A 44,029-nucleotide genomic window follows, 5' to 3' on the forward strand; every position below is an offset into this window, starting at 1 on the left:
GCAGGCATCGGCAAATGGATCGACTTCTACAACACGCAGCGCCCCCATTCGGCGCTTGGCGGAAGGACACCGGTTGAGGCCCATCAGGGCCAAGACCTGAAGGCGGCGGCTTGATCAACGGGCAAGCTTAGCAACGCCGCAAATCTGTCCGGAAAACGGGGACCACCTCATTACGGCCCATGTTGTTGCGGGTGATCGGGAACACTTGTTCGATCGCCTTCGCGCCTTGCTCAGCAAAGAGCAACCAGCAACTGACTAGTTGTCCATCTCATGCGTCGTGCGCATTTGTGCGCACGACCTTGATCAGACCCCTGTTGATTTCATTGAATAATCTACAGGCACGCGTCCTCAGAGTCGGCGTTTTTTGCCCGACTTCCAGCGTTACGCAACAAACCCATTGAAAAACATACCCGCTAACCCATTGAAAACAAACGCTCCAAAAACGCGCTGCAACAACTGCATTGAAAGCCGTCACCCCGCCCCTGTCGCCTCGGGTCCGCCCGAGGCGAACCCAAAGCGAAACCTCCCGGGATTGCGACGCCCTGCCGCGCAAAATCGCGGCCAAGTGACGGCGCAATAACTTGACCATTCCTGTCGGATTAGGGAAACTGGAGCCACAGAGGCAGGCAGCCCCGACTCAGCCGCAAGGATCGCCGAGATGCTCCACACGACCGATCTGACGCAGATCCAGATGGTCCCGCAAGCTGACCATTTGCCACTTGGCACGATGCACAAGGGCTATTCGGGCCATGTCTTCCACATCGCCGCCGCCGATCATTCGATCAGCCTTCCCGCCGCGGAAATGGAACGCCGCCTGATTGAACTCGGCTTTGTCGAGGGCGCGAAGGTGACGATCCTGCATGAAGGGCTTTTCGGCCGTGACCCGATCGCTGTAAGGGTGAACGGCACCACTGTCGCGCTGCGTCGCCGCGAGGCGATGGCCATCCTCGTTTCCTGAGCCCCATGCCCGAACCCGATCCCTACCGTCTTGCCCTCGTCGGGCCGCCGAACTGCGGCAAGACCTCGCTTTTCAACGCGCTGACCGGCGCGCGCCAGAAGGTCGGCAACTATGCCGGCGTCACGGTCGAGCGCAAGGTCGGCCTGTTCACCACCCCCGCCGCGAACCGGATCGAGCTGATCGACCTGCCCGGAACGCACAGCCTGCGCGCGCGCTCGCCCGACGAGGCGGTGACGCGCGATGTCGTGCTGGGCCGCCATCCGGCCGAACCCGCGCCGCAGTTGATGCTGGTCGTCGTCGATGCCGTCGCGCCGCGTTCGGGGCTTCGCCTCGCGATGGAGCTGGTCGCCACCGGCCTGCCGATGATCGTCGTTCTGAACATGATCGACATCGCCCGGCACCGGAAGATCGAGATCGACCGCGCCGCGCTGCAAGCCGAGCTGGGCGTGCCCGTCGTCACCTCGACCGCGGTGCGCAAGGGCGGGCTTGAAGAGCTGCTGACAACGCTCGATGCGACCTTGGCCGAGGGCGTGCCCGAGGCCGGGCCGAACCTCTGGGCGCCGCCCGATGCCGCCGATCTGCGGCTCAGCCACCGCGCTGCCGACCGGCTGATCGCCCGCGCCGTGACGCTTCCGCCCGAACATGACACGCTGACCCATCGCATTGACAAGCTGCTGCTGCACCCGGTCTTCGGGCTCGCGTTCCTGCTGGGCCTATTGTTCGTGATGTTTCAGGCGGTGTTCAGCTGGGCCGCGCCGGTGATGGATCTGATCGACGGCAGTTTCACCGCCGTCGCCGATCTGATCCGCGCCCATGTCCCCGAGGGGCTGGTGCAAAGTTTCCTCGTCGATGCGGTGATCGGCGGCGTCGGCGGCGTGGTGATTTTCCTGCCGCAGATCGTGATCCTGTTCCTGTTCATCCTGCTGCTGGAAGATCTGGGCTACATGGCGCGCGCGGCGTTCCTGATGGACCGGATCATGGGCGGTGCCGGGCTGCATGGCCGGGCCTTCATTCCGCTCTTGTCGTCCTTCGCTTGCGCCATTCCCGGCATCATGGCGACGCGCGTGATCGACAACCCGCGCGACCGCTTCACCACGATCCTCGTCGCGCCCTTGATGACCTGTTCGGCGCGGATCCCGGTCTATACGCTGATCGTTTCGGCCTTCATTCCGGCGCGCTCGATCTTTGGCATCTTCAGCCTGCAAGGGCTTGTGATGTTTGGACTTTATGGCGCCGGCATCGTCTCGGCTCTGGCGGTTTCGGCGGTGGCCAAATTCCTGTTCGCGCGCGGCGAGCCTTCGCCGCCCTTCATGCTCGATCTGCCCGATTACAAGATCCCGCAGGGGCGGTCGGTGGCGATCGGGCTTTGGACCCGCGCGATGGCGTTTCTCAAGCGGGCGGGCACGACGATTTTCACCATGACCGTGGTGATCTGGGTGCTGGCGACTTTCCCGCAGGCGCCCGAGGGCGCAACGCAACCGGCGATCCTCTACAGCTTCGCCGCGGGCATCGGCAAACTGCTCGAACCGATCCTCTCGCCCATCGGCTTCAACTGGCAGATGGCGGTGGCGATCGTCCCCGCGATGGCCGCGCGCGAGATCGCGGTGGCCGGGCTTGCCACCGTCTATGCCGTCTCGGAAGGCGGCGGCGAGGCGGTGCTGGGCACGCTTCTGGCCAGTCAATGGAGCCTTGCGACGGCGCTTTCCTTCCTTGTCTGGTTCATCTTCGCGCCGCAATGCATCTCGACCTTGGCCGTGATCAAGCGCGAGACAGGCTCAGGCAAATGGATGTGGGTGACGGTCGCCTACATGTTTGCTCTCGCCTGGCTCGCCTGTTTCCTGACCTATCATCTGGCTGTGCTGATCGGCTGGGGCTGAGCCCCGTTCACACGATCGGGATCGGGAAAACGTTGCCCGGATCGGTTTCGATGATGACCCCCCCCAGACCGGTCGTATCGGTCAGGACCCAGACCACGGTGTTGTCAGGCCCAAATCGGATCACCGTATCGGCAACCATGTCCGAGCCGGAGCCGGGCAGGATCTCTTCGGTCGCGACGAAATCGAAGGGACTGACCGCCGCGCCTGCGATCCCGGTGCCGTTGTAGACCAGCACATCGTTGTCGGTGAACACATAATCGGTGATCTGGTCGGTCCCGTCGACCCCCATTTGCCCGAAGACGAAGCGGTCGGTTCCCGTGCCCCCGGTCAGGATGTCATCGCCCGCGCCGCCAAACAGCGTGTCGTTGCCCGCACCGCCCAAAAGGGTGTCCACGTCATCACCGCCATTGATCTGATCGGCGTCGTCACCGCCGCTCAGGGAGTCCGAACCGGCCGCGCCGATCAGTGTGTCGGCTCCGGTGCCTCCGTCAATCGTATCCGCTCCGGCCCCCCCGCCCAGATAATCGGCGCCATCGCCGCCGGTGATTGAATCGGCCCCGGCAAGCCCGTAGACCAGATCGTTATCCGCCCCGCCATCGACGGTGTCATCGCCCGCGCCGGCCCTGAGGTCATCGGCACCGCCGTGGCCCAAAATCGAATCCGCCCCGTCTCCCCCCCGCACGGAATCATCGCCAAATCCCGCATAAACGGTGTCATTCCCATCACCGACGTTGATCATGTCATTCCCATTGGCCGACATCACCATGTCATCGCCCGCCCCGGCGCGCAGCAGATCATCGCCATCGCCGCTCCAGAACTGGTCGTTGCCGCTACCGCCGAACATCTCCACCCGGAAAGTCCAGCTGTTCGACCCAAGACTGTTGCCCAGATCGCCGGTGCGGATCCGCACCAGGTCGAAATCGTCGGCCAGAACCAGCTCAACCCCACCGCAAGACAGATATTCGGTGGGATGGAGGGTCATCGGGTCGAAATCTGCTTCGAGCGTGGCGACCGCGTGCAGCGAACGAAAGTCAAGCGTCAGCGTATCGGTGCCACCTCCCCCCGACAGCGTGAAGCGGCCGGTGGTGTCCAGATGGCTCAGCCTCCACGTCTCGTCGGCGACGGTGCCCGCGATATCGGCAAAGCTGTTTCGAAGCGGCGCGCTGTGAAGAGGGGCGCCGAAGGACGGAAAGAGGGCGGGAAAAAGCTGCATGACTGGCCTCATGAGGATACGCGTGAACGGGTCCCACCCTAGGCCCGCCGCGTTTTGAAACCCTTAAGATCGGGGGCGGGTCGAGGGCGCCATCACAGAAATCGGCACCGGCAGCGGATATTCCTGCAAATTCGCGCCCGGCCCGATCCGATCCACCACGGCGTAACGACCGGGCGCGCCCATCGGCGCCAGCACCCCGTGCCAGACATTGCGCAGGATGTTCACCCCCTGCCCCGGCGCCGTCAGAAACGCCCGGAACCGCACCGGCACCCCCTCGGCATCCTCGGCCACGCAGACGAGAAACGGCACGCCATCGAGCGGCAGGAAAGCCTGTGCCCCCAGAGGATGCCGCTCGACCAGATCGAGAGAATAGGGCAGCGCCCGCGCCTGCGCCTCGAAAAGCGAAATCCCCGCCCGGCCCTCGTCATCGAAGGAAAGCCGCGCCAGATCGTGATGGCGCCCGCAGAGCCCACCGTTGATCAGCTTCGTCGGCGGCCCCAGCACGTCGATCAGATCACCGAAGGGCCGAAAGGCCTCGGCCGTCAGGGGCTCTACCGCCAAGCGCTGCATGTCATCCTCCGTCGCATCCGGCCGCAAGGAAAGGCGCAAAATCAGGCAAGTGCAAGGGGGCGACGCGGCTTCGTCGCTTTTGCGCTGGAGGCCGCGTCCCCGCCCCGCTAGCCTGAGACCAAAGGAGAGACCGATGGATGCTGCACTGATCTGGGACTGGGCCACCTTTGCGATGCGCTGGCTGCATGTCGTGACCGCCGTCGCCTGGATCGGCTCGTCCTTCTATTTCATCGCGCTCGATCTGGGGCTGCGGCAAGCCCCCGATCTGCCCAAGGGGGCGGCGGGCGAGGAATGGCAAGTGCATGGCGGCGGCTTCTATCATATCCGCAAATATCTGGTCGCGCCCGAGCGGATGCCCGAGCATCTGACCTGGTTCAAATGGGAAAGCTACGCCACATGGCTTTCGGGCGCCGGGATGCTGATCCTTGTGTACTGGCACCGGGCGGATCTGTTCCTGATCGATCCGGCGAAGATCGACTGGGCGCCCTGGCAGGGGATGGCGATCTCGGCGGCGTCGCTGACCTTGGGCTGGCTGGTTTACGACCGCGCCTGCAAATCGCGTCTGGGAGATTATCCGGCGGCCTTCATGGCGCTTTTGCTGGTCGCGCTCACGGCGATGGCCTGGGGCTACGGGCAGATCTTCACCGACCGCGCGGCTTTCGTGCATCTGGGCGCCTATACCGCCACGATCATGACGGCGAATGTCTTCCTGATCATCATTCCGAACCAGAAGATCGTCGTCGCCGATCTGAAAGCGGGGCGAACCCCCGATCCGAAATACGGCAAGATCGCCAAGCTGCGCTCAATGCACAACAACTACCTGACGCTGCCGGTGGTGTTCTTCATGCTCTCGAACCACGCGCCCTTGGCCTTTGCGACGCGCTATGCGTGGGCGATTGCGGCGCTTGTTTTCCTGATGGGGGTGACGATCCGGCACTGGTTCAACAGCCGCCATGCCCGCAAGCCCGCGCCCTATTGGACGATCCCGGCGACGGTCCTGCTGTTTGGCCTTTGCGTCTGGCTGTCGACCCTTGGTCCGCGCGAGGCGCCCGAGGAAGAGGCCGCCCTGTCGGGCACCGCCTTGCAGTTCGCCCAAGCCCCGGGGTTCGAGGAGGTGGCGAGCCTCGTCACGGCAAATTGTGCCATGTGCCACACCCGCGAACCCGCCTATGAGGGCATCCTGTCGGCGCCGAAGGGGCTTGTCCTCGATACGCCCGAGGCCGTGGCCCGCGCCGCCGAACCCGTCTTCATCTTCGCCGGGCTGACGACGGCGATGCCGCCCGGGGCGGCGAATTTCCTGACGCCCGAAGACCGCGCCGCGATCCGCAGCTGGTATCGCGCGGGGGCCGAGGCCGAACTGGCGCAGAACTGAGCAACGGTCGGGGGGACGGTTACCCCGCGATCAGATGGAAGAAGCTGCCGGTCACATTCCCCCGCACCGATCCGGTCTCGGGCACCGGATTGCCCGCCGCATCGCAGACCTTGGCCAGCGCCGCATCGGGTTGGGCGAGGATCGTCGAGTAATGGAACTCATGCCCGTAAAGTCTTGCTCCGAAAGCATATCCCGGCAAAGGCGCCAGCAGCTCCGCCGAGCGGTAGCCCAGATGCAGGCGGCGCTTTTCATAGCTGGTGACCAGCCCCAGAAGCCCGGTCATCGCATGGGAGACCCCCTCGGCATCGACCAGCGCCGCGCCCAGAACCATGTAGCCGCCGCATTCGCCATGCACAGGCCGCGTTTCGGCAAAGGCCCGCAAGCCGTCCTTGAAACGGCTGGCCGCCGCGATGCGCCCGGCGTGCAGCTCGGGATAGCCACCCGGCAGCCAGCAAAGATCGGCCGAGGGATCAGGCGCCTCGTCGGCCAGCGGCGAGAACGGCAGCACCGTCACCCCGGCCCGCCGCCAGGTCTCCAGCATATGCGGATAGACGAAGGAAAAGGCCGCATCGCGGGCAAGCGCAATCCGCCCCGCGGGCGGCACCGGCCAGACGCCCGGACCGGGCGCGAGGCCAGAGCCAGAGGCCGCCAGAAGCGCCTCCAGATCCACATGCGCCGCGACGAATTCGGCCAGCGCCTCCAGCGTCGCGTCAAGCCCCGCCTGTTCCTCGGCCTGCACCAGACCCAGATGCCGCTCGGGCAGGCTCAGATCCGCCCGGCGCGGCAAGGCCCCCAGCACGGGCAGGCCCAGCCGGTCCATCTCGGCGCGGATCATGCTTTCGTGCCGCGGGCTCGCCACATTGTTCAAGATCACCCCGGCCATCGGCGGCGCCTCGGGGTGGCGGGCAAAGCCAAGCGCGGTCGCGGCCGCCGATTGCCCCTGCCCCTTCACGTCGAGCACCAGCACGACCGGCCAGCCAAACATCCGCGCGATTTCGGAACTGGCGCCGCGACCCGAGCGCCCCGGGTCGGACGGCCCGTCATAAAGCCCCATCGCGCCTTCGAAGATCACCAGATCGGCGCCCGCGGCCTGCCCGGCCAGCGCATCCAGCAGCCCCGCCCCCATCGCCCAGCCATCCAGATTGAAGCTGGGCCGTCCGGCGGCGGCGGCGTGAAAGGCCGGGTCGATGTAATCGGGACCGTTCTTGAAGGGCTGGACCTTCAGCCCGCGCCGGGTCAGCGCGCGCAAGAGCCCGAGCGTCAGCGTCGTCTTGCCCGAGCCCGAGGCGGGCGCCGCAATCGCAAGACCCTTTGGCCAGTCGCTCATCTTTCCCCTCCCGTGCGGACGCGCCCTGATGCGGCTTGGCCGCGGGCCTTGTCAAGCCGCCGCGCCCGGGCCTCGGCGGCCGCGCGGACAAGCGAGATCAGCCGCCAGCCGCCATGCGAAAGCTTGCCAAACGGCAGGCACAGCACCGCCCCCGCGACCGCGCCCAGATGAGCCGCAAGCAACAGCCCCATCGCGGGGGTCTCGCGCAGGGCCAGCAGCGCCAGCCCCGAGCCCGCCAGAACGGCCAGTTGCCCCCGCAAGAAACGGTCCGAACGCGTCCTTTCGGGGGTTTTCAACGGATCGGGACGCAGGGACATCATCGCCAGCCCCGCGAGCATCGCGACCCCGCCCGCCGTGCCAAGGATCACCGGCGCACTGGGCAGCGGATAGGGCGCGGGCTGGCCCGCAACATGGGCGAAAAACCCCGCGACGGTGGCAAGGAAAGTCAGCCCGAAACCGCCCGCAAGCAGGTGATGCGCCCATCGGCGCAGGCGACCCACGGGGCCCGCACGATCCTCGCAGTCACTGAGGTTGCGCAGGGTGAACGCATCGATCAACCCGGCGCGCAGGGCGACGCGGTCCACCGGCACCGGGCCGCGACCCGCGCGCCAAAACAGGATCAGGCGGATCAGCAAAAGAAGTGCCGCCAGCCCCATCACCGCGCCCGTCGCCCCGGCCATGATCGGATGCGGGATCAGCGCGTAAAAGGCCCCCGGCCCGGTGTGGCGCGCAAAGACCTGCGCGAGCGGCTGGGCAAGGAGCAGCGCCAGAGGCGGCAGCGCACAGCAGATCGCGAAGACGGCTTTCGCAGGCCCGAGCGGCTCGCGGTAATCAGCGCGGCGCAGGGCGGAAAGCGTCGCGGGCAGGTTGACCGCGAAGTCATGCGGGGCGGCATATTGGCAATCATGCACGCAAGAGCGGCAATCGTGGCACAGATGGGCGAGATGGCGCAGATCGCCCGTGGCAAGGCTCGGGCGGCCCTGCGCGGCCGGGAAGACGGCGCAAAGCCCGGTGCAGAAGCCGCAGGTGTTGCACAGGTTGAGCGCGCGTTTCGCCTCCGCAAAGGGCTCGGTTTGGGGCGCGGGAGGGATCGGGTTTGGCGGTAAGTTGACGGGACAGGGTTTGACTTTCGACGCGAGCTTTGCCGCCTCGCGCCCGGCGATCCGGCCGAAGACGGCGGCGATGGTGAGCCCGACGCCCGACAGATAGCCCTCGCCCAGGATCGCGCCGCAAATGTTTGTTCCGGCGGCGAAAAGTCTTGGGGCCACCGCCTCGGCAAGCCTCACGCGCGCGGTGGCGTCGAGGACAAGGCCGTAGCGGGTGAAGCCGATGCCGGGGATCATCGGGATGGCATGAAAGGGCGCGACCAGTGGCGCCATGGCGCCCGAGCGCGGCGGATCAAGCGGGCGGCTCAGCGTTGCGGCCAGCCCCGCGGGATCGATGCCGCAAAGCACGGCGAGCGCCTCGGGGGTATCGGCCGAGACGGGCGGGCAAAGCATCGGCGGCAGTTTCTTCGCGGCCTCGGCGCCAAGGATAATCCAGGCGCGGGGATCGGGACGGGCCAGCAGCTTGCGCGCCCAGACCGAATGGCGCTCGGGGCCTTTCACCGCGCCCTCATCGGCGAAGCGGCGGCCGTCGGCCCCCACAACGATGCCGTGCTGCATCCCGTCGACGCGGCTGACGATGCCCGCGTCGTGAAAGGGCGCGCGCGGATCGACGGCAACGACATGGCCATCGCCCGGCTTGCCCGCCGCCTGCGCGCCTTGCGCGAGCGCGTGAAGCAGCGGGCCGCCAAGTTGCTCGCGCGTGCCACGGTTGGCGATCTGCTCCGCCCGCGCGCCGTGGGTCTGCGCGAGCCACTCCCGGTTCGCGCCGATCCCGCCCGAGGCGAGAACCAGTGCCTGCGCGGTGATCTGCTCCGCGCCGATTTTGACCGTCAGCGGGCCTTGATGCGCGGGATCGAACGCCTCGGGCGGCAGGGCCTCGACCGCGATCCCGGCGCGGATCTGTACCCCAAGCTTGCGCGCCCGGGCCAGAAGCGCGTTCGTCAGTGCCTGCCCGCCGCCGCGCAGAAAGACGGTGCGGCGGGAATAGGGCAGATTGCCCTCGGCCCAGGGTTCAAGGCGCACACCCTGCGCCAAAAGCCAGTCGGCCAGATCGCGCGAGCCGTCTGCAAGGGCCTCGGCCAGCGCGGGATCGCCCCCGCCGACGCGGAGAAGATCGCGGCGAAACTCCTCGGCCGGGTAGCTGTCGCGCTGATAGGGCGTCTCGGCGTCCGACGCCACGCGGATGTTGCGCCCGTGCCGCGCGTTCCCGCCCAGCCGCTCGGGCGGCGCGGCGTCAAGGACAAGGACAAAGGCGCCCGCCCGCGCGGCCTCGATCGCGGCGCAAAGCCCGGCCAGCCCCGCACCGATGACGAGGACGCCAACCGAAGCGGGCAAAGGGGTCTGGGGGGCGGGCGTCAAGCTCATGGCACCAAGGTAACGCAAGCCGCGGCCAAGGAAAACCGCCCTAGCGCCGGGTCCAGCCCGCCATCGCCGCAGAAAATTCGGCGCGGGTTTTCGGCAGGGCGGCATTCGGGTCGAGAAGGCCGCTCTCGCGTGCCGCAAGGGCCAAATCGATCAGCAACGGCGGGCGCAGGCCGACCTGTGCCAGCGTCGCGCGATCGGAGAGGATCTGACACGCAGCCCCCTCGGCCACGACCTGACCGGCGCGAAAAAGCGCCACCCGGTCGGCCAGAGCGGCGGCAAGGTTCACGTCATGGGTCGAAAAGACCAGCGTCATGCCGCGGTCCAGAAGCCCGCGCAGAAGCGTCAGAAGCTGCTCGGACCCGGCCTCGTCCAGCCCCGCGGTGGGCTCGTCGAGCAAGAGCACCTCGGGGCGCATCGCGACCGCGCCGGCAATCGCCACGCGCCGCTTTTGCCCGCCCGACAGCATATGCGTCGGCCGGTCGCGCAGGTCGGTTATGGAGAGCGCGGAAAGCGCCTCCTCGACCCGGGCGCGGGCCTCGGGCTCGGACAGGCCAAGGTTCAAAGGCCCGAAAGAGACATCCTCGAAGACCGTCGCGGCGAAAAGCTGATCGTCGGCGTCCTGAAGCACCAGCCCGACCCGGCGGCGCCAGTCGGTCAGGTCCTTGCGGGAATGGCCGGTAGCGGTGCCGCCCAGCAGCACCCGCCCCGCTTGCGGGCGCAAAGTGCCGTTCAGATGCAACAGCAGCGTCGATTTCCCGGCGCCATTCGGGCCAAGGATGGCGAGGCTTTCGCCCTGCGGCACAGCAAGGGAAAGGCCATCGAGCGCCCTCACGCCCCCCGGAAAACTGTAGTGCAGCGCCTCAGCGGCAAGGATCGCGGTCACAGGAACACTCCGGCCGCGGCGATGGCGGCTTGCAGGGTCAGGATCAGGCCAAGGATCACCGGCGAGGCCGCGGGTCGGTTCGAGAGCACCCGCATCTCGCCCTGCCAGTTGCGCGCCGCAAGCCCGGTTTCAAGGCGACGCGCACGGGCCAAAGCGCGCGGCAAAAGCGCCGCGATCACCTGCGCCGTCGAGCGCAGCCAGCGCGCGCGGGTGGCGTGGCCGAGACGAGCGCGTTGCGCGGTGGTCATCGCGGCGGCCTCCTCGGCCAGAATGAACACAAAGCGATAGGTCAGCAGCGCGATCTCGACCAGTTCGGCGGGCACCCCCCAGGCGCGCAGCCCCGAAAGCAGATCGGCGGCGGGCGTGGTGGTGGCGAGGAAGAGCAGGCAGCAGGTTGCGGCCGTCGCCCGGGCCACTAGGTCCGCGACGGCGGCGGGGCCGCCCGGGGCAAGGCCGAGGCCCTGAGGCCCGATCTGGACCAGAAGCACCAGCGCCCCGGTGGCAAGAAACCCAAGCGGCAGCACCGCGACCGAGGCCCAGAAACGCGGCGAGACCCGGGCGCCCGCGAAGGTGAAGGCAAGGATCGCGACCGTGACCAGCACCGCCCCGGGAAAGGGCGGCAAGGTCACGGCCAAAAGCAGAAACCCCAGTCCGATCAAGGCCTTCTCGGCCAGGGGACGATGGCGCCAATGCCCTTGCGCGGCAACCCGGTCGATCGAGGCAATGCTCATGGCCGGGTCTTTGCCTTACTCGGCCGGGGTCGCGACGGCGCGCGGCGCCGATTTCGACTCGGTCTTCGCCGTCTCGGCCTTGGCGCGTTCGTGGCGGCGCCCGATCACATAGCCGATGATCAGCGCGCCAAGCGCGGCCTGCGAGGCGAACAGAAGGCTTTCGATCTCGCCGCTCGGCGGTTCCCAGAGCGGCGCGGCCCAGGGGGTGAAGCCGGGCTTCGTGGCCTCGATCGCGGCCGAAGCCTGATCGTCGGTGCCCGCGAACTCGCCCGAGACGAACAGAAGCGGCAGCGCCACGAGGGCGAGCGTCGCCCCCATTAGCGCGAGGGTACGTTTGCAGACCATCAGCGGACCTCCCCTGTGATCGTGCGCAGATCGACGCCGCCCTTGCCAGCGAGCGCTTCCATGACGATGACGGTCAGGAAGCCCTCGGCCAGCGCCAGCGGAATTTGCGTCAGCGCGAAGATCGAGCCGAATTTCAGCGCCGAGCCCCAGAGGCCGGAGACCGGATCGGGATAGGCAAGCGCAAGCTGCACCGAGGTCATGAGATAGGTGGCGAGGTCGCCCAGAGCCGCGGCGATGAAGACGCTGACGGCGACCGAAAGGCCGATCTTGCGGCCGAGCGTCCAAAGCCCCCAGGCAACCCAGGGCCCGACGACGGCCATCGAAAAGGCATTGGCGCCGAGCGTCGTCAGCCCGCCATGCGCCAGCAGAAGCGCCTGAAACAACAGCACGATCAGCCCCAGAACCGCCATCACCGAGGGCCCGAAGATCACCGCGCCAAGGCCGGTGCCGGTCGGGTGCGAACACGAGCCGGTCACCGAGGGGATCTTCAGCGCCGAAAGCACGAAGGCAAAGGCGCCCGAGGCCGCAAGGGTCATCCGCGCCTCGGGGCGTTCCGCGACGATACGGCGAATTTTAACAGCGCCCGCCACCACAAAGGGCGCCGAGGCGGCATACCAGAATGCGCAATGGGAAACGGGGAGATACCCCTCCATGATGTGCATGTTAATTCCTTCCACTGTCCCGCGTCGCTTTCGAGAGACCGGAGGCACCCCGCCCCGGGAAGGCTTGCGACGCTCGAGCGATGGCAGGTCTCCTGACTTGCGGGTCAGACAACTCCGGTCACCTTCCCGATCCGGGCCCCGTGGAAAAGGGGGGATCAGTGGTCTACGACCGTCGTCTCGCCGCTCACAGTTGCGGGGGCAGCCACGGATTCGGCCCCTGATGGGTAATCCTCACCGTGTTCCCTATTAATCCCGTCCAGTTGGGAACCATCGCCGTCACTATCCACCGCCTGTCGGCAGTGTCAAGGGCGGGAAACGTCACGCATTGGGCAGATTGCGACGCAGCAGGTAAATGTCCATCACCCAGCCATGCCGGGCGCGCAGATCGGCCCGCGCCTGAAGGATTTGCGCCGTGACCTCGGCCACACGGCCTTTGATCAGCACCTCTTCGGGCATGGCGACACAGGCGCCCCAGAAGATCGTCAGCCCTGCGGGATCAAGGCTCTGGAACGAGCATTCGCCATCGAGCATGGCGACGACGGTGTCGGTGCCCGCGGGCCAGCCGTGATCGCGCAATTGCCGACCGGTGGTGATCTGCACCGGGGCGCCGATCTCGTTCAAGGGGATCGCATGGGCGGCGCACAGCGCCTGAATGGCGGTGATGCCGGGGATGACTTTCGTCGTGATCGGCAGGCGGGATTTCAGCCGCTCCGCGATGCGCAGGGTGCTGTCGTAAAGCGAGGGATCGCCCCAGACGAGCAGCGCCACCCTGCCATTAAGTCCTTGGCAATGCGTGGTGATTTCCGCCATCCATGCCTCGGCGATGGCGTCGTGCCAGTCGTCCACGCCCTTGCGATAGGACGGGTTCGCGGCATCCCGCACCGGCAGTGCAAAGTCGATGACCTTCGCCGCCGGGTTCGTCAGATGCGCCGAACAGATGCCCCGCCGCAGCCCGGCCAGATCGGATTTGTCGGCGCCCTTCAAAGGGATCAGGATCAGATCGGCGGCATTAATCGCATCGATCGCCTGAAGCGTCAGATGCCGCGGATTGCCGGTGCCGATGCCGATCAGGGTCAGCTCGATCATCTCAGACCTCCGGGTCGTAAAGCGGGCCGTAGAGGATGAGCGCGGGCTTGTCCGAGCGTTCCTGGGCCAGGCTCGCCGCAAGATCGGCCACGGTCGAGCGGGTGCAGCTTTGCTCGGGGTGGCCCACGGCTTCGGCGAGCAGCGCGGGGGTGTCGGGGGCCAAGCCATGCGCGATCAGATCAGTGGCGAGCTTCGGGAAGGTGCGCTTGCCCATGAAGACGACGGTCGTCGCGCCCTTGTCTGCGAGCGCGGCCCAGTTCAGCCCCTCGGGCAGATCGCCCGTCACATCGGCGCCGGTGACGAATTGCACGCGCCGCGCGGTCAAACGGCGCGTCAGCGGCAGCCCGGCCGCGGCCGCCGCCGCACAGGCCGAGGGCACGCCGGGGATGATTTCGTAAGGAATGCCCGCCTCGCTCAGCGCGACAAGTTCTTCTTCCAGTCGCCCGAACAGCCCCGAGTCGCCCGATTTCAGCCGCACCACCTTCAGCCCGGTCAGCGCGTGATCGACGAGTAGCTGGCTCACATGATCCTGCTTCGGCGAGGGCCGCCCGGCCCGCTTGCCGACCGCGATGAGTTCAGCCCCCTCGCGCGCATGACCCAGGATCGGCCCGGCGGAAAGGTCATCGAACAGCACCACATCGGCCTTGGCCAGCCGGTCGGCGGCCTTGAGCGTCAGCAGTTCCGGGTCGCCCGGACCCGAGGAAACGAAGGAGACGAAGCCGCTCATTCGGTGCCCTCCGGGAAGCGCGGATGAGTGCCCAAGGGGCGGTAGCGGCGGTCGTAATCGCCCGCGTAAAGGCGGGATTCGTCGAAATCCTCGGTGGCGAGCGACCGGCCGACAAGGATCAGCGCGGTGCGCTCCATCTCGGCGCCGATGGCGGTTTGCAGGGTCGCCAAAGTTGCCCGGACAACGCGCTGATCGGGCCAGCTCGCGCGCCACACGACCGCCACCGGACACTCGGCGCCATAATGCGGCGTCAGCTTTTGCACAACATCATCAAGCACATGCACGGACAGGTGAATGGCCAGAACCGCACCGGTGCGGGCGAAATTCTCCAGCGTCTCGCCCTCGGGCATGGCCGAGGCCCGCCCCGAGGTGCGGGTCAGAATGACCGATTGCGCCACCCCGGGCAGCGTCAGCTCCGCCCCCAAGGTCGCGGCGGCGGCGGCAAAGGAGGGCACGCCGGGCGTCACATCATAAGGAATGTTCAAGGCGCGCAGACGGCGCAGCTGCTCGCCCATCGCCGACCAGATCGAGAGATCGCCCGAATGCAGCCGGGCGACATCGTGCCCCGCCGCATGCGCTTCGGCGATCGTGTCGATGATGGCGTCAAGGCTCATCGGCGCGGTGTTGACGATCTTCGCGCCGGGCGGGCAATGCGCCAGCAGCGCCTCGGGCACCAGCGATCCGGCGTAAAGACAGACCGGACACGACGCGATCAGATCGCGGCCCCGGATCGTGATCAGATCCGCCGCCCCCGGCCCCGCGCCGATGAAATGCACCGTCATTCGTCGTCTCCCTCCGCCACGGCAAGGACCACCCCGCCGATCACCTGTCGGGGCAGCACCAGCCGCGCCCCCTTGCCCGCCGCGACCAGCGCCGCGGCCTCTGCCACCGATCCGGTGCCTTTCAGCCCCCGGACCCGCTCCGATTGCGACGGCGTGTCCACCCCCGCAACCGTGACGCCGATCACCCGATAGTCGGGCAGAGCGGCGGCAAGCTCTTCGGCTTTTTCGCGCGCCGTGGCAAGAGCATCCACCTTTCCCACGGACGCGACGGCATGGCGCAGCGGTTTCGACCCGGCGCCAGACCGAAAACCGACACCGGCCACTTTCATCGCCGCCCGCTCCATTGCAGCTGCGGACGGCTGGGCGACCAGCCGCGCATCCGGCCGAGCGGCTGGGCCTCGGCAATGTCGATGCGCAAAAGCTGGCCGCCGTGGCGTTCGTGCAGGCGCATCAGCAGGGTCTCGCTCTCCAGCGTCACCGCATTGGCGACGATCCGCGTGCCGGGGGCGAGACGCTCCCAGAGCCAGTCGTGCAGCGCCTGCGAGCCGCCGCCACCGATGAAGACGGCATCCGGCAAAGGCAGGTCCGTCAGCGCCTCGGGGGCCGCGCCATGCACCGCCTGCATCCGGGCGCCAAACCCGTAACTGTCGATATTGGCGCGGATATTTTCGATCCGGTCGGCCCGCGGTTCGATCGTGATCGCCCGCCCGCCCGCCAAGCACCACTCGACCGAGACCGAGCCGGAGCCGCCGCCGATGTCCCACAACAGCTCGCCCGCCCGGGGCGCAAGTGCCGCAAGGGTCAGTGCCCGCATCGGCGCCTTGGTGATCTGCCCGTCATGGGCAAAGGCGGTTTCCGGCCGACCCGGCGTGGCGGAAAGACCGACCTCAGGCGCCAGATCAGCCGCGTCGAGCGCCACCGCGACCAACGCAGAAACATCCGTCAGATCATAGTTTTGCGCGGCGACGTTGCGCAGGCGCTCGGCCGGGCCACCCAGCCGTTCGGCCACCCCCATCCGCACCGCGCCATAGCCGTTCGCGCAAAGCCAGGCGGCCAGATCGCCCACCGCCGCGCCATCTCGCAGCGTCACGACAACGCGCGCCCCGCGCACCAGCGCCGCCCGCAGCCGCCCGAACGGTGCCGCATGCAGCGCCAGCGCTGTCACCTCCTCGATGCGCCAGCCCAGCCGCGCACACAGCAGCGCGACCGTGCCCGGCACCGGAAAGGCGCGCCAGTCTTCGGGTGCAAGCCGCTCGGCCAGCATGGACCCCGCGCCGAACCAGAACGGATCGCCCGAGGCCAGAACCACCGTCGCCCGCCCGCGGCAGTCCAGCACCGGGGCAATGTCGAAAGGCACGGGCCAGGCCCGGCCACGATCCCCCGCGCCGACCAGATCCAGATGCCGCGGCCCGCCGAAGATCACCTCGGCCTTTTCCAGCGCCTGACGGCTTGCCAAAGGCAGCCCATCAAGGCCATCTTCGCCAAGACCCACGATGCTCAACCACGGATCAGACATGACGCGCCTCCTTGTGCTTGGCGGCACCACCGAAGCCAGTCGACTGGCGAAAACCCTTGCCGAGCAAGGCTTTGAGGCGGTCTTTTCCTATGCGGGCCGGACCGATGCGCCCGTGGCGCAGCCGCTGCCCACCCGCATCGGCGGTTTTGGCGGCATCAACGGGCTCGTCGACTATCTGAAGCGCGAGGGCGTGAGCCATGTGATCGACGCCACCCACCCTTTCGCCGCGCAGATGAGCGCGAATGCCGTCGCGGCCTGTGCCACGGCGGGCGTGCCCCTTTGCGCCTTCGAGCGCGCGCCCTGGGCCGCGCAGGAGGGCGACCGCTGGACCCATGTCCCCGATCTTGCGGGCGCCGTCGCCGCGCTGCCGCAAGCCCCGGCGCGGGTGTTCCTGGCCATCGGCAAACAGCATCTGGCCGAGTTTGCCGCCGCACCGCAGCATCACTATTTGCTGCGGTTGGTCGACCCGCCCGAAGGCGCCCTGCCCCTGCCCGATGCCAAGGCGGTGATCGCCCGCGGACCCTTTGACATTCAAGGGGATACGGAATTGCTGCGCAGCGAAACCATCACCCATATCGTTGCCAAGAACGCGGGCGGCGCGGGCGCCGAGGCCAAACTGATTGCCGCCCGCAGCTTGGACCTGCCGGTCATTCTGATCGACCGGCCCATGGTCCCCGCGCGCGAGATCCGCGCGACGCTCGAGGGGGTGATGGGCTGGCTCGCCGATCACGGCGCGACGCCGCGCGGCGTGTAGACCCAGCGCCCGATGCGGCGGGTGCTGGCATTGCCGACCAGAACCACGGTGCGCATGTCGGCCATTTCGGGCGTTGCATCGCGCAGTTCGACCACATTGATCGCCTGTTCGGGCGTCGTCACGGCGCGCGCAAACAGGATCAGCCGCTCGGGCTCGCATTCCTCGCGCAGGATGTCCAGCACGCGGGTGAACTGATGCGGGCGCGATTTCGAGCGCGGATTGTAAAACGCCATCGCGAAATCCCCGCGCGCCGCGTGGCGCAGCCGCTTTTCGAGAATTTCGAAAGGTTTGAGATTGTCCGAAAGGTTGATGGCGCAGAAGTCATGCCCCAAGGGCGCCCCGGCCGCCGCCGCCGCCGCCAGCATCGCGGTGATGCCGGGCAGGATGCGGATCTCGGTCTGCGCGTATTCCGGATGGGCTTCCAGCGCCTCGAACAGCGCCGAGGCCATCGCAAAGACCCCCGGATCACCCGAGGAGACCACCACCACGCGCCGACCTTCGGCTGCCATTTCAAGGGCATGGGTCGCACGATCGAGTTCCACCCGGTTGTCGGTCGGGTGCAGCGTCAGCCCCTCGCGCGCGGCGATGCGAGCAACATAGGGGATGTAGCCCACGATATCGGTGGCCTCGGCCACGGCGGCCACCACCTCGGGCGTCACCAGATCTTCACGGCCCGGCCCAAGCCCGGCAACGACAACCCAACCGCTCATTCCTCGCCCCCCAGTTCCGGCCGCCGCCCCTGCCCGTGCACCAGCACGATGGCGAAATAGGGACAATCCTCCTCGGCCACATCGACCAGACGCGCGATGCGCTCGGTCGGCATCGTGCCGCGCTCGACCAGCCACGCAGCCTCGAGCCGCCCCGCAACCGCAAGCGCGCGCTTGATTTTCGGCAGGTTGCGCCCGGTCTTCATCACCACGATCGCATCCGACCGTTCCATATGCGCGACCAGATCCGCCTCGGGCAAAGTCCCCGCCATCACCGTCAGCACATCGTCACCCCAGGTGATCGGCGTGCCCGTCGCCCACCAGCAGCCCACCATGCCGGGAATGCCGGGGATCACTTCGACCTCGGCCCGCCCCTGCAGGCGGGTGTAAAGGTGCATGAACGAGCCATAAAGGAAGGGATCACCTTCACAGAGCACAACAATATCGCGGGTTTTCGAAAGTTCCGAAAGTCGCGACGCCCAGTCGTCGTAAAACCGCGCCAGCGCCTCGTTATATTCCGGGGACTCGACCGGAAGTTCGGTCGTCACCGGATATTCCATCGCATGCTCGACCACATCCGGGCGCAGCATCCCCTCGACGATCCGCCGCGCCTGACCGGGCCGCCCCGCCTTGCGGAAATGCGCGATGTCGGTCGCGCCACGAATGGCGCGGTCGGATTTCACCGAGATCAGCTCGGGGTCACCCGGCCCAAGACCGGCGCAAAGGATGCGTCCCATCTCTATTCCTTCCGACTGGCCAAGGCGTTCACCGCCGCGACAGTGATGGCCGAGCCGCCAAGCCGCCCCTCGACAATCACCCACGGCACCGGATTCGCCAGCGCCAGCGCCGCCTTCGATTCCGCGGCGCCGATGAAGCCCACCGGACAGCCGATGATCGCCGCCGGGCGCGGGCAGGACGGGTCTTCGAGCATGTTCAAAAGGTGGAACAAGGCCGTCGGCGCATTGCCGATCGCCACCACAGCCCCTTCGAGTTTCGGGCGCCACAGCTCCAGCGCCGCGGCAGAGCGGGTGTTTTCCATCTCGCGCGCCAGTTCGGGCACGCGGGGATCTTGCAGCGTGCAGATCACCTCGTTCTGCGCGGGCAGACGGGCGCGGGTGATACCTTCGGAAACCATCCGCGCATCGCAGAGGATCGGCGCCCCGGCTTCAAGCGCGGCACGGGCTGCAATCGCCATGCCGGGCGCGAAGCGGACGTGATGTTCCAGCCCCACCATCCCGGCGGCATGGATCATGCGGACCACCACCACCTCTTCCTCGGCGGTGAAGCGGGCCAGATCGGCCTCGGCGCGGATCGTGGCGAAGGACTGCACATAGATCTTCGCGCCGTCCTTTTCATACTCATGGGGCATCGGGGGTCATCCTTCGGGTTGGCGCGCTCATAGCCTCTCCTCGAGGCTTGCCGCAATCGAATTGCGCCGGGTGAGCCAGAGGCCCGCCTCGGCGAGACGGCGGAAAAGATCGCGCATGGCGTCAAGCGCCTCGGGGTTTTCGCGGGAAAGGAACGCGGTCACGTCGTCGCGGCCGAGCGTCGCCTCGTGGTAAAGATCGAAGAGATGTGCGGGCACGACCTGGGCCAGATGCGCAAAGGCCGCCATGTGATCGAGCGTCGCCGCGATCTCGGCACCGCCGCGGAAGCCGTGCCGCATCATCCCCTCGACCCAGGCCGGATTGCTGGCACGGGCCCGCACGACGCGGGCGATTTCCTCGGGCAGGCTACGGGCGCGCGGGCGGTTTGGGTCGGTGGCGTCCAGATGGTAAAGCGCGGGGGCCTCGGCGCCCAGACGCGCGAGGGCGGCGGCAAACCCGGCTTCATGCGCGGCATAGTCCGAGGCCAGCAGGATATCGCTTTCGGGCAGATCCTGCGCATGCACGAAACTGTCGGCCCCCCTCAGGCGGGCTTCCAGAGCCGCCCGGTCAGCGCTGATTTCACCTTTTTTGTCAATGGCATAGGAGGAAGCGGCAAGCCAGGCCTCGCCCGCTTTCGCCCGCGCCTCGGGGGTAAAGGCGTCCATCGCCGTGCCCATGTTCAAGCCGTATTGGCCGGGGCGCGGGCCAAAGACGCGCGGGGCGGCGGCAAGGTAGGGGTTGTCCTCCGCTGCCTCCTCGCGGGTGGCCAGCGCCTCGGCGCCGGTCTCGAAAAGCTGGGCGAGACCCGGAAAGATGTCGCGGAAAAGGCCCGAGACCCGCAAAGTCACGTCGATGCGGGGGCGGCCGAGCAGGGCGAGCGGAATGACCTCGACCCCCGAGACCCGGGCCGCGCCCTCGTCCCAGACCGGTTTCAGACCGGCCAGATGCAGCGCCATGGCGAATTCCTCGCCTGCCGTCCGCATCGTGGCACTGCCCCAGAGATCGACAACCAGCCCCCGCGGCCAGTCGCCATGATCTTGCAGGTGTTTGCGCAGCAGTTCCTCGGCCAGTTTCACGCCTTGGGCATGGGCGGCACGCGAAGGCACGGCGCGGGGATCGACAGAGAACAGATTGCGCCCGGTCGGCAGCACGTCCGAGCGCCCGCGCGCCGGGCTGCCCGAGGGGCCGGGGGGCACACGCTTGCCCGCCAAAGCGGCCGAGAGCCCCGCCTGTTCTTCGGTCCCGCAAGCGCCCTGCCCCAGCACATGCAGCCCGTCACCAAACAGGCTTTCCTTGATATCGCAGACAAAACGGTCGATGCGGGTGATCGCTTCGGCAGCCGAGGCTTGGGCGGGAATGCCCAGATCATCCTCGACGCCGCTCGCGCGGGCTTCGTCACGGATATCGGCGATCAGCCGGTCGCGCCGGGCGGGGTCGAGCCCGTCGGCGGTGGAATATTCATCGAGCAGCCGTTCGAGCCGCGCCATCCCCTCGGGCACGGCCGCGCGCGACAAGGGCGGCGGCAGATGGCCGAGCGTCACGGCGCAAAGCCGCCGTTTCGCCTGCGCCGCCTCGCCCGGGTCGTTGACGATGAACGGATAGACGACGGGCGCCGCCGCCAGCACCTCGGGCCAGCAGGTTTCCGACAGCGCAACGGCTTTGCCCGGCAGCCATTCGAGCGTGCCATGCGCGCCCATATGAACGAGCGCGTCGATGCCCTGCGCCTTCAGCCAGAGGTAAAAGGCGACATAGGAATGCCGCGGCGTGCGGGAAAGATCGTGATAGTCACCGTCGCGGCTTTGCACATCGCCACGCTCGGGTTGCAGCGCGATCAGCGCAGAGCCTCGGCGCAGGGCGGCAAAGTGGAAGGCGCCATCGCTGCAGGCCGGATCGGTCTCGGGGGCGCCCCAGGCCTCGGTCAGCGCCTGACGCAGCGGCTCGGGCAGGGTTTGAAACGCGGTCAAATACTCGGCCAAGGGCCAGCTCAAGCGCTCACCCGCCAGCGCTTCGAGGGGCGCGCCGGGGGCAATCGCATAGCCTTCTGTCGTCAACTGGGCCAGCAAAGCCTCGGTCGAGGCGAGCGCATCAAGGCCGACGGCATGGGCCATCTGCCAGGCGCGGCCGGGATAGGTCGACAGAACCACCGCCAGCTTGCGCGCGGCAGCCGGGGTTTTGGCCAGCCGATGCCAGCCGGTGATGCGGTCAAGCGCCGCCTCGACCCGGGCCGGATCGGCGCGATGGGCGAAGCGGGAATATTCCAGATCAGGATCGCGCGGTTCAGGCGCCTTGAACGAGACGACACCGGCGAACAGACGGCCGTCGACCTCGGGCAGGACGACATGCATGGCGAGGTCCGCGGGCGAGAGGCCCCGGTCGGCCTGCGCCCAATCGCGCTTGCGGGCGGTGGACAGGGCAACCTGGAAGACCGGCACGTCGTAGCGGTCAAAGGGGGTCATGCCATCGGCGCCCTGCGCCGAAAAGGCGGTGGCATTGATGACAAGCGCCGGGGCGCGGCCATCGAGCCGGGCTTGCAGGGCATCGCCCAACCCCTCGGCCTTCAGCGAGGCCGCAAAGACGCCGCAAGCCGCGAAGCCGCGCGCGCGCAGACCCGCGATCAGCGCGTCGATCGGCGCCGTATCGGCCGAGGTCAGATAGGAGCGGTAGAAGGACACCAGCGCCAGCGGCCCCTCGCCTTCGGGCGCGGGGATCACGCCCTTGGCGGGGTCGTAAAGACCCCAGTCGGGCAAGCGCTTGTCGCCCGGCACCGGGGGCGCATAAAGACCCGAGGCCAAGGCCAGCTGCGCCAGCGCCGCCTGCGCCGCGACGGCGCCGCCCGCATCGCAGAGTTCCTTCAGCCGGCGCAGCGTCGAAACCGGCAGGGTCGACAACTCGTCCAGCCGTTCATCCGGGCGGCCATCGGCGGGCAGCACCGCCAGCGCGATGCCCTTGCGCCGACACAGATCCTGCACCGAGGCGAGGCCATAGGGCCAGTAGGTCTCGCCGCCGATCAGCCGGATCAGGATGCCCTTGGCGCCCGACAGCGTGTTTTCAACGTAAGTATCGACCGAAATCGGATGTTTCAGCGCCACGAGATTGGCGAGACGCAGGCTCGGCAGCCGCCCGCCCGCCCGTTTCCAGCCCGCCGCGAAAGCGCCCAGATCGCTGTCGGAAAGCGACAGCACCACAAGATCGGCCGGGCGCTGACCGAGATCGGTCGGCACCGCGGTTTCCTCGAGCCCGTGGCTTTCGCGGAAGACGACATGCATCAGGCGGCGACCCCGTCCATCAGCACCGCGCGGATCGCGGCCTCGTCGACATCGTCATGCTCGGCGATGACGACCAGCGCCGAGCGGCGAGTATCAGCCCCCCACGGACGGTCGTATTGATGCCGCACGCGCTCGCCCACGGCCTGCACCAAGAGCCGCATCGGCTTGCCGGTCACGGCGACATGACCCTTGACGCGCAGGATGTTCTGTTCGCGCGCCAGCCGCTCGATCGCGGCAACGAGTTTCGCCGGATCGGCGATTTCCGGGATCTCGATCACCACCGTGTCGAAATCGTCATGCTCGTGTTCGCCGTGGTCGTCGTGATGGCTCGGCCGCGCCGCCAGATCGTCTTCGGCGGCGGCGCCAAGGCCAAGGATCACCTTCGGATCGATCACGCCCTCGGTCAGCGGCAGGATCGGCAGCTTGCGCGGCACTTCCGCCTCGATCAGCGCACGGGCGGCTTCGACGCCTTCTTCCCCGGCCAGATCGGCCTTCGACAGAAGGATGATGTCAGCGCAGGCGATCTGATCCTCGAAGACCTCGGAGAGGGGCGTTTCGTGATCGATGCTGTCATCGGCCAGACGCTGCGCATCGACGGCCTCCACATCGGGGGCAAAGCGGCCCGCGGCGACGGCCTCGGCGTCAGCCACGGCAATCACGCCATCCACCGTGATCTTCGAGCGGATCGCGGGCCAGTCGAAGGCCTTGAGCAGCGGTTTCGGCAGCGCCAGACCCGAGGTCTCGATCAGGATGTGGTCGGGGCGGACGCGCCGGGCCATCAGAGCCTCGATCGTCGGGATGAAGTCTTCGGCGACGGTGCAGCAGATGCAGCCATTCGCCAGCTCGACAATGTTTTCATCGGGGCAGTTTTCATCGGCGCATTGGCGCAGAATCTCGCCATCGACGCCGACGGTGCCGAATTCATTGACGAGAACCGCCAGCTTGCGGCCCTGCGGGTTCGCCATCAGGTGGCGGATCAGCGTGGTCTTGCCCGCCCCGAGGAAGCCGGTGATCACGGTGACGGGGATTTTGACGAGATCGGACATGGGTCACTCCTGCGGGGGAATACGGGCAAGACATTGCTTGCGAAAGATTTCAGGGCGCTCGCGCCAGGGGATCAGGCCCTTTTCGGCGGCCTCGAACTGGGCGGCACCGGCGAGGATCGTCTCGGCGTCGCGGGCGTCGAGGCGGCCGAAGACATAGGACCATTTGCCGGGGCCAGAGAGCGCGACGGTGCAGCCCTGACCGCAGGCGGAGAGGCATTCGACCGGCACGATTTTCACTCCCTCGGGCACGGGCAGCGCGGCGAGCGCATGGGCGAGACGCTCGCCCGGGCGCGTGGTCGCGCCTTCGGCCAGCGGACAGGCGCCACAGCCCGCGGCGCCCACCGTGCAACCCTCGCAGCCCAAGGGGGCCGCAGCGGTGCCGCGACAGGTGGTGCAGACATGCAGCGTGGTGGCCATCGCCCCTCCTAGTGGGTTTGGGGGAACGGCCAGAGTGAGAGCGCAGACGCCCTGCCCCCGGTCGCGGAACACCCCGTCCGCCCGAAATCCATGCGCTGGCAGGTCTCCCGGCTTGCGGATGCGAGGGGGGATGCCCCTCACGGTCGCCCCCCCTTCCCGGCTTTTGCCAGTGGCCTGGGGCGCCCTCTCCGGTCACGGTCGCGGGGGCGGCTGCGGTCGGGTTTCGCGGCGAAGCCGTCGCAATTCCCTTCACATTCCCTCTTCGCCTGTCATAGGACAGAAACCAGCGCCCGCCCTGAGTGGCCAAGACGCGATCTATTGTCAAGCGCGAGGACCGCCCCGATGACGCCAGAAAACGACACCCCCGCCGAAGCTTCCTCCGAAGGCACCGACGAACTGGCGCGGCATGCCTCGAAGATGGCGAAGAAGAAGGCCGCGCGCGACAAGATCATGGCGCAGAAATCGGGGGAAAAGGGGCTGATCATCGTCCATACCGGCTCGGGCAAGGGCAAATCCTCGGCCGGGTTTGGGATGATTCTGCGCTGCATCGCGCATGAGATGCCCTGCGCCGTGGTGCAGTTCATCAAGGGCGCCTGGGATACGGGCGAGCGGCGCCTGCTGACGACGCATTTCGGCGCGCTGTGCCAGTTCCACGCGATGGGCGAGGGCTTCACCTGGGAAACCCAGGACCGCGAACGCGACATCGCGGCGGCGGTCGCTGGCTGGGAAAAGGCGAAGGAGCTGATCCGCGATCCGAGGGTCCGGATGGTGCTCTTGGACGAGATCAACATCGCCCTGCGCTATGGCTATCTTGATGTCGAGGAAGTGCTGGCCTTCCTGCGCGACGAGAAACCCGAGATGACCCATGTGGTGCTGACCGGCCGCAACGCCGCCGAGGCGCTGATCGAGGCGGCCGATTTGGTGACCGAGATGGGCCAGATCAAGCACCCGTTTCGGGCCGGCATCAAGGGACAGCCGGGCGTCGAGTTCTGAGGGCAAGGCCGGGGGCGCTGCCCCCGGACCCCCGGGATATTTCGGGCAAGATAAATCAAGAACATTAGGGGTTTCGTAACCATGCTCGGGCAAGCTGTAGGTACGGTACAGGGAGGGATCCCGATGACCGTGCAAGGTAAAAGCGCCGCGTCTTCCCCGCGCAAGCGGCCCAAGACGCGGCGTCCCGAACCCTCTATTGCATTTATCTTGCTCCTAAATATCCCCGCCGGAGGCTCCCGCAGTTTCACCCCGCGCAGCCGGAGGAGTTCATGACATCCTTGATGATCCAGGGCGCGGGCTCGAATGTCGGCAAGTCGATGCTGGTTGCCGGTCTGTGCCGGGCGGCGCGGCGGCGGGGGCTGTCGGTGGCGCCGTTCAAGCCGCAGAACATGTCGAACAATGCCGCCGTCACCGCGGATGGCGGCGAGATCGGCCGCGCGCAGGCATTGCAGGCGCTGGCCTGCGGGCTTGAGCCGATCACCGACATGAACCCGATCCTCTTGAAGCCCGAAAGCGATGTCGGTGCGCAGGTCGTGGTGCAGGGCAAGCGGCTCACCACCACCCGGGCGCGCGACTATGCCAAGCTCAAGCCGCAGCTGATGGGCGCGGTGCTGGAGAGTTTCAACCGGCTCAAGGCGACCCATGATCTGGTGATCGTCGAGGGCGCAGGCAGCCCGGCCGAGGTCAATCTGCGCGCGGGCGACTTTGCCAACATGGGCTTTGCGCGCGCGGCCGACGTGCCCGTGGTGCTTGTCGGCGATATCGACCGCGGCGGCGTGATTGCGCAGATCGTCGGCACGCAGGCGGTGCTCGACCCCTCCGACGCCGAGATGATTTCCGGCTTTCTGATCAACAAATTCCGCGGCGATGTCACGCTGTTTGACGATGGCTATCGGCTGATCGAGAGCCGCACCGGATGGCGCGGCTTCGGCACGCTGCCGTGGTTTCCGCTTGCCCACAAGCTGCCCGCCGAGGATGCGCTCGACATTGCCTCAGGCCCCGCGACCGAGGGCACGGTGATTGCCTGCCTGACGCTGTCCCGCATCGCGAATTTCGACGATCTCGACCCGCTCGCGGCGGAGCCCGGGGTGCGGATGGTGATGGTGAAGCCGGGTCAGCCGATCCCGGCCGAGGCGCGGCTCGTCATCCTTCCGGGCTCGAAATCCACCCGCGGCGATCTGGCGTTCCTGCGCGATCAGGGCTGGGACGTGGACCTGCTGGCCCATGTCCGGCGCGGCGGCCATGTGCTCGGCATTTGCGGCGGTTATCAGATGCTCGGCCGCTCGGTCGCCGACCCCGAGGGGATCGAGGGGCCCGCGGGCACCACCCCCGGTCTTGGCCTCCTGGACGTCGAGACAGTGATGACGCCCGACAAGCGGTTGACGCGGACGAAAGCGACCCATGCGGGCAGCGGTCTGGCGGTCGAGGGCTATGAAATCCACATCGGCCGGACCGAAGGGGCCGACCGCGCGCGGCCCTTTGCCCTGATCGACGGGCAGCCCGAGGGCGCGATCTCGGCCAGTGGCAAAGTCATCGGCAGTTACCTGCATGGGCTCTTCGGCGCCGATGATTTCCGGGCCGCGTTCCTGAGCGGCCTTGGCGTTACCGCCTCGGGGCAAAGCCATGCGGCGGGGGTCGAGGACACGCTCGAGGCGCTGGCCGATCACATCGAGGCGCATCTCGACGTGACCGGATTGCTTTCGCTCGCGCGTTAACGCACGTCCCACGTGGTCGGCAGGTTTTCCTGCCAGCCCGCCCGGTGCAGAAGCGGCGTGTCATCGGTGAACTCGGGCGTGCCGATGCAGAGCCAGGCAACGAATTCCCAGTCCGGCGGCGTGTTCAGAAGCCGCTCGACCGCCTTCGGGTCCAGCACCGAGACCATGCCAAGGCCAAGGTTCTCCGCCCGCGCGGCAAGCCAGAGCGTGTGGATCGCCATCGCCGTCGATTGATGCAGCGTCACTGGCATCGAGGCGCGGCCAAGTCCGTGACCAGCGGCCGGATCGCGATGGGTGAAGACGGCCAGTTGCAGCGGCGCCTGATCGATGCCTTGCAGCTTCAGCTTCGCATAGGCCTCGGCCTGTTCGCCCGCATAGCCCTGCCCGGCCGCGTCGCGCGCGGCGTTGAAATTCGCCAGCACCTCGGCGCGGATCGCCGGGCTGTCGACCCGGATCACCCGCCAGGGCCGCGCATTGCCGACCGAAGGCGCCATGTCCATCGTCGCGCGGAGCCGCTCGATCACCTCTTCGGCGATCGGATCGGGACGGAAGTGGCGCACGTCGCGGCGCCAGCGCAGCACCTCGGTCAGCGCGTCGCGGTGGGTTTGCTCAAAGTCCATCAGTCAGTGCCTTTTCCAGTCGCATCCATTCCATCTCGCCCCCCGGCAGGCCAAGGCGCAGCCATTGGGCCGAATAGGGGAAGACCCGGCTCCAGATCTGCGCGCGGGCAAGGTGGTCCTGCGCCGCAGCCGCATCGGGCGTGGCATAGGTGCGAAACAGCGCCGTGCCGCCGACCAGCGTCCAGCCCAGACGCGCGGCCAAGGCATCCATCCGCACGGTTTCCGCGCCCAGACGCAGCGCCGTCGCCACCGCCCAGTTGCGATCGGCAAGCGCGCGGCGGCCGATCTCCAGCGCCGGGCCCGAGACCGGCCAGGGACCGGCCATTTCCGACAGCGCCGCCACCGTCGCCGCATCGGCGAAGACGAAGCCAAGCCGCAGCCCCGCCAGTCCGTAGAACTTGCCAAACGAGCGCAGCACCAGCATCCGGCGGCTGGCCTTGGCGGTGACCGAGGCCTCGGGCGAGGCATCGGCGAAGCTTTCATCGACAACAAGCCGCCCGACCTGCAGCGAAAGCGCCCGCAGCGCCGCTGCCGGATGGCGCTGGCCATCGGGGTTGTTCGGATTGACCACCACGGCCAGATCGGCCCCGGCCAAGGCGCCAAGGGTCGAGACCTCCTCGACCTGCCAGCCCGCCGCCAGAAGCGCCGCCGCATGTTCGTTGTAAGTCGGGCCAAGCACGCGCGCCCGGCCCGGCGCCCAAAGGCGCGGGATCAGCTGGATCGCCTGCTGCGCCCCGGCCAGCGCCACGCCGGGGGCCTCGGTGCCGAAGGCGGCCGACGCGGCGGCGATCAGCGCGGCCTTGGCCGTCGCGGTCGGCAGATCAGTCCAGACGCGATCGGGCAGATCGGGCACGGGCCAAGGCTGGCGGTTGATTCCGGTGGATAGATCGATCCAGTCGTCGCCGCCGTAATGAACCTTGGCTGCGTCAATGTTCCCACCGTGATCGCGGGTCATGAAAAACTCCACAAAAGGGCCACAAGGCCGATAACCAGCCCCATCCCTGCCATCGCCCGGCGGTAAAGTGCAAGCCCACGGGCGAGGTCATCGGGTGTCGGATCGGGGGCGGTGCCGTTCAGCCACGGTTCCGCGGCCACCCGGTCGGCATAGATGCGCGGCCCGGAAAGGCGAATGCCGAGCCCGCCTGCGAGAGCGGACTCGGGCCAGCCCGCATTCGGCGAGCGGTGCGACCGGGCATCGCGGAGCATCACCGCAAGGGCTTCGCCGCGGCGAGACGAGGCCAGCGCGAAGAAGAGCCCGGTCAGCCGCGCCGGGATCAGGTTCACCAGATCGTCAATGCGTGCCGAGGCCCAGCCGAACTGCTCGTAGCGCTCGGTGCGGTGACCGATCATCGAATCGAGCGTGTTGATCGCCTTGTAGGCGGCAATGCCGGGCAGGCCCGCGACGCAGCCCCAGAACAAGGGCGCGACGATGCCGTCCGAGCTGTTCTCGGCGAGGCTTTCGAGCGCGGCCCGGGCAACGCCGGGCTGATCGAGCCGCGAGGGATCGCGCCCGACGATCATCGACACGGCATGACGCGCGCCGGGCAGATCTCCGGCCAGCAGCGGTTTCGCCACGGCCGCAACGTGATCATGCATCGAGCGCAGCGCGACGAAGGGCCAGGCAAGGACGCCGCCCAGAAGGACGCCAAGCCAGCCCGCAGGCAGCCAGGTCTGCACCGAAGCCGCGATCACCGCGGTCGTGCCGATCACCGCGAGAGCCACCAGCACGCCCCGCAGGCGCCGCAGCCTTCCCTTGAAGTTCCAGCCTTTTTCGAGCCGCGCGATCAGCGCGCCGATCCAGGTGACGGGATGGCCGATGCGTTTGTACAGCGCATCGGGCCAGCCAAGCGCCAGATCGATCGCGATCGCCACCGCCATCATCGCGGCAAAGTTCATCGCCCGCCCCCCCTGATGCGCAGGATGCCGCGCCAGCCCGCCGCGCGCAAAGCCGCCTCGGCTCCCGCGGGCACCTGCCCCGGCGCAAAGATCAGCCCGCGCGCCGCCCCGGTATGCGCCCGGACCCAGCCAAGCGCGCCAAGATCCGTCGCCAACTCAGGTGCAGTCTCGACGAAGGGCCCCCGCAGCGCGCTGCACCGGGCGGCACTTTCCGAGGCGATTGCGGCATGATCGGCCAGCGTTTCGGCCCGCTGCCAGCGGGCGACAAGGTCGGTCACCTCGGGAAAGGCGCTGTCGGCGGCCTCGGTCCGGGCCGGACCGCCGCTGAAGCCGCCCAGAATTTCATAGCGCGGCAGCGCAGGCAAAAGCGCCAGTGCCCGCCCCTGCCGCGAGGCCCACAAAAGCCGCTCGGGCACGGGAAACATCAGCGGATCGGACGCCCCCTCGGCCCGCACGCAGGCCTGCGCCAGAATTTCAGGCGGACCGTCCCAGCCCGCCAGCTCGGCCAAGGCCACAAGCGAGGCGGTCGAAACCCCGGTGCCCAGCCCCGGCGCCACCACCGGGCGCAGCACGATGCGGCCGCGCAATTGCAGCCCCAAAGGCGCCAGAAACTGCCGCGCCCGCTCGGGCGTCAGCCCGGCGCCATGCAGCCTCAGCCCCGGGCCGGGACGGTAGCGCAGATCAAGGCCAAGCGCAGGCGCGGGCAAGGTCACCAGAACCACTGGCCCCTCGGCGCCGAGGCGGCCCTGCAGCCACTCGCCGAAATGGCCGGGAACATGCAAGGCACGGCTCATCCGAAGACCCGGTTCACGCCCGCGATGGACCAGAGCCCCCCCGGCACCGCGATCATCCGCGTCACCGACAGGGGCGCGACCTGAAAGGCGAGCCCCGCAGGCACGGAGCCAAGCGCGAGGGACAGCCCCGCCCGCACGACGCCCGCATGGGCGACGACGGCGATCCGACCGCCCTGCCCCGCAAGATCGCGCAGCACCGGGGCGACGCGGGCGCATTGCTCGGCGTAGCTCTCGCCGCCCGGCGGGCGATGCGTGGCAAGCTCGCCCAGCGGCATCAGACCGATGTCGGGAAGCGTTTCGAACGGGCGGTTTTCCCAGGCGCCGAAATCCTGCTCCCAAAGCCGCGGATCAAGCTGCGGCTCGACCCCGGGCCAGAGCGCCGCCGCGGTCTGCTGACAGCGCAGCGCGGGCGAGCAGATGACGCTTGCCATCCCCACCGCCGCGCGGACCTTGGCCAGCACCTCCTCGCCCGGCAGATCGCAGGGCACATCGCGCCGCCCGGCCAATCGCCCCTCGTGAACCGCGGGCGCATGGCGGATCAGCCAGAGTTCCGTCGTGACATCCGCCAACATCGTCGCATTTCTCCTTTCGGTCCGTCGCCGTTTCTGCTTTTTTCCGCCGCAAGGAACAAGAGGCAACGCGGCATGGCTTTCACCCTTCTCGTCACCGGCGGTGCCCGTTCGGGAAAAAGCACCTATGCCGAGAGCCGCACGCTGGCGCTGGGTCAGCCCGCGCATTACATCGCCACCTCGCAGATCTGGGACGAAGAGATGGCGGCGCGGATCGCGGCGCATCAGGCCAGGCGTGGGCCGGAATGGGTGACGCGGGCCGAACCTCTCGATCTTGTGACGGCGCTGCGGGAAACCGACGATGCGCCGCGACTGGTGGATTGCCTGACGCTCTGGCTGACCAACCTCATGCTCGGCGAGCATGACTGGGAGGCTGCGGCAAAGCGGCTTCTTGCGGTTCTGCCCGAACTGACGGCACCCGTCGTCTTTGTCACCAACGAGGTGGGTCTGGGCATCGTGCCCGACAACCGCCTCGCCCGTGCGTTCCGCGACAACGCGGGCCATCTCAACCAATGGGTCGCAGCGGCGGCGGACGAAGTCGTCTTCACCGTCGCGGGCCTGCCAATGAAGGTGAAATAGGTAATGCTTCAGGTCCAATCCCTTGCCGAGATCTCCACGCTGATCGACCGGCTGCCCGTCGCCGACGAGGCCATCCGCGCCGCGGCGCTCGCGCGGCAGAACAGCCTGACGAAGCCGCCGGGGTCGCTGGGCCGTCTGGAGGAACTGGCGCTGCATTGGGCGGCCTGGCGCGGCACGGTGCAACCGACGATCAAAAAGGCGCAGGCGCTTTGCTTTGCGGGCAATCACGGCATCTGCGCGCAGGGCGTGAACCCCTTCCCGCAGGAAGTGACGTTCCTGATGGTGAAGAACTTCGAGATGGGCGGCGCCGCGATCAACCAGCTGTGCCGCGCGGCGGGTGCCGATCTGCAGGTGATCGCGCTGGACCTTGATCATCCGACGCAGGACTTCACGCAAGGCCCGGCAATGACCGAGGCCGAGACGGTGGCGGCGTTGAACACCGGCGCGGCGGCGGTCGATACCACGGCCGATGCGCTGATCATCGGCGAGATGGGGATCGGCAACTCGACCATCGCGGCGGCGCTGGCGGCGGCGGTCTATGGCGGCACCGCCAAGGATTACGTCGGCCCCGGCACCGGGTCCGATGCGGCCGGGATCGCGCGCAAGATCGCGGCGATCGACAAGGGTCTGGCGCTGCATGGCGGTCTGGGCGGCATGGAAACCCTCGCCGCGCTTGGCGGGCGCGAGATCGCCGCGATGTGCGGCGCGGTTCTGGGCGCGCGCGCGGCGGGGATCCCGGTCATTCTCGATGGCTTCATCTCGACTGCCGCCGTCTCGACCCTCTTCAAGGTCGATCCGCGGCTTCTCGATCACTGCGTCGTCGGCCATACCTCGGCCGAGCCGGGGCATCAGAAGGTGCTGTCGACGATGGGCAAGCGCGCGCTGCTGCAAATGGAGATGCGTCTGGGCGAAGGCACCGGCGCGGCGCTGGCGCTCGGTATCGTGCGGGCGGCGCTTGAATGCCACAACGGCATGGTGACCTATGCCGAAGCGGGCATCACCGCCTGATGGAGCGGGGCTGGATCAAGGCGCGGCTGAGCGAGGCGCATCTGGCGGTGGTGCTGCTCACGCGCCTGCCGATGCCGCGCCTGCCCGATCCGGCGCCGAGCCTGCCGCGCTCGGTCTGGGCCTATCCCTTGGCCGGGCTGGTGGTGGGGGCGATGTCCGCCCTCGCCCTTTTCGTCACGATGGCGCTGGACCTGCCGCCCGCTTTGGCGGCGGGTCTTGCGGTGACGGTGCAGGTTTTCCTGACCGGCGCGCTGCACGAAGACGGGCTTGCCGATGTGGCCGATGGCTTCTGGGGCGGGCGCGAGGTGGCGCGACGGCTCGAAATCATGCGCGACAGCCGCATCGGCTCCTACGGGGTCGCGGCGCTGGTGCTGTCGCTTGGGCTGCGCTGGCAGGGCGTCGCGGCGCTGGCCGCGGCTTCGCCCGCGCTGGCGATGGCCGGGCTGATCGGGCTTGCGATGCTCTCGCGCGCGGCCTGTGGTGTGCTGATGGCGGCGCTGCCCGCGGCGCGGGCCGATGGCATGGGGCGCATCGCCTCGGGTGCGGCGTGGAACCGGGTGATCGCAGGCGTGGCCCTTGGGGTCGGCGCGGCGCTCGGGCTCGGTCTGCCGGTCGTCTCGCTGCTGATCGTGCAGGGCGCGCTGGTCTTCGGGCTTGCGCAGGTCGCGAAAGCCAAGATCGGCGGGCAGACCGGCGACGTTCTGGGCACGGCGCAGCAACTGGCCGAAATCGGCGGCTGGCTGGTTCTGGCGGCGGTCTTCGCCTGAGGCTCAGGCGACGCGCAACCCTGCACTCGGCCGCGGATCAACAAGCCGCAGCCCCCGCCGCAAGGCCAAAGGCCGGGCAAGCGGGCCATAGACCGTCGCCGCCTCCTGCGACCCGAGGACAACGCCGGCAAGCCACGGCTGCGCCTGCGCAATCGACAGCCGCGCCGCAGGCCCGAGTGCGGCCAGCGCCAGCGGTCCGGGGTAAAGCGACTCGCAGGCGAGCCCGTTCGCGGTCAGAATGCCGTGCCGCTCCAGCAGGATGTGGTGATAGCTCACCCGCCGCTTGCCGCGCGCGATGCGAAAGCGCGGGTCGTGCAGCTCGGCCAGATGCCGCGCCCGCACCAGACGCTCGCCCTGATCGGTCTCGGCCAGCACCGCATGCTGCGGCGAGACGAGAAGCGCCCCGTGCCGACCGAGCGCATTTTCGCGGATCGCGACCGGCAGCAGCCCCGGCTCGGCGGCGAGCTCGGCCGGGCCAAGCACGCGCCCACCCGCCCAAAGCACCGGCACCGCCCCGCGATCGCGGCTGCTCACCAGATCGCCCGGACGCAAGCTCTCGACCGGAACCGGGCCGCGCGGCGTCTCGATCAGGGTTCCGGCGGTGAAACAGGGCACGCCCATCGCATGCAGCAGCGAGCGGCTGATTTCCGAAAAGGTCATCCCGGCCAGCGTGATCACCGGCCCGCCGGTGACAGTCGGGAAGGTGATCACCGCATTGCCATTGGCATCGGTGCCGATCACCGCATCGTCCCAGTTCACCGGCTTGCCCTGAGCGTCGTAAAGCCCCGAGACGTCGAGCTGATCGAGCGTATGGCCATTGACCAGCGTCATGTCGAAATCGGTGATCCGGTCGGCGCCGCTCGTGCCGTCGAAGGCAAAGATATCCGCGCCGCTGCCGCCGGTCAGCGTGTCCGCCCCGGTGCCGCCTGCCAGCACATCATTGCCGGTGCCGCCGCTCAGACTGTCGGCGCCGTCGCCGCCGCGCAGGGTGTCGTTGCCCGCATCGCCGTAAAGCGTGTCATCGCCGGTGCCGCCAAGCACCGAGTCGTTGTCATCGCCGCCATAGAGGATGTCGTTGCCGCCGCGCCCGTCGATCGTGTCGTTGCCGCCGCCGCCGTAGAAGATGTTCGTGTAGATGTCGGCGCCGCTGTAGGACGCCCCGTCGAAGCCGATCAGAAGATCGCCGTAAGACGAGCCGATGACGCCGTCGACGCTGGTCAGGGTGTCGCCCGCCGCATCGCCGCCCGACGCGGTCCAGTTCGTCAGATCGATCGACACCGCCCCCGAGGAGGCCGAGTAATCGGCATAATCCATCCCCGAGCCGCCGATGATGCTGTCCGCCCCGGCCCCGCCCGCCAGCGTGTCATCGCCCGCGCCGCCATCAAGCGTGTCGGAGCCAAGACCGCCGAGGATCAGGTCGTTGCCGTCATTGCCGCTCAGCCGGTCATTGCCCGCGCCGCCATCAATGCTGTCGTTGCCCGCATTGCCGGTCACGGTGTCATTGCCCGCCCCGGCGCGGATCGTGTCATTGCCCGCGCCGCCCACCAGCGACGAGGCCGCCGAAGACGCATAGCCCGTGCTGGCCAGACCGCTGTAAAGCTGGCCGGTCGCGGTCGTCGCAGCGCTGCCCGTGACCGTCATCACGACACCCGGCGTCAGCGCCGAGGTCGAGACATAGCCCACCAGCGTATTGCCGACATAGACATCGTAGATCTTTGCCGTCGTGCCCGCGGTCGTGGTGAAGCTGTAGGCCGTGCCCAGCCGCACCGCGCCCGAGGCAAGCACCGCGCCCGAGGCGCTCGTCACCACCGCGGTCTGGTTGGTGTCGAGCTGACTCGTCGCGGAGCCGCTGAAATATTGATCATTGTCGGTGACGGTGATCGTGATCGCCTGCGCGGCCGATTCGTAGCCCGCATCCAGCGCAAAGGTCGACCCGCCCGCGGTCGTGATCGACGCGGCGGCATAGCCCCCGATCGTGTAAGTCGCCATCGTTCTGCCCGTATGCAGGTCTGATGCCTGCTTTGCCTCAGCCGGGGCTTCTGCCCCCCGGTGCCGCCCGTGCCTGCGATGCGACCCGATTGTCTGTGTTAACGTCCTGCGTTAACGATAACTAAATAAATATGGCGAAAGTGAGGCAACGTCCGCAACACCCTCAGCGGGCGGGAAAATTTCCGAATGGGGTTGCAGGTGTCGTGGGGTCAGGCGGGAAGCGCGCGGCTCATGACGACAGCGGTGATCGGGCAGACCGAGCTTGCCTGTTTCGAGGCAAGGACGGGCGGCGGCACCTCGTAGCGGGCGCGGGCGCGGAACCCGCGATGCGAGAAGAACTGCGCCGCATGTTTGGTGAAAAGCCAGGCATCGCTGGCCCCTGCGGCGGCCACCGTCGCCAGAAGCGTGGTCAGCATCGCCGAGCCGATGCCGTGACCGCGCGCGGGTTCAGCCACGACCATCGAGCGGATCAACGCGTGACCGTCGAGCATCTCATAGCCGCCATAGCCACAGATCGCCCCGGAAGCATCTGTGAAGGCAAGGAAATTCCGGCCGGGATCGGCCAGATCCTCGGTCGGGAGCCGGGCCGCGGTCAGCGCCTCGACCAGCCCCGGATCTGCGCCGGGGATCGGTTTCGCAGTCAGTTCGGGCAGGACCATGACCTCCGGCATCGGGCGGCTCCTGTGACAAGGGGGGATGCGGAAAAAAGTCCAACTCGGGTCGCGGCAAGGGGGCGACTGGCGACGAGACGGAAGGCCCGATAGCGGTCCATTGCGAAACACCCGTGCAGACTGTGACGATTGTGCGACTGCGACGGGACAGGGTCAAGCGCTCAATATATCAACTCTCGGTTGCAGTTAATGCAAGGCCATCGACGACCGCGGTGAAAGCGTCGCCCTGGGCCTGTCGCGCCTGCGGGAAAGCGGCGGCGACGGCATCCGACACGAGACCCATCAGGCTCGAGCCGCCGACAAGGATCGCGGTCTCGACCGCGGGGGGCGCGATCGACGCCAGACGGCAGGTCTCGGCCAGAGCCGCATCGAGGTCTGCGCGGGCGCGGGTCAGCGCGGCGGCCATCGAGGCCGCGTCGATCTCGGCATAAAGGCCGCGCTCGATCTTGCCCATGCGGATCATCGCGCCCGGCTTGCCCGCATTCGCTTCGATCTTGCCGCGCTCGACGGCAAAGGCGAGATCATGGCCCAGCTCGTCCTCGATCACCCGCGCCAGCCGCGCGATCGGGCGCGGCTCGACGGCGAATTTCGCCAGATGCGCCACCGCGTTGCGGGTCTCGCGGGTGTAGAGAAAAGGGATCTTCGCCCAGGTCGCCAGATCGACGAAAATCTCGTTCGGCATCGGCAGAAGGCCCGGGCCGAATTCGCGCTTCAGCTGCCCGCCCTGCCCCAGATGCGGCATCACATGGTCAAGCGCGATGGCGCGGTCGAAATCGGTGCCGCCCAGCCGGATGCCGTGGCTGGCAAGGATCTCGATCCGGCCCGCATGGCTGCGAAACAGCGAAAAGTCCGAGGTGCCGCCGCCGATATCGACGATCAGCCCCAGCGTCGCGCCGCTGAGACTGGCCGAGGCGCGGGCAGCCGCTTCGGGTTCGGGACAAAAGCCGATCTCGGTGAAGCCCGCCGCGGCAAGGCAGGCGCGCAGGTCTTCGGCCGCTTTCGCATCGCGGGCGGGATCGGCGTGGAAATGCACCGGACGGCCAGAGAGGACGCGGGTGAACGTCACGCCCGTCTGCGCCTCGGCCCGCGCCTTGGTTTCGCGCAGGAAGGCGGTGACGACATCGGCCAAAGTGCGGCGACGGCCGCCGATCGGGCGGGCCTCGTGAAAGAGCGGCGTGCCCAGAACGCTTTTCAGCGCCCGCATGAACCGCCCCTCCTCGCCCGCCACCAGCGCGGCGACGGCCTCGGCGCCGATCCGCATCGGGCCGGTCTCGGAGGGGAAGAAGACCGCGGTGGGCAGCGTGTCGGCCGTGCCATCCAGCGTCAGGCGGCGCAGGCGGCCGTCCTGCACGATGGCGGCGGCGGAGTTCGAGGTGCCGAAGTCAATTGCAAGGGTCAGGTCGGTCATCGCGGGGCCCATGAAAGCAAAGCAGGCCCGCTACAGGGTTTCGGCCGCGCTGGCAAGGGGCCGCGCGGCCGAGGGGATCAGAGCAGGAAGTCACCCGCGGTCAGCGTGCCAAGGCTGACGTTGTCGAGCGTGACGCGGAAGCCGTCGAAATCGATCACCACCGCCCGGCCCGATTGCGTCAGGTGCCCGCTCAGATCGGCAAAGCTGTCGAGCCCGGCAAAAGCGGTCAGGTCGATATCGTCGCTGCCCGCGCGGAAATCGGTGATCCGATCCGCGGCGTCGGCGCTCGTGAAGACGAAGACATCATTGCCGAGCCCCCCGGCAAGCGTATCGGCGCCCGATCCGGCGGTCAGGGTGTCGTTCCCGGACCCGGCACTGATCCAGTCGTTCCCCTCTCCGGCAAGGATCAGGTCATTGCCCGACCCGGCGGCGATGCGGTCATTGCCCGCCCCGCCCGAGATCGTGTCGGCATTCGAGGCGCTGTCGCCAGTGGCGGTGTAGCTGTCATTGCCCGCGCCAAGGGTGACCAGATCGTTGCCGCTGGTGTCGGTGACGACATCCGCCCCGGCGCCCCCCGTCAGCGTGTCATTGCCGGTGCCGCCCGCCAGTCGCCCCCCCGCCTCCGAGGCCGTCAGGGCGTCGTCGCCCGCGCCGCCATCCAGCGAGTCATTGCCGCCAAGGCTCGTCATCACCTCGTTGCCGTTTCCGCCCATGACCGTATCGGACTCGGCGGCGGTGCTGTCGATGAACTGATCGTTGCCCCCGCCCAGATCGATGCGATCGCTGCCGGTGCCCCCGTCCACACTGTCGTTGCCGTCGCCCGCGGTGATCGTGTCATTCCCGGCGCCGCCCAGAAGCGTGTCGTCGCCCTCGTTGCCGGTCAGCCGGTCATTGCCCGCGCCGCCATCGACGCTGTCCGCCCCCGCTCCGGTCGCGATCGCATCATTGCCGTCGCCCCCCAGCACGGTATCGGCATTCGTCGCGGTGTCGCCGGTGCCGGTGTAGCTGTCATTGCCCGCGCCGAGCGTGATCAGATCGTTGCCGCCCGCATCTTTCATCGTGTCGATCCCGCTGCCGCCGATCAGCGTGTCATTGCCAAGCCCGCCCGTGAGCGCGCAGCCCGCGGCAGAGGCGGTCAGGCTGTCGTTCCCGGCGCCGCCATCCAGGCTGTCGCGCCCGCCCGTGCTGGTCAGCACGTCATTGCCGAGCCCGCCCAGAACCGTGTCGGCGCCCGCATCCGTGCCGTCGGTGAAAAGATCGTCGCCCGCGCCAAGGTCGATCGCGTCGCTGTCCGCACCGCCAAGGACGGTGTCGTTGCCGTCGCCCGAGGCTATGCCATCGCGCCCGGCGCCGCCGTTGAGCACGTCATTGCCCGCGCTGGCGAAAATGCGGTCATTGCCGTCACCGCCAAAGACGCTGTCGCCCATCGTCGCGTCGTCGCCGCTGGCCGTGTAGCTGTCATTGCCCGCCCCGAGATCGACGATATCGATGCCGCCTGCGTCGCTGACCGTGTCGGCCCCGATGCCGCCCGTCATCGTGTCGTTCCCCGTCCCCCCGGAGACGATGCAACTTGCCGGGCCCGCCATCAGGACATCGTCGCCGTCGTCGCCATAAAGCCGGTCCGAGCCGCCGCGGCTGATCAGCCTGTCGTTGCCGCTGCCGCCCCAGACCTGGTCGGCGCCGCTGTCGAGGCCGTCAACGAAGACGTCATTGCCCCCCGCCAGGGTGATCAGGTCGTTGCCGGTTCCGCCGATGATGCTGTCGTCTCCGGCCGCGCCCGAAAGGCTGTCGTTGCCCTCGCGCCCGTCGATCGTGTCGGCGCCGTCGCCGCCGGTCAGCGTGTCGCTGCCGGTCGTGCCCTGCAGGGTCTGCCCGGCGTCGCCCGAGCCGCCGCCCGACCCGGCGGTGAACAGGAAATGGGTCGGATCGAGCATCGAGGTGACCAGACCCGCCAGCAGGATGGTGCCTTCGGCAGTGGCGATGCTCACCCCGTCGGCCGTATCTGTCATCAGCGCGAGCAGCGCCGTCCAGTCGGCGATCTGCGTCAGCGCGGAAATGTCGATGTAATCGACGATGGCAACGAAATCGCTGACCGTATCCGACCCGAAACCGGTGGCGAACAAGAAGATGTCCTGCCCCTCGCCGCCGGTCAGCAGATCGTCGCCCGCATCGCCCGCAAGCTGGTCGTTGCCCGCCGCGCCCGAGAGCGTGTCATCGCCCGCGCCGCCCGAAACCGTGTCATTGCCGCCGCCCCCGTCAAGCTGGTTGCCGACGCTGTTGCCGGTGAGCCGATCCGCGCCCGCTCCGGTGCGCAGGTTCTCGATCACCGTGCCGGTGTAGAGCACCATGTTGCCGCGCTGCCCGAACAGATCCGAGACCGCCCCGGGCGTCAGATCGACCCGCGCCGCCTCGGAGCGGTCGGAAACATCGAGCGTGTCGATCCCGTCGGTATCGATCAGCGTGAAGGCGACATTGGCGCGGTGGTTGGTCGTGCCGAGAAAGTCGAGCGCGTCACCCGCGGTCGAGCCCGCGCCATAGGTGGTGTCGCCGCCATGCACCGCGATGGGCGTGCCATAAAGCGTGCGCATCGCCGCGATGTCGAAGGCCATCGGCGTCAGCAGATAGGCAAAGGTGGCATTGGTGTTCGGGTTCTCGTTTTGCGAGAAATACGACATGATCGAGGTCTGCCAGCTGTCGTTGGCATAAAGCGCATCGCGCGAAAAGCTGGCCGAGCCGTTGTAATTGCCGGTATGCCCAAGGCCAAGCGCATGGCCGATCTCGTGCACATAGGTCTGATAGCTGTAGCTGCCGATCGTGCCGCCATAGCTGTTGAACCAGGACGAAGACACGTTGACCATGGCCGAGGTCATGTTCACGCCCGTGCCCTGCATCGAGGTATAGGCCCCGGCGGCGCTGTTCTGGAAGGCGATCTGCCCACCCGTTGCGGTCTGCACGAAGGTGATCCCGGCCAGGGCACCCCAGCTGTCAAGGGCGGCCTCGATCAGCGTGCGTTCGGGCGTGCTCAACCCAGCCGAGAAGGAATAGGTCAGGCTGCGTGAAACGGTCAGGTTCCACCCGTAGGTATAGCCTCCGAAATAGCCGCGGATGATCTGGTTGACCGCCTGGTCTTCGGTGAAGGTGGGAAGGGTCATCCGGGCACTCCTGCTCAGGCGCGTTTGAAACGCGGCAAATTGCAGACCGGCGCGTCGGTCTGCGAGGGATCGAGGAACAAGGGGCGCGTTCGGCGCAACGGGAAGTCTGGGCCTTCATGGCCTCCGGAGGATCCGCTTCCAGACCCCAGAGATAGCGGCTGCACCGGAGGTCCAGCAAGGGCCTGAAACCGGAAACTCCCCTTTACTTTCTGTTACTTGGTGAAGATTTTCTTAACATCGCCAGCCAGCCGGGGGCGGCATTCACGATTGCGGCGCCCGCGTGGCGGGGCCACGTCGGAGCTGCGGCGGCGGGGCGAGATGACGGCCGAAGCACGGCGCGTCGACGGCGCGCGCTCGGGCGACGGACAGGGGCTGCGGCCGATTCGACTCACCGAAGGCCATTGGAACGGGGCCGCGCCGAAAAGGTCGCGGCCCCCGCCTTGGTTCAGAAGATCACGAAGTCGGCGTTGCTCAGATCAAGCCCCGCCGACAGCGCGGCGAACTGTACGCGCGCGCCTGCGCCGGTGCCATCGGCATCGAACCACAGCCGCCCGGTGTCGATCTCGTAGATGATCCGGTCGGAGGCATCCGCGGCCTGCCCCGACAGGTTCTCGGCAAAGGCCGTGGCGGCAAGCCGTCCGTCGGCAAGCCCGGTGAAGATCGCGCCGGAGAGCCGGATCACGTCGGTGCCCGAGACGAAATCGGCGATCCGGTCGATGTTGCCGGGCGAGAGCGCGGTCGAGAAGATGAAGCTGTCCGCCCCCGCCCCGCCGATGAGCACATCCGCGCCGAGCCCGCCATCGAGCCGGTTCGCCGCGTCATTGCCGGTCAGGCAGTTGCGCAGATCGTTGCCGGTGGCATTGGCCGCCGTGCCGTCGAGCGTCAGGTTCTCGACGAAGCTCAGCCCGACCGAAGTGGCAAGGCTGAAGCTGATCGTGGCAACGACCGTATCGACGCCGCCCGCATCGACGCTGCTCGACTGGGTCGTGGTCTCGAAGACGCGGTCCGAGAGCGCGCCCACGAAATAGAGGTCATTGCCCGCACCGCCAAGCATCCGGTCGGCCCCGGCATCGCCCTGCAGCGTGTCGGCCCCGGTCCCGCCCGTGATCAGGTCGTTGCCCGCCCCGCCCTCGAGGAAGTTCGCCGCGCTGTTGCCGGTGATCGTATTGGCGAGCGCATTGCCGGTGCCATTGATCGCCGCGCGCCCGACCAGCACCAGCGCCTCGACATATTGCGTCCCATCCGCATTCAGCGTCGTGCTGACCGAGGCCCGCACCGTGTCGATGCCGCCCGGATCGATGCCGGACATCGGGCCAAGGATCTCGGTCACCTGATCGGTGGCGTCATCGACGATGTAAAGATCATTGCCCGCCGCGCCGATCATCAGATCGCCCCCGGCACCGCCGTCGAGCGTGTCATCGCCCGACCCTCCGGCAAGCGTGTCATTGCCCAGCCCGCCCAGCAGGCTGTCGTTGCCCGTATCGCCCTCGACCACATCATCGCCCAGACCGCCGTCGATCGTGTCATCGCCCAGATCGCCATGCAGCGTGTTGCGGCCGTCATTGCCAAGGATCAGGTTCGACAGCGCATTGCCGAAACCGGCCAGATCCGCCGTGCCGGTCAGGATCAGCGTCTCGACCTCGGTGGCGCCGCCCATCGTCAGCGCGTAATTGTCCGAGCTCGAAATCGTGTCGAGACCACCCGCGGCGAGTTCAAGCACGGTGTCATAGCCGGAATCGACCATGAAGAGATCGTTGCCACCGCCGCCGATGAGCGAGTCATAGCCGGAGCCGCCAATCAGCGTGTCATTGCCAAAGCCGCCCGAAAGCGTGTCATTGCCCGCCGCCCCGTCCAGCACATTGGCGCCACTGGTGCCGGTGATCCTGTTGGCGATCGCATTGCCGGTGCCATTGATCGCCGCGGTCCCGGTCAGGACCAGCACCTCGACGAAGTCGATCGCGGCAAGGCTGTAGTCGACCCCCGCCCGCACCGTGTCGGTGCCGCCCATGTCGAGCCCGTGGATATTGGTCTCGCTCACGGTGTCCGTGGCGTCGACAATGTAGGTGTCGTTCCCGGCGTCGCCGGTCAGGCTGTCTGCTCCGGCGCCGCCCGAAAGCAGGTCATCACCGGTGCCGCCGTACAGCGTGTCGATCCCCGCGTCGCCATTCAGGGTGTCGTCATCCGCCCCGGCGGAGAGGAAGTCATTGCCCGTACCGCCCGACAGCAGATCGCGGCCGTCGCCCCCATCCAGACCGTCATTTCCCGCGTCGCCCTGAATCGTGTCATCATCCGCCCCGCCCAGAAGCAGGTCGCCGCCAACGCCCCCCGCGAGGCTGTCATTGCCCGCCCCGCCATCGAGCGTGTCCATGTCCTGCGGGTTGGCCGCGTTGCTGATGCCGCCGATCAGCGTATCGGCACCATCGCCCCCCGAAAGACTGTCCCGGCCCTCGCGGCCATCCAGCCGGTTCGCTCCGGCATCGCCGATCAGAAGGTCGCTGCCCCCGGTGCCATTGACATTCTCGATGCCGGAAATCGTGTCGGAGCCGATGTAGAACCAGCCGTCATTGGCGGTTCCCGCGCCCAGATCGACCACCAGACCGTTGCGGAAATAGCCGAGCGTCAGATCGGTATAGTCCAGCGTGTCGATCCCGTCACCGCCGTCGATCTGATCGCCCTCAGGCCCAAGCCCGCCGCGCAGCACGTCATCGCCCGCGCCGCCCTGCAGCGTGTCGGCGCCGCCCCCCCCCTCGAGCGTGTCATTGCCCGCCCCGCCAAGCAGCGCATCGTCGCCCGCCAGCGCCTGAATGAGATCGTCGCCCGCAAGCCCGGCCAGCGTCTCGCCCAGAGCAGTGCCAAGGAGCGTGTCCCCCGCCGCCGAGGCCAGCGAAAGATCGAAATCCGCATAGGAAAGCGCGGTGACCTCCGGAAAAATCATGCTTGCCGGCAGGGGCGGGTTGGTACGCATGAAGTTCATGAGCTCATCGGGCGTGGCGAAAGCGGGCAGCGGCGCGCCGGCGACGACGATCAGTGCGGTGTCGACCGTCGTGGTCAGCCCGTCGATCACCTGACGCTGAAACGAAAGCACCAAGGCCACCTTGTCATCCCAGAGGATGCTGACCAGTCGCGGTGTCAGCTCGCTCGCCGCCAGCGACAGCTCGGTTCCGTCCGGCAGCGGGATCGTGGCTGTCACCCCCGCGAAATCCGCCAGATCAAGCACGTCATCCTGCGCGGTGAAGCCGGTCACCTCGTCGCCCGTCAGAAGGCTCGCAACCCCGGTGCAAATCGCGGAACTGGTGCCTGCAGGCGCGGTGACGCTGATGGAATAGACAAGAGTATCAAAAGCATAATAACCGGACATGGTTTCCTCCCGTTCCGTTCGGAGCAGGGATAAACCGCCCCCGAGGGGCGTCCATGACAACGGTCAAATTCTGCGACGGGCGCCCTGCGGCGCAGGGTCACCCCCTGACGCGCTCACGCATCCCGACCCTTTCGGATCGGGTCGGTGAGCAGGCGCAGGCCGTTGAGCACGACGAGCACCGTGCCGCCCTCATGGCCGATCACCGCGATCGGCAGCGGCAGGTGGAAGAACAGGCCCGTCACGACAAGAACCGTCATCGCCCCCATCGCGAAAATCAGGTTCTGCCGGATGATCCGCACCGTGCGCCGCGCCAGCCGATGCGCCTCGGCCAGACGCGCGATGTCATCGGCCAGAAGCGCCACATCGGCCGCCTGCAGCGCGACCTCCGAGCCCGCCGCGCCCATCGCGATCCCCACATCCGCCCGCGCCAGCG

General features: G+C 67.9%; 39 protein-coding genes, 1 pseudogene and 2 riboswitches. Of the genes and pseudogenes, 10 read left to right on the forward strand and 30 right to left on the reverse strand.

Features of this window, described 5'->3' with window-relative positions; all coding sequences use genetic code 11:
* The 3 genes from C8J30_RS16590 to feoB all read left to right on the forward strand — a co-directional run.
* Nucleotides 1–114: integrase core domain-containing protein (locus C8J30_RS16590; protein ID WP_146227878.1), on the forward strand; the 114-nt coding region annotated here is incomplete at its 5' end.
* Nucleotides 115–658: 544 nt separating this feature from the next.
* Entirely contained in the window at nucleotides 659–958 is a 300-nt protein-coding gene (locus C8J30_RS16595; RefSeq protein WP_245909886.1) for a FeoA family protein, read from the forward strand.
* A 5-nt stretch (nucleotides 959–963) separates the two neighbouring features.
* A complete protein-coding gene (gene feoB / locus C8J30_RS16600; RefSeq protein WP_110806994.1) occupies nucleotides 964–2,835 on the forward strand; it encodes a ferrous iron transporter B in 1,872 nt (623 codons plus the stop codon).
* A 7-nt stretch (nucleotides 2,836–2,842) separates the two neighbouring features.
* Here feoB and C8J30_RS16605 read toward each other — a convergent pair whose 3' ends face one another.
* Together C8J30_RS16605 and C8J30_RS16610 are read right to left on the reverse strand one after the other, a co-directional pair.
* Nucleotides 2,843–4,048 (reverse strand): calcium-binding protein, encoded by a 1,206-nt coding sequence (locus tag C8J30_RS16605; RefSeq protein WP_181420926.1) that lies wholly within the window; start codon nucleotides 4,046–4,048, stop codon nucleotides 2,843–2,845.
* A gap of 63 nt (nucleotides 4,049–4,111) precedes the next feature.
* The gene (locus C8J30_RS16610; RefSeq protein WP_110807060.1) at nucleotides 4,112–4,618 is read right to left on the reverse strand and encodes an ureidoglycolate lyase; all 507 of its coding nucleotides are present in this window, start codon (nucleotides 4,616–4,618) and stop codon (nucleotides 4,112–4,114) included.
* Between the two features lie 133 nt (nucleotides 4,619–4,751).
* Here C8J30_RS16610 and C8J30_RS16615 point away from each other — a divergent pair, with 133 nt between their 5' ends.
* Entirely contained in the window at nucleotides 4,752–5,990 is a 1,239-nt protein-coding gene (locus C8J30_RS16615) for a urate hydroxylase PuuD (protein ID WP_110806998.1), read from the forward strand.
* A 19-nt stretch (nucleotides 5,991–6,009) separates the two neighbouring features.
* On the opposite strand, the gene C8J30_RS16620 is transcribed toward C8J30_RS16615, so the two are convergent.
* From C8J30_RS16620 to cbiE, 11 genes are all read right to left on the reverse strand, one after another.
* Nucleotides 6,010–7,317, reverse strand: a complete 1,308-nt coding sequence (locus C8J30_RS16620) for a cobyrinate a,c-diamide synthase (RefSeq protein WP_110807000.1) — start codon at nucleotides 7,315–7,317, stop codon at nucleotides 6,010–6,012.
* On the reverse strand, nucleotides 7,314–9,788 hold the full coding sequence (tcuA, locus tag C8J30_RS16625; protein WP_110807002.1) for an FAD-dependent tricarballylate dehydrogenase TcuA: 2,475 nt from the start codon (nucleotides 9,786–9,788) through the stop codon (nucleotides 7,314–7,316). The genes C8J30_RS16620 and tcuA overlap by 4 nt, the downstream gene beginning before the upstream one ends.
* A gap of 40 nt (nucleotides 9,789–9,828) precedes the next feature.
* Complete coding sequence (locus C8J30_RS16630; protein WP_110807004.1) at nucleotides 9,829–10,671, reverse strand: energy-coupling factor ABC transporter ATP-binding protein; 843 nt, start codon at nucleotides 10,669–10,671, stop codon at nucleotides 9,829–9,831.
* Nucleotides 10,668–11,402 carry a cobalt ECF transporter T component CbiQ gene (gene cbiQ / locus C8J30_RS16635; RefSeq protein ID WP_110807006.1) on the reverse strand — a complete coding sequence of 245 codons (735 nt, stop codon included), beginning with the start codon at nucleotides 11,400–11,402 and terminating at the stop codon, nucleotides 10,668–10,670. The genes C8J30_RS16630 and cbiQ overlap by 4 nt, the downstream gene beginning before the upstream one ends.
* Nucleotides 11,403–11,417: 15 nt before the next feature.
* Nucleotides 11,418–11,747, reverse strand: coding sequence for an energy-coupling factor ABC transporter substrate-binding protein (locus C8J30_RS16640; RefSeq protein WP_110807008.1), 330 nt, complete (start codon nucleotides 11,745–11,747; stop codon nucleotides 11,418–11,420).
* Nucleotides 11,747–12,409, reverse strand: a complete 663-nt coding sequence (locus C8J30_RS16645) for an energy-coupling factor ABC transporter permease (protein ID WP_110807010.1) — start codon at nucleotides 12,407–12,409, stop codon at nucleotides 11,747–11,749. The genes C8J30_RS16640 and C8J30_RS16645 overlap by 1 nt, the downstream gene beginning before the upstream one ends.
* A gap of 65 nt (nucleotides 12,410–12,474) precedes the next feature.
* Nucleotides 12,475–12,696: riboswitch (cobalamin riboswitch) on the reverse strand.
* A 31-nt stretch (nucleotides 12,697–12,727) separates the two neighbouring features.
* On the reverse strand, nucleotides 12,728–13,495 hold the full coding sequence (gene cobF, locus C8J30_RS16650; protein WP_110807011.1) for a precorrin-6A synthase (deacetylating): 768 nt from the start codon (nucleotides 13,493–13,495) through the stop codon (nucleotides 12,728–12,730).
* A gap of 1 nt (nucleotide 13,496) precedes the next feature.
* Nucleotides 13,497–14,222 carry a uroporphyrinogen-III C-methyltransferase gene (cobA, locus tag C8J30_RS16655; RefSeq protein WP_110807013.1) on the reverse strand — a complete coding sequence of 242 codons (726 nt, stop codon included), beginning with the start codon at nucleotides 14,220–14,222 and terminating at the stop codon, nucleotides 13,497–13,499.
* Nucleotides 14,219–15,004, reverse strand: coding sequence for a precorrin-4 C(11)-methyltransferase (cobM, locus tag C8J30_RS16660; RefSeq protein WP_110807015.1), 786 nt, complete (start codon nucleotides 15,002–15,004; stop codon nucleotides 14,219–14,221). The genes cobA and cobM overlap by 4 nt, the downstream gene beginning before the upstream one ends.
* Entirely contained in the window at nucleotides 15,001–15,333 is a 333-nt protein-coding gene (locus C8J30_RS16665) for a cobalamin biosynthesis protein (protein ID WP_110807062.1), read from the reverse strand. Before C8J30_RS16665 ends, cobM begins: the two co-directional genes overlap by 4 nt.
* Nucleotides 15,330–16,520 carry a precorrin-6y C5,15-methyltransferase (decarboxylating) subunit CbiE gene (cbiE, locus tag C8J30_RS16670; RefSeq protein ID WP_110807017.1) on the reverse strand — a complete coding sequence of 397 codons (1,191 nt, stop codon included), beginning with the start codon at nucleotides 16,518–16,520 and terminating at the stop codon, nucleotides 15,330–15,332. The genes C8J30_RS16665 and cbiE overlap by 4 nt, the downstream gene beginning before the upstream one ends.
* On the opposite strand from cbiE, the gene C8J30_RS16675 reads away from it, so the two are divergent.
* Complete coding sequence (locus C8J30_RS16675) at nucleotides 16,519–17,274, forward strand: cobalt-precorrin-6A reductase (RefSeq protein ID WP_110807019.1); 756 nt, start codon at nucleotides 16,519–16,521, stop codon at nucleotides 17,272–17,274. The two genes, cbiE and C8J30_RS16675, sit on opposite strands and share 2 nt — an antisense overlap.
* Here the strand turns inward: C8J30_RS16675 and cobJ are convergent.
* The 6 genes from cobJ to C8J30_RS16705 are packed head-to-tail and all read right to left on the reverse strand — an operon-like array spanning nucleotide 17,247 to nucleotide 24,077.
* On the reverse strand, nucleotides 17,247–17,984 hold the full coding sequence (cobJ, locus tag C8J30_RS16680) for a precorrin-3B C(17)-methyltransferase (RefSeq protein WP_110807021.1): 738 nt from the start codon (nucleotides 17,982–17,984) through the stop codon (nucleotides 17,247–17,249). The genes C8J30_RS16675 and cobJ overlap by 28 nt on opposite strands.
* Complete coding sequence (gene cobI / locus C8J30_RS16685) at nucleotides 17,981–18,718, reverse strand: precorrin-2 C(20)-methyltransferase (RefSeq protein ID WP_110807023.1); 738 nt, start codon at nucleotides 18,716–18,718, stop codon at nucleotides 17,981–17,983. Before cobI ends, cobJ begins: the two co-directional genes overlap by 4 nt.
* 2 nt (nucleotides 18,719–18,720) lie before the next feature.
* Nucleotides 18,721–19,350 carry a precorrin-8X methylmutase gene (locus tag C8J30_RS16690; protein WP_110807025.1) on the reverse strand — a complete coding sequence of 210 codons (630 nt, stop codon included), beginning with the start codon at nucleotides 19,348–19,350 and terminating at the stop codon, nucleotides 18,721–18,723.
* Nucleotides 19,351–19,377: 27 nt separating this feature from the next.
* A complete protein-coding gene (cobN, locus tag C8J30_RS16695; protein ID WP_110807027.1) occupies nucleotides 19,378–22,614 on the reverse strand; it encodes a cobaltochelatase subunit CobN in 3,237 nt (1,078 codons plus the stop codon).
* Nucleotides 22,614–23,660, reverse strand: a complete 1,047-nt coding sequence (cobW, locus tag C8J30_RS16700) for a cobalamin biosynthesis protein CobW (RefSeq protein ID WP_110807029.1) — start codon at nucleotides 23,658–23,660, stop codon at nucleotides 22,614–22,616. Before cobW ends, cobN begins: the two co-directional genes overlap by 1 nt.
* 3 nt (nucleotides 23,661–23,663) lie before the next feature.
* On the reverse strand, nucleotides 23,664–24,077 hold the full coding sequence (locus tag C8J30_RS16705) for a DUF1636 family protein (protein WP_110807031.1): 414 nt from the start codon (nucleotides 24,075–24,077) through the stop codon (nucleotides 23,664–23,666).
* Between the two features lie 80 nt (nucleotides 24,078–24,157).
* A riboswitch (cobalamin riboswitch) is annotated at nucleotides 24,158–24,380 on the reverse strand.
* A 39-nt stretch (nucleotides 24,381–24,419) separates the two neighbouring features.
* On the opposite strand from C8J30_RS16705, the gene cobO reads away from it, so the two are divergent.
* Together cobO and C8J30_RS16715 are read left to right on the forward strand one after the other, a co-directional pair.
* On the forward strand, nucleotides 24,420–25,070 hold the full coding sequence (cobO, locus tag C8J30_RS16710; protein WP_110807033.1) for a cob(I)yrinic acid a,c-diamide adenosyltransferase: 651 nt from the start codon (nucleotides 24,420–24,422) through the stop codon (nucleotides 25,068–25,070).
* Nucleotides 25,071–25,339: 269 nt separating this feature from the next.
* Nucleotides 25,340–26,785 carry a cobyric acid synthase gene (locus tag C8J30_RS16715; protein WP_110807034.1) on the forward strand — a complete coding sequence of 482 codons (1,446 nt, stop codon included), beginning with the start codon at nucleotides 25,340–25,342 and terminating at the stop codon, nucleotides 26,783–26,785.
* On the opposite strand, the gene bluB is transcribed toward C8J30_RS16715, so the two are convergent.
* Genes bluB through C8J30_RS16740 form a run of 5 tightly spaced genes read right to left on the reverse strand, consistent with a single transcriptional unit; the run spans nucleotide 26,782 to nucleotide 30,667 of the window.
* Nucleotides 26,782–27,405, reverse strand: coding sequence for a 5,6-dimethylbenzimidazole synthase (gene bluB, locus C8J30_RS16720; protein ID WP_110807036.1), 624 nt, complete (start codon nucleotides 27,403–27,405; stop codon nucleotides 26,782–26,784). The genes C8J30_RS16715 and bluB overlap by 4 nt on opposite strands.
* A complete protein-coding gene (cobD, locus tag C8J30_RS16725) occupies nucleotides 27,395–28,360 on the reverse strand; it encodes a threonine-phosphate decarboxylase CobD (protein ID WP_110807037.1) in 966 nt (321 codons plus the stop codon). The genes bluB and cobD overlap by 11 nt, the downstream gene beginning before the upstream one ends.
* Nucleotides 28,357–29,301 carry an adenosylcobinamide-phosphate synthase CbiB gene (cbiB, locus tag C8J30_RS16730; RefSeq protein WP_110807039.1) on the reverse strand — a complete coding sequence of 315 codons (945 nt, stop codon included), beginning with the start codon at nucleotides 29,299–29,301 and terminating at the stop codon, nucleotides 28,357–28,359. Before cbiB ends, cobD begins: the two co-directional genes overlap by 4 nt.
* Nucleotides 29,298–30,095, reverse strand: a complete 798-nt coding sequence (locus C8J30_RS16735; RefSeq protein ID WP_110807041.1) for a propanediol utilization protein — start codon at nucleotides 30,093–30,095, stop codon at nucleotides 29,298–29,300. Before C8J30_RS16735 ends, cbiB begins: the two co-directional genes overlap by 4 nt.
* Nucleotides 30,092–30,667: a histidine phosphatase family protein gene (locus C8J30_RS16740; protein WP_110807043.1), complete on the reverse strand. Its 576-nt coding sequence runs from the start codon at nucleotides 30,665–30,667 to the stop codon at nucleotides 30,092–30,094. The genes C8J30_RS16735 and C8J30_RS16740 overlap by 4 nt, the downstream gene beginning before the upstream one ends.
* Nucleotides 30,668–30,739: 72 nt before the next feature.
* Here C8J30_RS16740 and cobU point away from each other — a divergent pair, with 72 nt between their 5' ends.
* The 3 genes from cobU to C8J30_RS16755 are packed head-to-tail and all read left to right on the forward strand — an operon-like array spanning nucleotide 30,740 to nucleotide 33,018.
* A complete protein-coding gene (gene cobU / locus C8J30_RS16745; RefSeq protein WP_110807045.1) occupies nucleotides 30,740–31,243 on the forward strand; it encodes a bifunctional adenosylcobinamide kinase/adenosylcobinamide-phosphate guanylyltransferase in 504 nt (167 codons plus the stop codon).
* 3 nt (nucleotides 31,244–31,246) lie between these two features.
* Nucleotides 31,247–32,251, forward strand: a complete 1,005-nt coding sequence (cobT, locus tag C8J30_RS16750; protein ID WP_110807047.1) for a nicotinate-nucleotide--dimethylbenzimidazole phosphoribosyltransferase — start codon at nucleotides 31,247–31,249, stop codon at nucleotides 32,249–32,251.
* Nucleotides 32,251–33,018: an adenosylcobinamide-GDP ribazoletransferase gene (locus C8J30_RS16755; protein WP_110807049.1), complete on the forward strand. Its 768-nt coding sequence runs from the start codon at nucleotides 32,251–32,253 to the stop codon at nucleotides 33,016–33,018. Before cobT ends, C8J30_RS16755 begins: the two co-directional genes overlap by 1 nt.
* Before the next feature lie 3 nt (nucleotides 33,019–33,021).
* Here C8J30_RS16755 and C8J30_RS16760 read toward each other — a convergent pair whose 3' ends face one another.
* From C8J30_RS16760 to C8J30_RS16785, 6 genes and pseudogenes are all read right to left on the reverse strand, one after another.
* Complete coding sequence (locus C8J30_RS16760) at nucleotides 33,022–35,007, reverse strand: Hint domain-containing protein (RefSeq protein WP_110807051.1); 1,986 nt, start codon at nucleotides 35,005–35,007, stop codon at nucleotides 33,022–33,024.
* A gap of 209 nt (nucleotides 35,008–35,216) precedes the next feature.
* Entirely contained in the window at nucleotides 35,217–35,678 is a 462-nt protein-coding gene (arsN2, locus tag C8J30_RS16765) for an arsenic resistance N-acetyltransferase ArsN2 (RefSeq protein ID WP_110807053.1), read from the reverse strand.
* A 169-nt stretch (nucleotides 35,679–35,847) separates the two neighbouring features.
* Entirely contained in the window at nucleotides 35,848–37,086 is a 1,239-nt protein-coding gene (locus C8J30_RS16770; protein ID WP_110807064.1) for an Hsp70 family protein, read from the reverse strand.
* Nucleotides 37,087–37,163: 77 nt separating this feature from the next.
* Nucleotides 37,164–40,238, reverse strand: coding sequence for a M10 family metallopeptidase (locus C8J30_RS19275; RefSeq protein WP_110807055.1), 3,075 nt, complete (start codon nucleotides 40,236–40,238; stop codon nucleotides 37,164–37,166).
* Between the two features lie 445 nt (nucleotides 40,239–40,683).
* Nucleotides 40,684–43,596 carry a beta strand repeat-containing protein gene (locus C8J30_RS16780; RefSeq protein WP_110807057.1) on the reverse strand — a complete coding sequence of 971 codons (2,913 nt, stop codon included), beginning with the start codon at nucleotides 43,594–43,596 and terminating at the stop codon, nucleotides 40,684–40,686.
* 113 nt (nucleotides 43,597–43,709) lie between these two features.
* Nucleotides 43,710–44,029, reverse strand: a pseudogene (locus C8J30_RS16785) (cation-transporting P-type ATPase); the annotation flags it as partial.

Origin of the sequence: Rhodobacter viridis, assembly GCF_003217355.1 — a bacterium.
In the GTDB taxonomy this organism is placed as follows: domain Bacteria; phylum Pseudomonadota; class Alphaproteobacteria; order Rhodobacterales; family Rhodobacteraceae; genus Rhodobacter; species Rhodobacter viridis.

What these genes read in the sequence shown, in the direction of transcription:
- C8J30_RS16595 (WP_245909886.1), top strand. Translation starts at nt 659, where the DNA reads ATGCTCCACACGACCGATCTGACGCAGATCCAGATGGTCCCGCAAGCT.
- feoB (WP_110806994.1), top strand. Translation starts at nt 964, where the DNA reads ATGCCCGAACCCGATCCCTACCGTCTTGCCCTCGTCGGGCCGCCGAAC.
- C8J30_RS16605 (WP_181420926.1), bottom strand. Translation starts at nt 4,048, where the DNA reads ATGCAGCTTTTTCCCGCCCTCTTTCCGTCCTTCGGCGCCCCTCTTCAC.
- C8J30_RS16610 (WP_110807060.1), bottom strand. Translation starts at nt 4,618, where the DNA reads ATGCAGCGCTTGGCGGTAGAGCCCCTGACGGCCGAGGCCTTTCGGCCC.
- C8J30_RS16615 (WP_110806998.1), top strand. Translation starts at nt 4,752, where the DNA reads ATGGATGCTGCACTGATCTGGGACTGGGCCACCTTTGCGATGCGCTGG.
- C8J30_RS16620 (WP_110807000.1), bottom strand. Translation starts at nt 7,317, where the DNA reads ATGAGCGACTGGCCAAAGGGTCTTGCGATTGCGGCGCCCGCCTCGGGC.
- tcuA (WP_110807002.1), bottom strand. Translation starts at nt 9,788, where the DNA reads ATGAGCTTGACGCCCGCCCCCCAGACCCCTTTGCCCGCTTCGGTTGGC.
- cbiQ (WP_110807006.1), bottom strand. Translation starts at nt 11,402, where the DNA reads ATGAGCATTGCCTCGATCGACCGGGTTGCCGCGCAAGGGCATTGGCGC.
- C8J30_RS16640 (WP_110807008.1), bottom strand. Translation starts at nt 11,747, where the DNA reads ATGGTCTGCAAACGTACCCTCGCGCTAATGGGGGCGACGCTCGCCCTC.
- C8J30_RS16645 (WP_110807010.1), bottom strand. Translation starts at nt 12,409, where the DNA reads ATGCACATCATGGAGGGGTATCTCCCCGTTTCCCATTGCGCATTCTGG.
- cobF (WP_110807011.1), bottom strand. Translation starts at nt 13,495, where the DNA reads ATGATCGAGCTGACCCTGATCGGCATCGGCACCGGCAATCCGCGGCAT.
- cobA (WP_110807013.1), bottom strand. Translation starts at nt 14,222, where the DNA reads ATGAGCGGCTTCGTCTCCTTCGTTTCCTCGGGTCCGGGCGACCCGGAA.
- cobM (WP_110807015.1), bottom strand. Translation starts at nt 15,004, where the DNA reads ATGACGGTGCATTTCATCGGCGCGGGGCCGGGGGCGGCGGATCTGATC.
- C8J30_RS16665 (WP_110807062.1), bottom strand. Translation starts at nt 15,333, where the DNA reads ATGAAAGTGGCCGGTGTCGGTTTTCGGTCTGGCGCCGGGTCGAAACCG.
- C8J30_RS16675 (WP_110807019.1), top strand. Translation starts at nt 16,519, where the DNA reads ATGACGCGCCTCCTTGTGCTTGGCGGCACCACCGAAGCCAGTCGACTG.
- cbiE (WP_110807017.1), bottom strand. Translation starts at nt 16,520, where the DNA reads ATGTCTGATCCGTGGTTGAGCATCGTGGGTCTTGGCGAAGATGGCCTT.
- cobJ (WP_110807021.1), bottom strand. Translation starts at nt 17,984, where the DNA reads ATGAGCGGTTGGGTTGTCGTTGCCGGGCTTGGGCCGGGCCGTGAAGAT.
- cobI (WP_110807023.1), bottom strand. Translation starts at nt 18,718, where the DNA reads ATGGGACGCATCCTTTGCGCCGGTCTTGGGCCGGGTGACCCCGAGCTG.
- C8J30_RS16690 (WP_110807025.1), bottom strand. Translation starts at nt 19,350, where the DNA reads ATGCCCCATGAGTATGAAAAGGACGGCGCGAAGATCTATGTGCAGTCC.
- cobN (WP_110807027.1), bottom strand. Translation starts at nt 22,614, where the DNA reads ATGCATGTCGTCTTCCGCGAAAGCCACGGGCTCGAGGAAACCGCGGTG.
- cobW (WP_110807029.1), bottom strand. Translation starts at nt 23,660, where the DNA reads ATGTCCGATCTCGTCAAAATCCCCGTCACCGTGATCACCGGCTTCCTC.
- C8J30_RS16705 (WP_110807031.1), bottom strand. Translation starts at nt 24,077, where the DNA reads ATGGCCACCACGCTGCATGTCTGCACCACCTGTCGCGGCACCGCTGCG.
- cobO (WP_110807033.1), top strand. Translation starts at nt 24,420, where the DNA reads ATGACGCCAGAAAACGACACCCCCGCCGAAGCTTCCTCCGAAGGCACC.
- C8J30_RS16715 (WP_110807034.1), top strand. Translation starts at nt 25,340, where the DNA reads ATGACATCCTTGATGATCCAGGGCGCGGGCTCGAATGTCGGCAAGTCG.
- bluB (WP_110807036.1), bottom strand. Translation starts at nt 27,405, where the DNA reads ATGGACTTTGAGCAAACCCACCGCGACGCGCTGACCGAGGTGCTGCGC.
- cobD (WP_110807037.1), bottom strand. Translation starts at nt 28,360, where the DNA reads ATGACCCGCGATCACGGTGGGAACATTGACGCAGCCAAGGTTCATTAC.
- cbiB (WP_110807039.1), bottom strand. Translation starts at nt 29,301, where the DNA reads ATGAACTTTGCCGCGATGATGGCGGTGGCGATCGCGATCGATCTGGCG.
- C8J30_RS16735 (WP_110807041.1), bottom strand. Translation starts at nt 30,095, where the DNA reads ATGAGCCGTGCCTTGCATGTTCCCGGCCATTTCGGCGAGTGGCTGCAG.
- C8J30_RS16740 (WP_110807043.1), bottom strand. Translation starts at nt 30,667, where the DNA reads ATGTTGGCGGATGTCACGACGGAACTCTGGCTGATCCGCCATGCGCCC.
- cobU (WP_110807045.1), top strand. Translation starts at nt 30,740, where the DNA reads ATGGCTTTCACCCTTCTCGTCACCGGCGGTGCCCGTTCGGGAAAAAGC.
- cobT (WP_110807047.1), top strand. Translation starts at nt 31,247, where the DNA reads ATGCTTCAGGTCCAATCCCTTGCCGAGATCTCCACGCTGATCGACCGG.
- C8J30_RS16755 (WP_110807049.1), top strand. Translation starts at nt 32,251, where the DNA reads ATGGAGCGGGGCTGGATCAAGGCGCGGCTGAGCGAGGCGCATCTGGCG.
- C8J30_RS16760 (WP_110807051.1), bottom strand. Translation starts at nt 35,007, where the DNA reads ATGGCGACTTACACGATCGGGGGCTATGCCGCCGCGTCGATCACGACC.
- arsN2 (WP_110807053.1), bottom strand. Translation starts at nt 35,678, where the DNA reads ATGCCGGAGGTCATGGTCCTGCCCGAACTGACTGCGAAACCGATCCCC.
- C8J30_RS16770 (WP_110807064.1), bottom strand. Translation starts at nt 37,086, where the DNA reads ATGACCGACCTGACCCTTGCAATTGACTTCGGCACCTCGAACTCCGCC.
- C8J30_RS19275 (WP_110807055.1), bottom strand. Translation starts at nt 40,238, where the DNA reads ATGACCCTTCCCACCTTCACCGAAGACCAGGCGGTCAACCAGATCATC.
- C8J30_RS16780 (WP_110807057.1), bottom strand. Translation starts at nt 43,596, where the DNA reads ATGTCCGGTTATTATGCTTTTGATACTCTTGTCTATTCCATCAGCGTC.